71 protein-coding genes and 1 tRNA gene (1 of these 72 cut by a window edge) are annotated in these 55,570 nt (G+C 51.7%); 62 read left to right on the forward strand and 10 right to left on the reverse strand.

Features of this window, described 5'->3' with window-relative positions; all coding sequences use genetic code 11:
- The 4 genes from KXR87_RS09030 to kil all read right to left on the reverse strand — a co-directional run.
- On the reverse strand, nt 1-963 hold a 963-nt coding region (locus KXR87_RS09030; protein WP_437431933.1), incomplete at its 3' end, for a RecE family exodeoxyribonuclease.
- A gap of 136 nt (nt 964-1,099) precedes the next feature.
- Nucleotides 1,100-1,258 (reverse strand): YdaE family protein, encoded by a 159-nt coding sequence (locus KXR87_RS09035; protein WP_437431934.1) that lies wholly within the window; start codon nt 1,256-1,258, stop codon nt 1,100-1,102.
- Nucleotides 1,259-1,270: 12 nt separating this feature from the next.
- Nucleotides 1,271-1,468 carry a DUF1482 family protein gene (locus tag KXR87_RS09040; protein ID WP_437431935.1) on the reverse strand — a complete coding sequence of 66 codons (198 nt, stop codon included), beginning with the start codon at nt 1,466-1,468 and terminating at the stop codon, nt 1,271-1,273.
- Nucleotides 1,465-1,746 carry a host cell division inhibitory peptide Kil gene (gene kil / locus KXR87_RS09045; RefSeq protein WP_437431936.1) on the reverse strand — a complete coding sequence of 94 codons (282 nt, stop codon included), beginning with the start codon at nt 1,744-1,746 and terminating at the stop codon, nt 1,465-1,467. The genes KXR87_RS09040 and kil overlap by 4 nt, the downstream gene beginning before the upstream one ends.
- A 202-nt stretch (nt 1,747-1,948) precedes the next feature.
- Between kil and KXR87_RS09050 the strand changes: the two genes are divergently transcribed.
- The gene (locus KXR87_RS09050; protein WP_437431937.1) at nt 1,949-2,149 is read left to right on the forward strand and encodes a hypothetical protein; all 201 of its coding nucleotides are present in this window, start codon (nt 1,949-1,951) and stop codon (nt 2,147-2,149) included.
- Between the two features lie 5 nt (nt 2,150-2,154).
- Complete coding sequence (locus KXR87_RS09055) at nt 2,155-2,331, forward strand: hypothetical protein (protein WP_437431938.1); 177 nt, start codon at nt 2,155-2,157, stop codon at nt 2,329-2,331.
- Nucleotides 2,332-2,379: 48 nt separating this feature from the next.
- On the opposite strand, the gene KXR87_RS09060 is transcribed toward KXR87_RS09055, so the two are convergent.
- From KXR87_RS09060 to KXR87_RS09070, 3 genes are all read right to left on the reverse strand, one after another.
- Entirely contained in the window at nt 2,380-3,186 is an 807-nt protein-coding gene (locus KXR87_RS09060) for a DUF3037 domain-containing protein (protein ID WP_437431939.1), read from the reverse strand.
- A complete protein-coding gene (locus tag KXR87_RS09065) occupies nt 3,183-4,001 on the reverse strand; it encodes a hypothetical protein (protein ID WP_437431940.1) in 819 nt (272 codons plus the stop codon). The genes KXR87_RS09060 and KXR87_RS09065 overlap by 4 nt, the downstream gene beginning before the upstream one ends.
- A gap of 304 nt (nt 4,002-4,305) precedes the next feature.
- On the reverse strand, nt 4,306-5,061 hold the full coding sequence (locus KXR87_RS09070) for an XRE family transcriptional regulator (RefSeq protein ID WP_437431941.1): 756 nt from the start codon (nt 5,059-5,061) through the stop codon (nt 4,306-4,308).
- Between the two features lie 50 nt (nt 5,062-5,111).
- Between KXR87_RS09070 and KXR87_RS09075 the strand changes: the two genes are divergently transcribed.
- The 49 genes from KXR87_RS09075 to KXR87_RS09315 all read left to right on the forward strand — a co-directional run bounded on the left by KXR87_RS09075 (nt 5,112) and on the right by KXR87_RS09315 (nt 43,397).
- Nucleotides 5,112-5,339 carry a helix-turn-helix domain-containing protein gene (locus KXR87_RS09075; protein ID WP_437431942.1) on the forward strand — a complete coding sequence of 76 codons (228 nt, stop codon included), beginning with the start codon at nt 5,112-5,114 and terminating at the stop codon, nt 5,337-5,339.
- 30 nt (nt 5,340-5,369) lie between these two features.
- Entirely contained in the window at nt 5,370-5,921 is a 552-nt protein-coding gene (locus KXR87_RS09080) for a toxin YdaT domain-containing protein (protein ID WP_437431943.1), read from the forward strand.
- Between the two features lie 84 nt (nt 5,922-6,005).
- Nucleotides 6,006-6,923, forward strand: coding sequence for a replication protein (locus KXR87_RS09085; RefSeq protein WP_437431944.1), 918 nt, complete (start codon nt 6,006-6,008; stop codon nt 6,921-6,923).
- Nucleotides 6,920-7,666, forward strand: coding sequence for a replication protein P (locus KXR87_RS09090; protein ID WP_437431945.1), 747 nt, complete (start codon nt 6,920-6,922; stop codon nt 7,664-7,666). Before KXR87_RS09085 ends, KXR87_RS09090 begins: the two co-directional genes overlap by 4 nt.
- Nucleotides 7,667-7,668: 2 nt before the next feature.
- Nucleotides 7,669-8,040 (forward strand): DUF977 family protein, encoded by a 372-nt coding sequence (locus KXR87_RS09095; RefSeq protein ID WP_437431946.1) that lies wholly within the window; start codon nt 7,669-7,671, stop codon nt 8,038-8,040.
- The gene (locus tag KXR87_RS09100) at nt 8,037-8,633 is read left to right on the forward strand and encodes a hypothetical protein (RefSeq protein WP_437431947.1); all 597 of its coding nucleotides are present in this window, start codon (nt 8,037-8,039) and stop codon (nt 8,631-8,633) included. Before KXR87_RS09095 ends, KXR87_RS09100 begins: the two co-directional genes overlap by 4 nt.
- A 114-nt stretch (nt 8,634-8,747) precedes the next feature.
- A complete protein-coding gene (locus KXR87_RS09105; protein ID WP_437431948.1) occupies nt 8,748-9,401 on the forward strand; it encodes a hypothetical protein in 654 nt (217 codons plus the stop codon).
- A 217-nt stretch (nt 9,402-9,618) separates the two neighbouring features.
- Nucleotides 9,619-10,074 carry a class I SAM-dependent methyltransferase gene (locus KXR87_RS09110; protein ID WP_437432068.1) on the forward strand — a complete coding sequence of 152 codons (456 nt, stop codon included), beginning with the start codon at nt 9,619-9,621 and terminating at the stop codon, nt 10,072-10,074.
- A complete protein-coding gene (locus KXR87_RS09115) occupies nt 10,071-10,727 on the forward strand; it encodes a hypothetical protein (RefSeq protein WP_437431949.1) in 657 nt (218 codons plus the stop codon). Before KXR87_RS09110 ends, KXR87_RS09115 begins: the two co-directional genes overlap by 4 nt.
- Before the next feature lie 43 nt (nt 10,728-10,770).
- Nucleotides 10,771-10,992: an HTH-like domain-containing protein gene (locus tag KXR87_RS09120; RefSeq protein ID WP_437431950.1), complete on the forward strand. Its 222-nt coding sequence runs from the start codon at nt 10,771-10,773 to the stop codon at nt 10,990-10,992.
- Nucleotides 10,989-11,243: a DNA polymerase III subunit theta gene (locus KXR87_RS09125; RefSeq protein WP_437431951.1), complete on the forward strand. Its 255-nt coding sequence runs from the start codon at nt 10,989-10,991 to the stop codon at nt 11,241-11,243. Before KXR87_RS09120 ends, KXR87_RS09125 begins: the two co-directional genes overlap by 4 nt.
- Before the next feature lie 10 nt (nt 11,244-11,253).
- Nucleotides 11,254-11,499: a hypothetical protein gene (locus KXR87_RS09130; protein ID WP_437431952.1), complete on the forward strand. Its 246-nt coding sequence runs from the start codon at nt 11,254-11,256 to the stop codon at nt 11,497-11,499.
- Between the two features lie 95 nt (nt 11,500-11,594).
- Nucleotides 11,595-12,191, forward strand: coding sequence for a DUF1367 family protein (locus tag KXR87_RS09135; protein ID WP_437431953.1), 597 nt, complete (start codon nt 11,595-11,597; stop codon nt 12,189-12,191).
- A 2-nt stretch (nt 12,192-12,193) separates the two neighbouring features.
- Nucleotides 12,194-12,613 carry a hypothetical protein gene (locus KXR87_RS09140; protein ID WP_437431954.1) on the forward strand — a complete coding sequence of 140 codons (420 nt, stop codon included), beginning with the start codon at nt 12,194-12,196 and terminating at the stop codon, nt 12,611-12,613.
- The gene (locus tag KXR87_RS09145) at nt 12,610-13,209 is read left to right on the forward strand and encodes a recombination protein NinG (protein WP_437432069.1); all 600 of its coding nucleotides are present in this window, start codon (nt 12,610-12,612) and stop codon (nt 13,207-13,209) included. Before KXR87_RS09140 ends, KXR87_RS09145 begins: the two co-directional genes overlap by 4 nt.
- A gap of 121 nt (nt 13,210-13,330) precedes the next feature.
- Nucleotides 13,331-14,020: a bacteriophage antitermination protein Q gene (locus KXR87_RS09150; protein ID WP_437431955.1), complete on the forward strand. Its 690-nt coding sequence runs from the start codon at nt 13,331-13,333 to the stop codon at nt 14,018-14,020.
- 382 nt (nt 14,021-14,402) lie between these two features.
- Nucleotides 14,403-14,478: transfer RNA gene (locus KXR87_RS09155), tRNA-Arg, on the forward strand.
- A gap of 158 nt (nt 14,479-14,636) precedes the next feature.
- Nucleotides 14,637-15,035 (forward strand): putative holin, encoded by a 399-nt coding sequence (locus KXR87_RS09160; protein ID WP_437431956.1) that lies wholly within the window; start codon nt 14,637-14,639, stop codon nt 15,033-15,035.
- A complete protein-coding gene (locus tag KXR87_RS09165; protein WP_437431957.1) occupies nt 15,032-15,307 on the forward strand; it encodes a phage holin family protein in 276 nt (91 codons plus the stop codon). The genes KXR87_RS09160 and KXR87_RS09165 overlap by 4 nt, the downstream gene beginning before the upstream one ends.
- Nucleotides 15,308-15,310: 3 nt before the next feature.
- Nucleotides 15,311-15,751 carry a lysozyme gene (locus tag KXR87_RS09170; RefSeq protein ID WP_437431958.1) on the forward strand — a complete coding sequence of 147 codons (441 nt, stop codon included), beginning with the start codon at nt 15,311-15,313 and terminating at the stop codon, nt 15,749-15,751.
- Nucleotides 15,748-16,218 carry a lysis protein gene (locus KXR87_RS09175; protein WP_437431959.1) on the forward strand — a complete coding sequence of 157 codons (471 nt, stop codon included), beginning with the start codon at nt 15,748-15,750 and terminating at the stop codon, nt 16,216-16,218. Before KXR87_RS09170 ends, KXR87_RS09175 begins: the two co-directional genes overlap by 4 nt.
- Nucleotides 16,219-16,537: 319 nt before the next feature.
- Nucleotides 16,538-16,711, forward strand: a complete 174-nt coding sequence (locus tag KXR87_RS09180; RefSeq protein WP_437431960.1) for a GnsA/GnsB family addiction module toxin — start codon at nt 16,538-16,540, stop codon at nt 16,709-16,711.
- 147 nt (nt 16,712-16,858) lie between these two features.
- A complete protein-coding gene (locus tag KXR87_RS09185) occupies nt 16,859-17,185 on the forward strand; it encodes a hypothetical protein (protein WP_437431961.1) in 327 nt (108 codons plus the stop codon).
- A 91-nt stretch (nt 17,186-17,276) separates the two neighbouring features.
- Nucleotides 17,277-17,909 (forward strand): putative metallopeptidase, encoded by a 633-nt coding sequence (locus KXR87_RS09190; protein ID WP_437431962.1) that lies wholly within the window; start codon nt 17,277-17,279, stop codon nt 17,907-17,909.
- Between the two features lie 33 nt (nt 17,910-17,942).
- Nucleotides 17,943-18,392, forward strand: a complete 450-nt coding sequence (locus KXR87_RS09195) for a DUF2280 domain-containing protein (protein WP_437431963.1) — start codon at nt 17,943-17,945, stop codon at nt 18,390-18,392.
- A gap of 9 nt (nt 18,393-18,401) precedes the next feature.
- Complete coding sequence (locus tag KXR87_RS09200) at nt 18,402-19,877, forward strand: terminase (RefSeq protein ID WP_437431964.1); 1,476 nt, start codon at nt 18,402-18,404, stop codon at nt 19,875-19,877.
- A gap of 11 nt (nt 19,878-19,888) precedes the next feature.
- Nucleotides 19,889-21,340: a DUF1073 domain-containing protein gene (locus tag KXR87_RS09205; RefSeq protein WP_437431965.1), complete on the forward strand. Its 1,452-nt coding sequence runs from the start codon at nt 19,889-19,891 to the stop codon at nt 21,338-21,340.
- On the forward strand, nt 21,288-22,268 hold the full coding sequence (locus tag KXR87_RS09210) for a phage minor head protein (protein ID WP_437431966.1): 981 nt from the start codon (nt 21,288-21,290) through the stop codon (nt 22,266-22,268). The genes KXR87_RS09205 and KXR87_RS09210 overlap by 53 nt, the downstream gene beginning before the upstream one ends.
- Before the next feature lie 33 nt (nt 22,269-22,301).
- Entirely contained in the window at nt 22,302-22,589 is a 288-nt protein-coding gene (locus KXR87_RS09215) for a hypothetical protein (protein WP_147320649.1), read from the forward strand.
- Nucleotides 22,590-22,647: 58 nt separating this feature from the next.
- Nucleotides 22,648-24,054, forward strand: coding sequence for a DUF2213 domain-containing protein (locus KXR87_RS09220; RefSeq protein ID WP_437431967.1), 1,407 nt, complete (start codon nt 22,648-22,650; stop codon nt 24,052-24,054).
- A gap of 3 nt (nt 24,055-24,057) precedes the next feature.
- Entirely contained in the window at nt 24,058-24,489 is a 432-nt protein-coding gene (locus KXR87_RS09225) for a hypothetical protein (protein WP_117386162.1), read from the forward strand.
- A gap of 11 nt (nt 24,490-24,500) precedes the next feature.
- The gene (locus KXR87_RS09230) at nt 24,501-25,586 is read left to right on the forward strand and encodes a major capsid protein (protein WP_437431968.1); all 1,086 of its coding nucleotides are present in this window, start codon (nt 24,501-24,503) and stop codon (nt 25,584-25,586) included.
- A gap of 10 nt (nt 25,587-25,596) precedes the next feature.
- A complete protein-coding gene (locus tag KXR87_RS09235; protein ID WP_437431969.1) occupies nt 25,597-25,962 on the forward strand; it encodes a hypothetical protein in 366 nt (121 codons plus the stop codon).
- 2 nt (nt 25,963-25,964) lie between these two features.
- Nucleotides 25,965-26,345, forward strand: coding sequence for a DUF7370 family protein (locus tag KXR87_RS09240; protein WP_437431970.1), 381 nt, complete (start codon nt 25,965-25,967; stop codon nt 26,343-26,345).
- 172 nt (nt 26,346-26,517) lie between these two features.
- Complete coding sequence (locus tag KXR87_RS09245) at nt 26,518-26,868, forward strand: hypothetical protein (RefSeq protein ID WP_437431971.1); 351 nt, start codon at nt 26,518-26,520, stop codon at nt 26,866-26,868.
- A 2-nt stretch (nt 26,869-26,870) separates the two neighbouring features.
- Nucleotides 26,871-27,335, forward strand: coding sequence for an HK97 gp10 family phage protein (locus tag KXR87_RS09250; protein WP_437431972.1), 465 nt, complete (start codon nt 26,871-26,873; stop codon nt 27,333-27,335).
- A complete protein-coding gene (locus KXR87_RS09255) occupies nt 27,332-27,715 on the forward strand; it encodes a phage tail termination protein (RefSeq protein ID WP_437431973.1) in 384 nt (127 codons plus the stop codon). The genes KXR87_RS09250 and KXR87_RS09255 overlap by 4 nt, the downstream gene beginning before the upstream one ends.
- Before the next feature lie 64 nt (nt 27,716-27,779).
- Entirely contained in the window at nt 27,780-28,523 is a 744-nt protein-coding gene (locus tag KXR87_RS09260; protein WP_437431974.1) for an Ig-like domain-containing protein, read from the forward strand.
- A gap of 60 nt (nt 28,524-28,583) precedes the next feature.
- Nucleotides 28,584-29,261 (forward strand): DUF6246 family protein, encoded by a 678-nt coding sequence (locus KXR87_RS09265; RefSeq protein WP_437431975.1) that lies wholly within the window; start codon nt 28,584-28,586, stop codon nt 29,259-29,261.
- Between the two features lie 315 nt (nt 29,262-29,576).
- Complete coding sequence (locus KXR87_RS09270) at nt 29,577-30,308, forward strand: hypothetical protein (protein ID WP_437431976.1); 732 nt, start codon at nt 29,577-29,579, stop codon at nt 30,306-30,308.
- A complete protein-coding gene (locus tag KXR87_RS09275) occupies nt 30,308-30,721 on the forward strand; it encodes a hypothetical protein (protein WP_437431977.1) in 414 nt (137 codons plus the stop codon). Before KXR87_RS09270 ends, KXR87_RS09275 begins: the two co-directional genes overlap by 1 nt.
- Before the next feature lie 112 nt (nt 30,722-30,833).
- Complete coding sequence (locus KXR87_RS09280) at nt 30,834-31,532, forward strand: hypothetical protein (protein ID WP_437431978.1); 699 nt, start codon at nt 30,834-30,836, stop codon at nt 31,530-31,532.
- Nucleotides 31,533-31,598: 66 nt separating this feature from the next.
- Nucleotides 31,599-35,006: a tape measure protein gene (locus KXR87_RS09285; protein ID WP_437431979.1), complete on the forward strand. Its 3,408-nt coding sequence runs from the start codon at nt 31,599-31,601 to the stop codon at nt 35,004-35,006.
- Entirely contained in the window at nt 35,006-35,476 is a 471-nt protein-coding gene (locus KXR87_RS09290; RefSeq protein ID WP_437431980.1) for a hypothetical protein, read from the forward strand. The genes KXR87_RS09285 and KXR87_RS09290 overlap by 1 nt, the downstream gene beginning before the upstream one ends.
- The gene (locus KXR87_RS09295) at nt 35,473-35,958 is read left to right on the forward strand and encodes a DUF1833 family protein (RefSeq protein WP_437431981.1); all 486 of its coding nucleotides are present in this window, start codon (nt 35,473-35,475) and stop codon (nt 35,956-35,958) included. Before KXR87_RS09290 ends, KXR87_RS09295 begins: the two co-directional genes overlap by 4 nt.
- An 8-nt stretch (nt 35,959-35,966) precedes the next feature.
- Nucleotides 35,967-36,344 (forward strand): nitrite transporter, encoded by a 378-nt coding sequence (locus tag KXR87_RS09300; protein ID WP_437431982.1) that lies wholly within the window; start codon nt 35,967-35,969, stop codon nt 36,342-36,344.
- Nucleotides 36,341-39,442, forward strand: coding sequence for a host specificity factor TipJ family phage tail protein (locus KXR87_RS09305; RefSeq protein ID WP_437431983.1), 3,102 nt, complete (start codon nt 36,341-36,343; stop codon nt 39,440-39,442). The genes KXR87_RS09300 and KXR87_RS09305 overlap by 4 nt, the downstream gene beginning before the upstream one ends.
- Before the next feature lie 55 nt (nt 39,443-39,497).
- Complete coding sequence (locus KXR87_RS09310; protein WP_437431984.1) at nt 39,498-41,891, forward strand: hypothetical protein; 2,394 nt, start codon at nt 39,498-39,500, stop codon at nt 41,889-41,891.
- 240 nt (nt 41,892-42,131) lie between these two features.
- Nucleotides 42,132-43,397: a Y-family DNA polymerase gene (locus tag KXR87_RS09315; protein WP_437431985.1), complete on the forward strand. Its 1,266-nt coding sequence runs from the start codon at nt 42,132-42,134 to the stop codon at nt 43,395-43,397.
- 196 nt (nt 43,398-43,593) lie between these two features.
- On the opposite strand, the gene sapB is transcribed toward KXR87_RS09315, so the two are convergent.
- The 3 genes from sapB to pspF form a co-directional block, all read right to left on the reverse strand.
- Complete coding sequence (gene sapB, locus KXR87_RS09320) at nt 43,594-44,559, reverse strand: putrescine export ABC transporter permease SapB (protein ID WP_437431986.1); 966 nt, start codon at nt 44,557-44,559, stop codon at nt 43,594-43,596.
- Entirely contained in the window at nt 44,556-46,196 is a 1,641-nt protein-coding gene (gene sapA, locus KXR87_RS09325) for an ABC transporter substrate-binding protein SapA (RefSeq protein WP_437431987.1), read from the reverse strand. Before sapA ends, sapB begins: the two co-directional genes overlap by 4 nt.
- A gap of 98 nt (nt 46,197-46,294) precedes the next feature.
- Nucleotides 46,295-47,278 (reverse strand): phage shock protein operon transcriptional activator, encoded by a 984-nt coding sequence (gene pspF, locus KXR87_RS09330; RefSeq protein WP_437431988.1) that lies wholly within the window; start codon nt 47,276-47,278, stop codon nt 46,295-46,297.
- A 167-nt stretch (nt 47,279-47,445) separates the two neighbouring features.
- Here pspF and pspA point away from each other — a divergent pair, with 167 nt between their 5' ends.
- From pspA to KXR87_RS09385, 11 genes are all read left to right on the forward strand, one after another.
- Entirely contained in the window at nt 47,446-48,114 is a 669-nt protein-coding gene (gene pspA / locus KXR87_RS09335) for a phage shock protein PspA (RefSeq protein WP_437431989.1), read from the forward strand.
- 56 nt (nt 48,115-48,170) lie between these two features.
- Complete coding sequence (gene pspB, locus KXR87_RS09340) at nt 48,171-48,395, forward strand: envelope stress response membrane protein PspB (RefSeq protein WP_437431990.1); 225 nt, start codon at nt 48,171-48,173, stop codon at nt 48,393-48,395.
- Nucleotides 48,395-48,754, forward strand: coding sequence for an envelope stress response membrane protein PspC (gene pspC, locus KXR87_RS09345; RefSeq protein ID WP_437431991.1), 360 nt, complete (start codon nt 48,395-48,397; stop codon nt 48,752-48,754). Before pspB ends, pspC begins: the two co-directional genes overlap by 1 nt.
- Nucleotides 48,755-48,768: 14 nt before the next feature.
- On the forward strand, nt 48,769-48,990 hold the full coding sequence (pspD, locus tag KXR87_RS09350; RefSeq protein WP_437432070.1) for a phage shock protein PspD: 222 nt from the start codon (nt 48,769-48,771) through the stop codon (nt 48,988-48,990).
- A gap of 94 nt (nt 48,991-49,084) precedes the next feature.
- Complete coding sequence (pspE, locus tag KXR87_RS09355; protein ID WP_437431992.1) at nt 49,085-49,399, forward strand: thiosulfate sulfurtransferase PspE; 315 nt, start codon at nt 49,085-49,087, stop codon at nt 49,397-49,399.
- 260 nt (nt 49,400-49,659) lie between these two features.
- Nucleotides 49,660-51,366 carry a sugar phosphorylase gene (locus KXR87_RS09360; RefSeq protein ID WP_437431993.1) on the forward strand — a complete coding sequence of 569 codons (1,707 nt, stop codon included), beginning with the start codon at nt 49,660-49,662 and terminating at the stop codon, nt 51,364-51,366.
- Nucleotides 51,367-51,382: 16 nt separating this feature from the next.
- Nucleotides 51,383-52,675, forward strand: a complete 1,293-nt coding sequence (locus tag KXR87_RS09365) for an ABC transporter substrate-binding protein (protein WP_437431994.1) — start codon at nt 51,383-51,385, stop codon at nt 52,673-52,675.
- Between the two features lie 20 nt (nt 52,676-52,695).
- Nucleotides 52,696-53,577, forward strand: a complete 882-nt coding sequence (locus KXR87_RS09370; RefSeq protein WP_437431995.1) for a carbohydrate ABC transporter permease — start codon at nt 52,696-52,698, stop codon at nt 53,575-53,577.
- Complete coding sequence (locus KXR87_RS09375; protein WP_437431996.1) at nt 53,564-54,406, forward strand: carbohydrate ABC transporter permease; 843 nt, start codon at nt 53,564-53,566, stop codon at nt 54,404-54,406. Before KXR87_RS09370 ends, KXR87_RS09375 begins: the two co-directional genes overlap by 14 nt.
- A gap of 28 nt (nt 54,407-54,434) precedes the next feature.
- Entirely contained in the window at nt 54,435-55,487 is a 1,053-nt protein-coding gene (locus KXR87_RS09380; protein ID WP_437431997.1) for a zinc-dependent alcohol dehydrogenase, read from the forward strand.
- Between the two features lie 17 nt (nt 55,488-55,504).
- On the forward strand, nt 55,505-55,570 hold the 5' portion of the coding sequence (locus tag KXR87_RS09385) for a sugar phosphate isomerase/epimerase family protein (RefSeq protein ID WP_437431998.1). 723 nt of this gene lie beyond the right edge of the window; the window shows 66 of its 789 coding nt (coding positions 1-66); it begins with the start codon at nt 55,505-55,507; its stop codon lies off the right edge, out of view.

Consider the following 55,570-nt stretch of genomic DNA (forward strand, 5'->3'; position numbering starts at 1 on the left):
GTCAGCGTTTTCAGACGCCAGCAGCATGTTCTGGATATAACTGTTGTCCATGTCCAGTTCCAGCGCGGAGATTTCTTTGCGCTGTTCTGCAGTGACGTGGTGAGTAAACTCATCGACGATGAACTGGGACAGAAGTAAATTGCGAAACGACAATTGGGCAACCGGCCACAGCATAGCCTCTTCAACGTCGCTGCTAAAATCTTCCGAAGTACCGTCCTCAGACTTTGCACTTAGCCAGTCTTTAACCATCTGATTACGCGCCTCTGGTTCAGCAGCGATCCAGTCAGTTACAAACTCGACCAGCATCGTCTGGTCATGCTCTTCATCCTGAGGAAATACTGATTTAACTGCCTGAACAAGTTTCCATTCGACGTGCAGAGACAGGTCGGCAAACTCAGCAACATCGCTGATGGCCTGGAATAAGTTCCGCATGTACAAATTGCCTTCATCCATCGACAATTCGCTGGCGGCAATCTGCTGATCTTTTGTTACGTGGGTCAGGTATTTGTCATTCAGCATGTAGATGGCAAGACGAACGGCCAGCCCGCGCTTCTCAACCGGTACAGTTGCGACAGCGTCAGGTGCTGCATTTTCTTCGGCAGTTTCCAGCGCGTCTGGCAGTTCGGCACCAGTATCAACAACTGCTGCGCTCGGTGCGGGGTGGAACTCATCTGCCGGCGCCTTGCCGGCTTTCAGTTGCCATGTACGGCCATCGTCAGCCAGTTCATAGCGTTCGCACCAGGTGTAATCCACTGCGCCTTCTTCAGGCAGGTCGTTAACTACCGGAAAATCGGTGCGGATCGGTTTTGCGTAATCTTTACCACGACCGGTTTCGATTTCGGCGTCTTCCAGCGCAACATCCAGCTGCAGGTTTGCGCGCGCTGCACTTTTCGCAGTGAACCAAATCACCGCATCTTTCTTGCCAGACTTCTGACTGGCTTTAAGCAGATGGAAAGATTCCATGTCAGATCCTCATTTTTGGATGTAAGATCCCCGAGCCATTGATAGCGCCCATTGGGTATTCATTGGTTTTGGTAATTTCCGGTGTACTTTGATCGGTGGCACCGGACGTACAGGCCCGCTTCGGCGGGTTTTTACGTTATGGCTCGTTTGCCATCTGGTGATGCTCTGCGCACTGCTTAGAGCAATAATCGTGTTCTTTGCGCGCCAGCTGTGCGCCCTGGATAAAGAGCAATTCGTTTTTAACTTCTTTCCCTTGCTCAATCGGTTTGCGGCAGTACGCGCATTTGATTTCCACGAATCACTCCTTTCACAAATTCGCGTTGTAACCAGCCGGTTGCTCACCTCCGCGCACAATGCCTTCAATCTCAAAGCATTCGCCCGATACCTGCTGCTCAACGGCAGCTGCTTCACATGCCTGCTGGCTTTCGTACACGCCCAGCACCACATCCTGAAAATCACCGTTGGTCATGCCGACGGTCAGAACTAAAGCGAAAAGGGTGTTCATCGCGTAGCCCCTGCTGCGTAGTGGAATTCCTGCACTGCCTGGTGCCACATGTGGGCATCTTCGAGAAATAGGGCAATGACGATTTTGTTTTGCGCTGCGCGGACCCGGTTCAGGTCAACGGTGCGAACAGTGATTGCTTCAGACAGACCAGCGATAACCATTTGCTCTCGATTCAGAACGACAGAATCGCGGGGGCTATCTACTAAGCTCAGGCGCCAGAGTGAGCCATTAGCTACAGGTTTGACCTTGTACTGCTGATTGTTGTGAGTGACTACCATCTAATCCCCCGGTCTTTCCCGGCGTCAGAACGTTAAAGAAACCTGTGCGCATAGTTGTGTTGCGATGGGATTATGATAGCTATACGTATTATTGATAGCAATACTTATTGATATTAAATAATAGCAATTTGCATTAATACTTTGATAACAAAAGGAATTTAATTTTGTAAAAACTGCGTGCTATGCTCAGAAAAGCGTCGAAATGGAGCTTCGTATGGATATGATTGACGACAAAGCGGGACTAATTCTGAACGCGATCGGCCTGGCGGTGGTTGAGTTGATAGGCGAGCGCGTACCGATCACCAGAGATAACCTGGTAGATAAGCTGGAGCACAACCGGCGTGAGACAGGGAACGTGATAGGGAAGGGCGTGAACAGGGATGCGGCGGAACTTGTGAGGTGAGGAATATGAGACCACCAGTTACAGATGAAGAAATTGAGTTACTCAAAGCGGATTTGGACAGGCTGGAGAAAAGTCAGCTAGTGGGGATTGAGGCTTATGAGGCATTGCAAATCTTGGAGATGCGCAGGCAGACCGCGAAGCTTGAATTCATCAAAAGGTTGCTGGTTAAAGACGGTAAGTAGAGCAATAAAAAACCCGGCGCGGTGGCCGGGTTTTTAAACATATATCAATTAATGAAGCATCGAGGAAGCTTCAAGCATTTTTTCGAAATAATGACTCATATCATCTTTACTAAAAGCATTAATTAAATTATCTGTATGTTTTTCTAATAAGTTGAGTTGCTGTTTCGCGCTTTTTTCCTGAGCGGTTGTTTCAGCGGCATAGATAACAAAAGAGTCAATATTGTGGCTGAAAACTTCACACGCTTTACTTATGGTTAATGCACTTATAGCTGCCTCACCCATTTGTTTTTTAACATTCTCAGAGCGAAAATCTATTGTTTCAGTTAAATGATACTTACCATTTTTAAGTAAAAAATCTGCCATAAGTCCTTCATCCGAGCTGATGGGATAATTGGCAACAACCTTGTGGTTGTAAAGGTCTTCATTATACTTGCTAAAAACCCCGTTCCGAATAAATGTATCTTTTATATCGAAAAATATTTTTCTGCTAACGCGCTTATGAGATGCTCTCTGCGGGTTAACGAGTCTTGCCATCAGCTCGTTAATTTTTGTTTCATAAAGAGCCATATCACCTACAGTGAAGACTCCAAAATCAGAGAGAGAAAGAGAGCCTTTGAATAATCGAGGAAGAAGATAAATATCTTTCATTACCTTTGATACATCAAAAAAAGAAGAGGTTAAATCTTCCAGATATTCAAGGTTTAACCCTTTATCAATAGCGCGAAGTTTTGAAACGGAATTAATCATTCTAACGTCAATTTCATTGTCACGGTAAACAATCATTCCAACGTTAATCGTCTCACCCTTTTCAAGATTAGGTGTTACTCTGATTAAGCTGTATTTGAATGTTGTCATGACATTATCTCCTGTCTTATTGCTTCTAGGCGCATCGCCTTATCTTCACTATCCCACCATCGCAAAATGTATTCTTTGTGCATAGGCGGTAGCCATTCTTCAGGCATAGAAGACAATATATCAGAAATCACTGACACGCCAATTTTATCGATTTTGTCAAGGATATTCAAAGCTACAGCGCGAAGTTCGGGAGTATCCCCAACCATTTGCTTGGCGTGGTTCCAGTTAACAACTGTTGTCGAATCAGTAGGAAGCGTAAGCGCGGTGCTTCTTGGCCAGCCAATAACGAATGAGCTTAAACTAAAATCGAATGTTTTAACGATTACTTGGTCTCTACTATTATGCATATAGAGATAATTATTCAGATGGCGATCAATGTTATGCACAAACTGGTCAAAGGCGTAAATTGCCCATAACTGCCTTTTAAGCGAATCACTAGCATTAGTTAGTATTCCTAGCCATTGCGGAGCGCTTAGGCCTAACTTCCAAGCAGCATGTTCTATTCTTGAACCAAATACATAGTTTCCATCAGCTATACAGCGAAGGACCTTACATACTGGGGTTGCAATGCCACACTTTTCAGCAAGGCATGTACAGAACCATTCTGCTGCAGGTACCTGAGTCGGGTTTTGTACTGGAAAAGGAGTGCTACCATTTGTTCCTTTTACTGCATATTCCATCTCATCGCTTGCGACCGCGAATCCAGAAAGATGAACAGTACCAAGTCCAGATGGAGTGTAATCGTTGAACTCTAACTCAAAAAGATTACCTTGCTCCGGTAATTCGCTGTTTTCTGGTTCATTTTCTTGAGCCACTTTGGTATTCCTCCAGCCTGACATTGGAACCTCTGCTAACGTTAAGTTGATTTATTTCCACGGAATTATCGGTACAGATTAGTTTCAATCAGCCTGGGCTTTGATTGAATAGTGTCCAAAAATCTGATTTTTTATCAAAAAAATCTATGATTAACGAGATGAATTCCCTTAACAATCCGCTCCGTTAAGCACTTCTTGTGAAGCCTTTCCAGCCAAGCGCCAACCAAGTGATCTAATTCCTACATCTCATTGCGTTGAGACCTGCCTAGCCATGCTTCCTGTACGTCTGCGGCATGCCTAACTGTTATCCAAACCGCTTGTAAGCAATTGTCTGCTTGATGAGCACCTTAGCCATGATGTGAAAGCGATCCAGATCTCCATCCTCGATGTACCACTCTTTGTACCGGGCGTTATCAGATATCACCAACAATTTGTCCTTGTGCATCTGCAGCCGCTTAACATGCAGTGTATTGCCAAACACAAAAACGTACACACCATCGCCGTCGAAATGCCGCACACCGATGTTTACGAATATTTCATCGCCTGGGTCAATCGTGCCTTCCATGCTGTCACCGCGAACGGTGATCACTTTAACCTGAGAAGACGGTACCGGGCCAAATAGGGCATGACCTTTTTCCGGTGTGTACTCAATCGCTCTGATGGTTTCGATAAAGTCGGTCGACAGCATAGAACCCGGCCCCGCGCTTGCATGAACATCCAGCACATCGACTCTGTAGATATCAGTGCGAGGCTGAGCGACAACTTCCGCAGGCTTCTGGCCATCAGCCCGCATGCTTCCTTCGCCAGTAGAAAGCCATTCCGTTCTAACGCCAAGTGCATTGGCAATCTCAACGATTTTTGTCGAGCCGCGAGCATTGCCACTGGTGAGGCGCCAAATGGTGGGCTGAGCGACACCTGACGCTTTCGCGAGAGCGCCCTGAGACATGCCGGACAATTCCATTGCCTGGTTAAGGCGGTCTGCAAGAGTTTCTTTTTTCATAGTTTTCAATTTATACGCTTGCGTATTGGTGGTCAAAACACGTTTAGCTATTGCCAACATTAATACGCATTGCTATTATCCATATCGACCAATACTTAAAGGAATTGGATATGACCAACAAAGTTATCCAGCGAGCAATTGACATCGCTGGCAGCCAAAAAAAACTAGCCGATCGCTGTGGTGTTGCTCAACCAACCGTGTGGCGCTGGCTTCATGGCGGCGGGATTGATGCACGTTACGTGATGAAAATCGTGTTTGCCACTGAAGGGAAAATCAAAGCGGCAGATATCAGGCCCGATCTCGCGCAACTTCTCAGCGCAAATAATACTGCCGCCTAACCGGCGGTACTAACCACGAAAGGGAAAGCAATGCACACGCAATCACTTACGTATCAACAGAGTACAGGATTAGGCCATCCCGTTCTGATTTATGAAAATCATCGAAAGCCCGCTGCGGCCGGTATAAACCACGACGACATTCGGTCTGCCGTTCGTGCCTGGGCAGCTGATTGCCGTAGCCGTGAATTTGTTGCCGCGCTGATCGCAGAAGAGTGGCGCCGCGCTGGTGGTGAAGGGCTGGATATACCGACTGACTCGCATCGCCAGATGCAGAAGATTTTCCGCTGGCTGGACGGTGAGACAGAGTACGCAGCTGAAAACGTTCGCCTACTGACGCCGGCGATCCTAGCTGTTCTGCCACTGGAATTTCGTTCCCGCCTGGCGCCGCAGGAAGACACAATGGCGCGCATTGCGGCAGCGATGAAGGAGTGTGCTGAAGCCAAGCAGGCCGTGCTGCTGGGTGCCCCAGAACATCAAAAGCTGAAGGAGGTAAGCGAGGGGATAGCAAGCCTGTTTCGGCTGATGCCGGATCAGGTTGGCCCACTGATGACAATCGTAACGTCGATGCTGGGGGCAGTATGACAGGTTCAAAAATGGCGAAAGCCGCGGTGCTCGAACACCAACGGCTTTCAGGCGCAATAACTTTGGGCAATTGCGGAGAGCAGTATGTCAAACACCGCTGAAATATACAAATTCCCTATTCAAACCGAGCAAACAGGAGGTCTTATGGCCGACCTGTCCAACGGGTACACCAGGATCGCAAACGAGATTCAGAAGCTGAAGCCGCGCCTGCGCATGTCGGGACGTGAATGGCAATGCCTGGAAGCGGTTATCTGGCTGACCTACGGATGGAACAAAAAACAGGACCGGGTTACGAATACTGTCATTTCCGGGCTTACCGGGCTTGCCGATTCGCATGTTTCTGATGCGATAAGCGCCCTGGCTGAGCGTGGAATTATTTTCAGTCACAAGCAGGGCGTGATGAAAATAGTCGGTATAAATACTGACCTATCTGCCTGGATTTTGGACAAACCGAAAACGGGAAAAGTCTTCCCGAAAACGGGAAAATCTTTCCCGAAATCGGGAAAAACCTTCCCGGAAACGGTAGACACCCAAGACTATAACAAGAACAGTATTAAAAGATCTTCGTCTGAGAATTCTGACGAATCCTCCGACGACCCTACCGAGAAGTTTCTTTCTCGTCACCCTCAAGCAGTCGGCGGTATTTACACACCGTCCGGTAAATCATGGGGAACCGCCGAAGACCTTCGTGCCGCAGAGTGGATTTACGCTCAGTTGCTGGTGGTTAACGCGAGTCTGTCCGAGCCGCGCTGGGTCGAATGGGCAAACACCATCCGACTGATGCGCGTGCAAGACTTCCGTTCTCATCATGAGATTTGTTCATTGCTCAAATGGGCCAGCCAGAACGATTTCTGGAAAGACAATATCCTCAGCCCTTCAAGCCTTCGCAAACAGTGGGACAAGCTCACCACGAAGCGCCAGAGCCTGAGTAGCGGTGTTACTCGTGGCGGTACCGCTATCGACTTCAACAACACCGACTGGATCAACGAGGTGCTGAAATGAAAAATCTCTCTGAGCAACTTCACAACTTCGACCGTGAAAACTTTCGACGTGCCGCCAACGGAATGCCAGAGGTGCAGGATGCAAGCGGCCCGGTGCGTCAGGCAGAGCAGGTAGCGGAGATTTTTAACTCGCTGTTCGCACGTTTGCGTGCTGCATTCCCGGCTGCCGTATCTGCCATTCGCACCCAGGGCGAGTACGACGAGATTCGCCGTCAGTGGCTTCTGGCTCTTGGGGAAGCTGGGATCACCAGCATGGAACAGGTCGATGCTGGTATGCGCGTTGCACGTCGTCAGGAGAAACCATTCCTGCCGTCGCCCGGCCAGTTCGTCGCCTGGTGCCGTGCTGAGGAAAGCGCCGCTGTAGGTCTGCCTGACCAGAACGAACTGGTTGCCCTGGTGTACCAGTACTGCCGCATTCGCGGTAGCTACCCTGACGCCGAGTCTTATCCGTGGCCCGGTAAAACCGCAGACAAACAGCACACCACCAAATCCAAAGCCTGTTACTGGATGGTCACCACCCTGAGCCAGCAGATGCGTCTGCAGGGGTTCACCGACGGTGAGCTGAACCGCAAGGCCGGAGATGAGCTGGCGAAGATGGTGAAACGCGTCCGTAGCGGCGAGGTGTTACCTGAGCCTGTAGTGCGACTGCCGGTGATGGGGAAAAAACCATTAAGCCGTGAAGAGAGCCTGTCCAAGGTTCAGGAAATCCGGGCGAAGTTTGGATTCAAGGGCGGGAGGGCATGAGCATGGCACATAAATACGCAACCAAAGAACTCCGCGAGCAGCTGATTCGCGACATCATCGCCCTGGTCAAATCACGAGGGCGCCTGACAACCTCTGAGGCCGCTGCGCATTTTGGCGTTGAGCAGGAAACTATGCGCCGCCGATTCCTTGACGCCGGGGCCACTGGCGAAGTAATCCGCTTTGAAAAATTCGGCCTTTTCCGCAACGAAAAAGCGATAGCGGAATACAACATCGCTCGCGCACGCCGCCCGTATGGCCAGCGACGTTTGAAGATTGAAGCGATGCAGCGAAACGGTAATGGCATTTTCGATGAGTGCCGCCAGAACTGGCAGGGCTACCGCATCCACAAAATTTTCGGGAGTGCACAGGCATGAAACCATACGCATATGACCGCCGTGACGAACATGGCTCAATCCAACTACACAAAGGTGTCTCAACACCTCGTGTTCGTGCTGATGAAAAACTGATCCCGCTGTATTCGGCTGAACAGCTTGCAGAACTACTCGATCAGGTCCGCCTGCTGACTGAGCAGCGCGACGCGTTGGTGGCGGAAAGTGTGGCGCTGAAATCAAATTTGATGTTCTGGGATGCAGAAGACCCTGAAGCGCCGTATGAACACCCAGATGAAATCGCGAGTGAATGTGAGATGGACGTTGATGACATCTTTGATGTTCAGGTTGCCGCCCGCATGCCGAACCGAAAATATCGCGTCGTAACTATGACTGATGACGAATGCCGGACCGAGCAGGTTGGTAGTAATGAAATCCAAACCCCCGCCACCGACGCCGCAATCGCAGCCCTGCGAGCAGAAGGGGTGGAGATGTTTGCAGCCGAAATGTCTGCCCAGCATCAAAAATTACAGTCTGGAGGGTATTTCGACAGGCAGGTTGTTATCTACGCCAAGTTTTATGAACTTGCGTCTTCATTCGCCCGCCAGCTTCGCGAGAGCAAAGGAGCGCAGGGATGATTACCGGCACCAGTAATTTCGACGAAGTACCAGAGGTTCAATGCAACATATGCGGTGGTTATTACAAGGCTGACGAACCCGAGCAGCATGAGTGCGAATTACCAGAAATCGAGTGTGACATTTGCGGGTTTAAAAGTACGTCGCCTGACGGCGCGCACTATTGCTGCGAGGACAATAGCAATGATTAGCAACGAACAGATTCAGGCACTCCAGGCGCAGATGAAGCGCAAACACCGTAACTGGACTGCGAGCGTAATGCGCACCTGCGATTATTGCGGGCATCATAAAGATACCGTAACGGAAGACGATGGCAGCGCCATCTGCGCATCCTGCTGCGACGCTGAGTATGCAACCATTCTGGCAAATGTTGCTGAAACCCTGCTGGCAGAGCGTGACGCTGATAAGGCGCTGATTGCTGATCAGGCGAAGCGCATCGACCAATTACAAGGCGAGAATGAATACATCCGCAAGCGCTTCAAAGAAACCGACCTGATGTTTGGCAAAAACCTCCTGGTCATGCAGGCGGCAATTATCGAATGGCAAGGAACTGGCGACGCTAAAAATGGTTTAGCCTGGATTTATAACACACTGTTTGGACCTGGCGAGCTACCTGACGAAGCGGAGAAAGATGCTCAGGCCTACTTTGACCGTAAATATGCGCCGCTTGACGAAGAGCTTATGGCGCTTCACCAGTGGTTTTGGGAGCAAAGCGAAGCAGAACGCGCAGCCGCTGGCATCACCCTGACCGTGGGAGGGGAAGAAAAGTGAAGCGCGAAATTTGTGATGTTTTAGCTCCGGGCCACTGTTGCCCGGGTCACGATAAATACCCTGCGGATAAGTACAACAATCGCCGTTCAGTTCATGCCAGAGCGGAAGGAATCAAACGAGAGCATCGCCATGCCCGCCGCGTAAAAAGGCAGGAACTTGATGCCGAAGTTAAATTGGTCGTGGGAGGGGAGTGAAGTTGGAGCAGAGAATTTTAGACATGTGCTGCGGCTCCCGCATGTTCTGGTTCGACAAACAGGACTCACGCGCCGTGTTCTCCGATATCCGAACCGAAGAGCACAAGCTTTGTGACGGGCGCAGCCTGGTCATCAATCCTGATGTTGTCGCCGACTTTCGCGATTTGCCGTTTGCCGATGCCTCTTTCCCGGTTGTGGTATTCGATCCGCCACATCTTGAGCGTGTTGGTGAAAACGCCTGGATGGGCAAGAAATATGGTCGACTGAACAAAGACACCTGGCGTGATGACCTTCGCGCTGGGTTCGCAGAAGCATTCAGGGTGTTGCGGCCACACGGCGTTCTCATCTTCAAATGGAACGAAACCCAAATACCAGTGAGCCAGATTCTGGCATTGACAGATGCAAAACCAGTGATTGGCCAGCGCACCGGAAAAGGCGACAAAACCCACTGGATTATCTTCGTGAAGGAGTCCGTATGACACACGAACTGAGCAAAGAGCTTCTGCAAAAAATTATCGAAGCGGCTGATGAAATCATAACGGTGCGTGATGGTACGAATGAAGATATCAGCCAGAACGATACTGAAACGATTATCGGCCTTTACGACCATTTCAATGACAATCTGGCACCGCCTGCCGTGGTCAAGGAGCTGGCCCGCTTCGCACTGGTGGCATACGAGCAAGAGCCGGTGGCTGATGTTGTTGCATGGTCTCATCCTAACGAGGAGAGAAAATGCGATGTACAGTTGCGTAGTTTTGATATCCCACCTGGTCCGCTCTACACCCACCCCGCGCCATCAATCCCGGCAGCGGTGGCTGATGAGGTGATTAGCATCATAGAGAGTCATGCCGAAAGGATGGATGCAGCCGCAATATCAGCGGAATGCTTCGAAGAAGACCGGCGCAAGCGTTACGCAGCCATGATATTACGTGGTGTTGCGAAAGAATGCCGCGCCGCCATGCTCCAGACTGAAACACAAAACACACCTCAAAATATTCCGGCAGGTTTAGTCGAGGCTGTTCATCGGCTGTTTGATAGCGATGGGAGCCGTGGGTGCTTTAGCGCGATACAGTGCTATGACGCCCACGAAGAAATCGAACGCTTACTAGCCTCAGCGCCGAAAGGGGTGTGATAAATCAAGAGCGGGGATATACTCCAGTCTGGAGGTACCCCCAATGAAAAAATCAGAAATGTTTGCAGCAATAAAACACGCGGTCGATACAGCAGCGAAAGGCGACCGCACTGTTACTATTCAGATGCAGATTATTAAATTTCATAGCGAGTTAATTACCGTTTCTGCAAAGGAATTTGTCGAAGAAATTGGGCTTAAGCCGTCGCTTGTGACGTTGTTTACCGATTCTATGAAGTTGGCGGCAAGACTAAGGGCATCTTCATGAGCGACTGGAATTTAGCAGCAAAACCGCAGGAAGAAATGGACAAGGTAAACGTCGATTTGGCAGTTGCTGGGGTAGCGTACAAAGAGCGCATGAACATGCCGGTTATCGCCGAACAGGTGGCACGTGAACAGCCTGAACACCTTCGCGAATACTTCATGGAGCGCGTGCGCTTCTATCGTGAGAAGAGCCTACAACTTCCGCGCGCAAGCGACCCGCGCTATATTGATATGGCCGGGGCCATTAAAAAATAAGGAGATAAAAATGGAAGATAAGGATTTTGAAAGCTTGTTGCGTGCGATGTATCCGCACCCTGATGACAATGATAATCAGTCGGATATTGATGAGTTGTGCCGGTTGCGCTTGGGAGTAGGGTTCGAGGATTTCGTCAGAGTAGCGAATGCGTTACTTCCGCTGACCGTGCCTACCCAATCGCCTAAAACCCAGTCGTATTTCCATTCGTTCTGGGTGGATGGGACTTGTTATGTTTACCGGGAATCAGATATCTAAAATATTGGTTTGTTGGTTTGATTTTCAGAAATCACCTGTTCATAATACCAGTATCAGCCTGAACAACTGACAACCTGTGCGCCACGGAGAAAACCATGGCGCAATTACAACTTCTCAAGCACTCCTCAGGAATCCTGATCCCCGCTACACCGGAGAGCAGCGATTTTCTGCATTCTAAATGTAAGCTCGGCGCGGTACTGGAAGGCGAATTCCGCCAGGTACGCAATGCCGCTTTACACCGCAAATATTTCTCTCTCCTGAATCTGGGCTTCGAATACTGGGAGCCGAACGGCGGTGCGATAACGCCTGCTGAAAAATCCATAGTAAATCGCTATGTGGGTTATCTGTCCCTCCGGGTGGGTAGCGGTGACGTCCTTACGTCTTATGCAGAAGAGTTCTTTGCTGACGTAGCAGAGCGCCGTTCATCAAATATCACTGCCAGTAAATCGTTCGACGCTTATCGGGAATGGGTCATAGTAAGCGCCGGGTATTATGACATCGTTAACCTGCCGGATGGCACCCAGCGCAAGCGAGCAAAAAGCATTTCATTTGCAAACATGGACGACACCACGTTTGCCCCTCTCTACAACGAATCTCTCAACGTGTTATGGCGTTTCATCCTCTCCCGCGCATTTACCAGCAAAGCGGAAGCAGAGAACGCTGCGGCGCAGTTGATGAGTTATGCGGGGTGATCATGGCTAAAAAGGAGAAATGCCTTTTCTGCGGTGAGCCCGCAACGCTCTATTGCGATGGGATCATCGGCTGGGATGCAGACGAGGATGAAAATCCTCACCTATGTAACGCTCGGGGAATGTTCACATGTGATGCGCCCATGTGCTCGACGTGTGGGACCTGGCACGGAAACATCTTCTTTTCAGGTAAAGCCGGCAGCATGGAAACAAGGGATTATTGCCCCCTTTGTCAGGCCCTTTATCAGAAAGGTGAGGTGATTCGGGAAGACCATCACCGAAAAGGGAAGACAATTCGTGAGCCGGTCCTGGCTGAAGAACAGGCATCAATAATTCGGCAGGCACACTGGAACAGCTATCTGAATGAGCACCGGCGGGAACTGAACAGCATTCAGGGAGGTGGACAACAATGCCTGCCATTCTGAAAAAGAAACCACGCCGTAAATGCACCGTGTGCCGTGAGTGGTTTCATCCGACCCGTGACGGCCAGTTTGTATGCTCGTTTGAATGCGCTAACGCCCATGGCAAAGTTGCGAACGACGCCGCAAAAGCAGAAAAGCAGAGGAAAGATAAAGCCAGGCTGGTGGCGGAAAAAAAAGCTGATCGCCAGCGCCAGGCCGAACGTCGAATGGCGGTGAAGCCGCTCAGCTACTTCATCAAGCAGGCGCAGAAGGCCTTCAACGATTTCATCCGGTACCGGGACCGGAATCTACCGTGCATAAGCTGCGACCGTCATCATGATGGCCAGTACCACGCAGGGCACTACCGCACGACTGGAGCCAACCCGGAGCTGCGATTTGATGAGGATAACTGCCACAAGCAGTGCTCGGTTTGCAATAACCACCTCTCCGGAAACCTCACCGCATACCGACCAGCGCTGATGGCCAAGATCGGCCAGGAGCGCTTTGACACGTTGATGGGGCCACACGCGCTGACGAAATTGACTCGCGATGACTATATCCGGATCCGGGACGAATACCGCTCGAAACTGAAAGCGCTCAAACAGCAGGAGGCCGCATGACCGTCTTCTACTTCAACCGGTACCAGGCCGAAAGCGTTGCGCGTGCATGTCTCAAGGCGATTGCGCGCCACACCAAAGAACCAGTTAAACAACCATCGCAGCAAACTACAGGGGCCGCCGCATGAACGAACAATATCTGCAATATGTCCGCGAAGAAATCGCGCTGGCCACTGCCGACTTTAGCGGCCGCACAAAGGGACAGCTTATTGCACTGGTGGAACAGCTCCAGTTCACGCACGAACGGTACCCGCGAAAGCGCCAGTATGTTTTAGATGAGGTATCTGGCAAGAAAATCATGCTTAGAAACCCACCAGTGCCCGGTAAGCAGTCACATGCCAAAGGAACTTCTATCCCTCAGGTCATCCCGGTAGAGTTTTCAACGGCAAGCTGGCGCCGCGCCATCGCGAAACTGGAAGATACCGAAAGCGCCTGGGTGAAGTGGAATTACCTTCATGATATTGATTTTCGCCTTCAGGCTGCGATTGTGCAATATGGCTGGCAGTTGTTCAGCGAAACGATAAAAGAGCGACGCATAGCGGGGAAGACCAAAGAAAAGCTGAAGGCCCTCATCTGGCTGGCTGCCCAGGACGTTAAAGAGCAACTGGCCCGGCGTGAGAGTTATCAGTTTGCTGAACTTGCATCTTTGATGGGGGTGGCTGATTCAACATGGACGGAGACGTATAAACCTCATTGGCTGGCTATGGCTAGAATATTCTTCGCGTTGGATAAGCAATCGCTAATTTCAGTTTGCCGATCACGTTCACATCAAAAGGCATCAAATTTACATGTAAGTATTGCAAAACCGAACTAAACAAGCCATATTTGAGTCTACTTTGATATGCTGCCTGAATTGTAATCGGCGGCAGGAAGATAAGATTCACGATTAAAAGGCCTCGCATATTGCGGGGCTTTGTCGTTTCTGGAGGGTGTGATTATGTGCAAATAATACGGATTGACCGCAGCCGAAAGGCAATGCAGTAGTCATGATGCTGCCCTGAGTAGCCACTGGGCGAGCCTGTGTAGTGACGGGTTAAGGTTCTGATATCAAAACAAGCTCCGGTAAAGCAGCGCGACGGCCAGCCGCGCACCGGTTATCAGCGGCGATGATGCGACAGCACCTCAAGGGCATGAGCGTGGCCACTACGGTTAGTGGCGAAGAATTCAGATCCCTGGCTATATGCCGGGGTTTTTATTTGCCTGTAGCTCAGCGGACAGAGCAGCCGCCTTCTAAGTGGTTGGTCGCTGGTTCAAATCCAGCCAGGCAGACCATACCCAGCCAGGGTATTTTCGGCAACCCCATGGCCGACATTGCAGTGCTCACATCTTCCCGCCATGAGCGGGTTTTTATTTCAGGCCTCGGGAAACTTCAATCAGAGTTTTGTCGTTAATGCAGCTCGAGGCCTTTTTCTTCTACACACGGAATGCTTATGTCTGAGCCACTCACTGTTGTCAGCGGCATTACATCGGCTGCGGTCGGTGTAACGTTCGCCACGCTATTCCCGGAAGCCACGCCTGCGGTGATGCTCGGGTCGCTTGCCGGTACAGCATTATACGTGCTGACCTCAGACCCTCATCAACTCTGGAAGCAGGCGATATTTGCGCTGATTTCATTTATCAGCGGCGTGTTCTTCTCGGTGCCGATGGCAAAAATCATGGCAGGGATTATCAACACCCCTCTCAGCCTGATGACGCCCCCGGCATCTATCGAAGTCTCTCCTGCCGTAGGGGCAATCGTTACTGCTTCCATATCCGTGGCAGTCCTGCTGCGCATTCTCCGCAAATCAAAAACGGGGAACATGCCAGGGCTGGGGGAGGAAGACAAATGACATGGCAACTGTTCCTGATGGACGCAAACGCCATCGTGTGCCTGCTCATCATGTTCAGGCTGATGTTTTTTCGCAAAGAAGGTAAACGCCACCGCCTGCTGGTGGCCGTTCTGGCATATCTGGTCATCCTGGCCGCCGGCTTTAATGCCTTCAGTATTCTTCTCGGCCACTACGTACAGGTTAATCTCGGTGATCTGCTACTTAACTCCGTCATCTGCATGGCGGTGTGGCTGGCGCGCGGGAACCTGGCAAAGGTCGTTATAACGGAGTAGTCCATGCAAACCAGCGAGAAAGGTATTGCCCTGATCAAGCAATTCGAAGGCTGCAAGCTTACTGCTTACCAGGATAGCGTCGGAGTGTGGACGATCGGCTATGGCTGGACTCAGCCTGTCGACGGAAACCCGATTCGTGCCGGGATGAGGATTAATCAGGAAGCGGCGGAGCGCCTATTGAAGGCTGGGCTGATCAGTTACGAAAACGACGTGTCACGCCTGGTTAAAGTCAGTGTGACTCAGGGGCAGTTCGATGCTTTGGTGTCGTTCACGTATAACCTCGGCACCCGGTCGCTGTCTACATCAACCCTGCTGCGTAAACTCAACGCCCGTGATTATGCTGGTACCGCTGATGAGTTCCTGCGCTGGAATAAAGCTGGCGGAAAAGTCCTGAATGGGCTTACACGTCGGCGCGAGGCAGAGCGTGCTCTGTTCCTGTCGTGATTGCCGCGCTTGTTAAGCGTTACTGGTTGCAACTGGCGGTATTGGCGCTAATCGGCTTGCTGGTGTTCTTTGTGAATCACTACCGTGATAACGCCATTGCCTATAAAGAGCAGCGCGATAAAGCGAAGGGCGACCTGCTGCTGGCGTACGACACCATTAACGATATGAAGGTGCGCCAGCGTGACGTTGCCGCACTGGATGAGAAATACACGAAGGATTTAGGAGATGCCAAAAAGCAGCTTGATGATCTGCAGCGTTGCGTTAGCTCTGGCAAGTGTGGGCTGCGAGTCAACGCAAAATGTCCCACGAACGGAACGGCCAGCACCACCAGCGTGGATGATGGCAACACCGCCCGACTTACTGACGCCGCTGAACGGGATTATTTCACCCTCAGAGAGCGAATCGAAACGGTCACCAAACAACTGACAGGTCTGCAAGCGTATGTGCGTGAGCAGTGTCTGAAATAAAAAAAAGCCCTCTCGTGGGAGGGCAATATTGCAGACAACTTCTAATGGGATACAAGCGTTCCGCCAGAGCAGAGTTGAGGAGTGAATTCTCATCCCTGAGATCAGCCCTGGTGAGGCGCTCTTTCCTTATGACTCGCACTGAGTCTGGCTGAAAAAGAGTATTTAACAAGCGTAAGCGTGGAAGAAAGCCATATGCAAGAGCGGGATTTAGTATGCAGTTAAAAGGCTTCTTTAAGAAATATCCGGGATGGTGATTCCTGCGCCTTATGAAAAAATAACCTATGATTTTTATAAGCTTGGGTATGAACAAGGAGTATGTATGAAACAAGAAGAGCTGGAGCGTAAAGTTGAGGAAGAAATTTCTGCTTTTATTAGTAAAAAAATTGCAGAGATCCGCAAAAAAACTGGCAAAGAGGTTTCTGAGATTGAGTTTATACCGAATGAAACCATGTCTGGTCTTGAAGGATATGCAGTAAAAATAAAGCTTATATAAAGTGAAAAGAGCTGCTTAGGCACATTTTTTCTTGGCATTACAGCAGGCATTCACTGAGTGCCTGCGATAATGAGTAATGTTTTGCTGCTCTCATTTAAGAATCGTATAATTTTTCCCCCGTACGGAAAAATTACTAAGGATGCAAAAATGAAAGATGGCATTTACAAGGTGGTTTTTGACAGCAATGTTAATCCCAACGGACAATGTGACGGGATAGTTTCAATTCGTGATAATCATATAAATGGTGGTGATTACGTATGCTTTTACCGCGGATTAATCAAGTCTAGTGGCGTAACTCTTCAAGTGGTGCGCCACAATCCTAACGACACCACTGTTTTTAATGGTGTCGACAGTGTAGATCTTGCGCTTCAGTTTGAGGAAGTAGGTGAAGGCGCTGTTTTCAACGGTAGTGTCTTGAGCAGACCCGATTTAACTATCAGTGGCAGCTTAAAATTTCTTAGTGATCTTATTTAATTGTTGAATTACCTCCCTGTAGTTCTTCATTGTCATCACAAAGGCCACTTTCAAGTGGCCTTTTTAATGGCTTAACCATAGGAAGATAACCATGGGGAATGAAGCCGAACGCCGACCACTGCCAACAACTACATTCGTTGAAGAGTTCGCCCCCCACACCCGCCTGATACCCGCTGAAGGTGTTTACGAATGGGTGCAGGAGCAAATCATTGCCGATGCTGGGCATCTGCATAATCCTGACCACTTCCACCTCGCAGACGCTGATATAGCGTTTATGTGGGCATCAGGCTCATTCGCGAAGAAAGGGCGCTACGTTCTCGGTCAGGCCGAACAGGTAATGCTGCGCGCTGGTGGATGGCAAAAGGCCCGAATGGAACAGCAGATGTATGAATGGTTCGGGCGCATCCCGAAGTTCATCATCACGCTTGCTGCCGATTACTGCTCCCAATGTAGCGACCTCGAATTTTGCGCGCTGGTGGAGCACGAGCTTTACCACGTTGCCCAGGCCACCGATGATTTTGGCGCACCTAAGTTCAACAAAGAGACCGGGCATCCAGTGCTTACTTTGCGAGGTCACGATGTCGAAGAGTTCGTAGGTGTCGTAAGGCGTTACGGTGCCAGTGTGGAAGTGCAGGAGTTGGTTGATGCGGCAAATGCTCCAGCGGAAGTCTCTCACCTCAATATCGCCAGGGCATGCGGAACGTGCATGCTGAAACTGGCGTGAATTTTATGACTGATTATGACAGGCAGGTGATTTATGGCGGCACTGAAAGGTGAGGTCAAAGCCTTCATCGTTCAGTCTCTTGCCTGCTTCGATACCCCCTCTCAGGTGGTTGAGTCGGTCAAAAAAGAATTTGGCCTGAGCATCACACGCCAGCAGGTCGAATCTCATGACCCGACGAAAGCAAACGGCAAGGGGCTTGCGCAGAAATGGGTTGCGCTATTCAACGGAACCCGTAAGCGATTCCAGACCGAATTAAGCGACATTCCGATCGCCAACAAGGCTTATCGTCTCCGTGCGCTTGACCGGATGATGACCAGAGCTGAGGGAATGAAAAACATGGCGCTGGCCGCTTCTCTGATGGAGCAGGCCGCAAAAGAGGTCGGGGACGCATACACGAACAAACAAAAGGTTGAGCACTCTGGTGGGGTAGCAGTTAGCTCAGTGGCTTCGGTCATGGATGAGATAGGAGATGAAGACCTGTAAGGAGTCACTGTGTTAACAGAAAAGCAGAGAACGCTCCTGAAAAACAGGTTCTGGCGCCTCAACAACCTCTACAAAATTAAAGACAAGAACGGCAAATGCGTAACATTCAAAATGACTCCCGAACAACTGGAGTATTTCGATGGGATGCATGACCGCAACGTCATTTTGAAGGCTCGCCAGCTTGGCTTCACAACTGAGGTCTGCATCATTCAGCTGGATCTGGCTATCTTCCACAAAAAAGAATGCGCACTGATCGCCCACTCGCTTCCTGACGCTGAAAGGTTGTTCCGCAACAAGACTCAATTCGCCTATCAGCGAATGACCGATGACATAAAACTGGCAAACCCCCTGGTCAAAGAGACCACGAGTGAATACGTGTTCTCAAAAGGGGGGAGCGTAACGGTTTCAACGTCATTTCGTGGCGGGACGCTATACAGCCTTCATGTGTCAGAGTTCGGGAAGATATGCGCAAAGTACCCGGAGAAGGCGAAGGAGATTGTTACCGGCGCTTTTGAAGCCGTTCCACTCGGCGGCGTTATTACTCTGGAAAGTACGGCTGAAGGCCGCGCGGGATATTTCTACGACTACTGCCAGGACGCTGAGAAAGCGCTGTTGCAGGGGAAAGAATTATCCAATCTGGACTGGAAGTTTTTCTTCTTCTCCTGGTGGAAGAATCCGCAGTACGCCATCGACCCGGTAGAGCCTCTGCCGCAGCGCCTGGTTGATTACTTCGCCGAAATGGAGGCTAAGCACGGCGTTGTCGTCAACGAGCGCCAGCGCGCCTGGTATTACGCCAAAGAGAAAACGCTCGGCGACGATATGAAGCGGGAATACCCGACCATACCAGCTGAGGCATTCCAGCAGTCGGTTGAGGGCGCGTATTACGCCAAACAATTCCGCTGGCTCTACACCAACAAGCGCATCGGCACTCTGCCTGATAACTCCCACCTCCCGGTTCATACCTTCTGGGATATCGGCGTGGGCGACTCCACGGCGATCTGGTTTGTTCGTGAGGTTGGTACCGAATTCCACGTTATCGACTACTACGAAAATTCAGGAGAGGGCCTGCGGCACTACATGAAGGTGCTGAAAGACCGCGGCTATGAGTACGGCGAGCACTGGGGCCCACACGATATAGAAAACCGCGAATTCGGCGCAGACGCGAAGTCACGCAAAGAGCTGGCGCAAGAAGGCTATGAGATTGACGGCCAGATGTACTCAATGACGTTTAATGTCGTGCCAAAAACAGGCGTTGATACTGGCATTGAATCGGTACGTGAAATCCTCCCGGCCTGCGTATTCGATGAAGAGAAGTGTGCTGAGGGCATTTCCCACCTTGAGGGGTATCGCAAAGAATGGGATGACAAGCGAGGCTGCTGGAAAGATAAACCTCTCCACGATTTTACCTCTCACGGTGCAGACGGCTTCCGCTACTTCGCTGTTGCGAAGAACAACCGCAAGCAGGTCGGCGCAGTATTCTTCTAAGGAGCTCATCAGTGAGTGAATTAAGCACCGGGGAAAAATTCCTCGTTAATGCCCTTGCTGATGCTATAGGGCGCCAGCGCATGCTTTATGCAGGGCGTAATGGCAATGTGAAGCGCACTAAGCTTTGGGACGAGTTTGGTTACCCCGATAAGCTTACTTTCGATAATTTCTATCGCCAGTATCGTCGCGGCTCTACGGGGTTTTCGGCGGTACACAAGCTGCTCGACGCTTGTTGGGTTGATCTGCCCACCATCATTGATGGCGACGAGGACAGGGAGTCAACAGCCACGACGGCGTGGGAAAAAGCCGTTACTAAGCTGATGAAAAAGCATTGGGCGAAAATCAAGGATGCCGATCGCCGCAATATGGTGGGCCGTTATTCTGCGTTATTGATTCAGGTGCGTGACAGCCGGGACTGGAGCGAGCCAATTGATGTCGATGTAGTGAAAAAACTCGGCAGCAAAGCACTGGTGAAACTCATACCAGCGTGGGAGCCTCAGATCCTGCCAGGCAACCTGGATATCGATACCTGGTCTGAAACTTACGGGCAGCCTGTAAGCTATCAGTTTAATGAGCAACCTGTCGGTGATGAGGGAACCTACAAGAGCCCGCGCTCGGTGCAGGTACACCCTGATCGCATCATTCTGCTTTGTGAAGGTTCTGAGGATGACAACATCCTCTCCGGAATTCCGCTACTGGAGGCTGGCTATAACGACCTCCTGGACATCGAGAAAACGAAGGGCGGCAGCGCCGAGGGCTTCCTGAAAAACGCGAGCCGTACGGTTGTGACTGAGTTTGATGAAAAGGTAAGTATTGATTCACTGATCAAGCAGGCGAAAGAAGCCGGTTATGACAAACTCAGTGACGCAATGAATGACAAGGTGTCGAAACTCAATAGCGGTACCGATGCAGCACTGGTTACCCAAGGAGGAAAAACCTCGGTACTCTCTGTCGCCGCCGCCGACCCAACGCCGAGCTGGACAGTTTCGGCAAACTCGTTCTCCTCAACAATTCAATGTCCGTTCAACATTATGTTTGGCAAACAGACAGGCAATCTCGCCTCTGAAGAGGATAAAACGGCCTGGGCGAATCGTTGTAACGGTCGCCGCTGGGGCTTCCAGTCAGACGTTATTACCCGCGTAATTGAGCGATTCTGGATGGTCGGCATTATTGAACCTCCCGCGTCCGGTGAGGTGTCATTGGTCTGGTCAGATTTACTGGCCCCGAGCGAGAAAGAAAAGCTGGCCAACATGGCGGTGATGGCTGACGTGGCGACGAAGACCCAGCAAGCCTTTGGCACTCCGGCTGTCGATGAGAACGAGGTGCGCGCCGTCGGAGAACTGGAGCCACGGAAGGAGCCAGAAACGCCAGACCCTAACGCAAAACCACCCGGTAAGGATCCGCTGACAGATGATGATGACAGTGCAGACCCGAATCGGGACGCCAATCGTACCGCGCAATAAAGCGGACCCCACGCAGTCAGCGCGGCAGGTAGGGCGAATGTTTCGTGACATCGATGAGCGCTATCTGACGATAAAGCGTCGTCTGAAAGCGCTGTTTGACCAGCGCCTGTCCGGGCAGTTTCGCGAAACTAACGGCGAGCAGTCCTGGCTGATGTGCAACAACGAGGGTGCAGAGCCTTCGCTGTATCAGATTAACGCTGGCCGCTATATCTACGACATGTCGGCTGCGCAACTTGCTGACCTGCTCCAGATTGTCCAGACCATCCTGGATGACGCTTTACTCGACGGTGGCAGTCAGAACCTCTGGGCGCTGGATTATGTTTCAGCAGAATATGAGCGAGGTACGCGCAACGCTTTCACCAACCTGTCAGTGCAGTCTCAGGCCTACGCCAGCCAGACCACATTGCAGCAACTGCTATCCAGCCCGGCCTACCAGAACCAGATAGCCAGCGCCTACATCAGTACATACAGCGACTGGAAGGGTGTCAGCGATGCAGCGCGTGTGGATCTGGCGAACGTCATCGCAGACTCAATAGGTCGTGGCGTTAACCCTCGTGAGACGGCCAGCGTCATCAGCAAGCGTCTCGATGTGTCGATGTCGAAAGCAAAGAACATCGCTCAGACTGAGCAGGTCGGCGCGCTGCGCCAGGCGCAGTGGAATGAAACAGACTGGGCCGCTGACCGTCTCGGGCTGAATACCGGGCTGATGTGGCTGTCTGCACTTAAGCCTACGACGCGGAGCTGGCACGCCAGTCGGCACGGCAGGGTCTACATCACGGAAGAGGTGCGTGATTTCTACGCCGAAAACGGCAACCGGTATAACTGCTACTGCAGCCAGATTCCGGTACTGCTCAATGACGACGGCAGCATATTCAACGAAGGGTTGGCGGATAAGCTTGCAAAAGAAAGAAAAAAGTGGCTCGCTTAATTAACTACGCACATCAATAGTTAAGGCGAGAAAATGGAAATTAAAAGTATTAAGTTTGAATGGAATAAAGAGCTTGAAAATCCGCTGTATAAAACCTATCGGGTTGTTTGCACTATCGTAACAAAAGCAGATGTTACGGTATCAGGTTCTACGGACGGTAGAATAGAGAGTACAGATTTATCATCTGATATTTTTCGAGCCTTAAGGCTGGATCGTCATGAAGAAGCTGAACATAGAGCTTTCCTGCAAGCAAATGAAATGCTCTTCTATGCAACGGGAGAGCGCTGCTATGAAAGACCGAGACGTCACAGAGAAGATTGAACCATAAACCCGCTTCTGCGGGTTTTTTATTGCCTGAAATTCACCATGAGGACCCAGCATGAAACGCAACCGCGTTAACGTGCTGACCGTCGTCAACTCCGCTTCAAACATCACCACTGAAACCGTCAACGGCAAGCCACATATCGTGGTTCGCGGCATCACGCCTGTCGTGGACGATATCGTGATGAATCGGAAGTTGTACCCGGCAGCAGAAATCGAAAAGGCCTACAACACGCTCGAACGTAACCCGATGCCTCTGGGGCACCCGAAGGTGGATGGCAAGCATGTTTCAGCGCGCGATGTTCAGGCGGTGAACGAGTACCACGTCGGGGCCTGGCTGCAGAACGTCAGCCACAAAGACGGGAAGGTGACGGGCGACATGTACGTTAATCGCCAGTACGCCGAATCCAGCGATAAGGGCCAGCGCCTCATCAACCGCCTGGATGAGATGGCAGTCGGTACCAACTCCGACCCGATACACATCTCAACCGGTCTGCTGTATTCCCGCATAGCCGCCAATGGCGAATCGAAGGGAAAGAAATACAACGAAATCGCCACCAACATGATGTTTGACCATGTCGCGGTGCTGCTTGATGAGCCCGGCGCCGGTACGCCGGAGGAGGGCGTGGGCATCTTCGTTAATGCCGAAGGTGATGAGACTGAAATTGAGGTCTGCAACCTTCAGGACGCGATTGTTAGCGACAACCGTAAAGACGGATGGCTGAACAAAATAAAGTTCTTTGTCGCTAATGACGGCGGGATGTCCTTCGACGAGATCGCCGCATCGCTGCGTGAAGCAATTCGCGCAAACACTCCTGATTCTTGGCGCTGTGTCGTCAGCATTTACCCGGACTATCTGATTTTCGAAGAAGAGAAGAAGACCACATCTGGCCGGAATCTATTCAAACAGAAGTACCTCATCTCTGACGGGGCAGTATCGCTCGTCGGCGAACCTGTAGAAGTCGTGCGCAAACCAACTGAGTACGAGATTAAAACCAACGGAGAGAACGATCCGATGAAACAACTGATTATCAATGCGCTGCAAGCCGCTGGTAAGCCGACCGAAGGCAAGTCCGACGCCGAGCTGATGGACGCTTACAACCAGATGAAGGCCGACGAAGCCGCCGCCAAGAAAAACGGCGACGAAGAAATCGACCCGGCAACCGGCAAGCCGAAGAAAAAAGAGCAAACCACCAACAGCGAAGAGATGCCAGTCTGGGCGAAAACTCTCTCCGATCAGGTGGCAGCGCTCAACAGCCAGTTCAGCGCAGGCGCAGAGACTGAGAAGGCAAGCATGCGCACCGCGGTGAAAGCCAAGTTCGGCATGACCGATTTGGCAGTCAATGCCCTCGACGGCGAACCGCTGAAAGAGTTGTTCGCGCAATGCCAGACCTCAACCGGCCTGAATGGTGCATTCCGCCACCAGGCAACTAACACCCAATCAGTCAGCGAAATGCCGGAGTAAAAAATGGCTAAAGACGGAAAACACGTAATCCACGCCGGTGGCGTATTCCCTAACCCGCTGCTTAACCGTGAAGGTGCGGCGGCAGCGGCCACCAAGCCGGGCACCGTTGGCTTCTTCTCAGCAGGAAAATTCACTGCCTCCGTGGATGGTAACGAAGAAGCGATCCTGTATGTCGCTGATTTCGATTATCTGCGCTGCCAGACGGTTGATGATTCAATCCCCATCAACGAGCTGGTAGTCGCCATCCACCCGATGCAGGGCATGTTTCTGAACGTGCGAGCCGCTGCCGGCACGTACAAAAAAGGCCAGCCGTTATCCATCGCAAACGGCCAGGTGAAAGCCCACGCTTCTGGCGAGTCCATCCGCGCATATGTCGAAGAAGACACGGCGTACACCGTTGCTGCAGGCGATCTGCTGCGCGTCGTTATCAAGTAAGGAGCATCTGAATGCTTGTATTTTCTCGCTCTATCGGTGAACGCACCGGTAACCTCGAAGTCAACCAGGCGCAGTTCCGCGAGCTGGAGATGGCGCGCAACATGAGCTCGCAGTCTGTCGCTGACTTCATTGCCCGTGCTCGCTTCGGTGAAAACGGACATCTGGACGCGGTGAACGCTGTCGACGATATCCGCCGCATGTACCGCGCGTACGACCAGACAGTTCTGGCACAGTTCGAACCGAACACCGAGTTCACCCTCTTCAACGACCTGATGCCACTGTCACGCTCTGTCCGCCTGGAAGAGTCCGTGTATGAATATGCGCGTACCGGCGGTCGTGGCTGGGCGCACACTTCCATGTCCGGCCAGATTGGCGCGGCGCTGGATGCCCGCGCTTACAGCTTTGACGGCACCATGGTTCCGGTGCACGACAGCGGATTTAAGTTCCACTGGCGTGATCCGATCTTCAACAAAGGCTCTGCTCTGGCATCCCTGGCTGATGCGCAGCGCGGTTCTGTTGATGATGTGCGCCGTAAAATCGTGGAATACATGTTCAACGGTTTCCGCGACTCAGAAGGAAACTTTGTTACTTTCGACGGCAAAACATGGAAAGGCCTGAAGAACGATGAGCGCGTCGGTCAGGTTGATTTGGGCGCAGCTGGCCTGAACATCGACTTCTCCAGCCGCACTACAACCGCAGAACAGAACCGAAACGGTGCGATCGCCCTGCGTGACACCATGAAGATCACCAATAATCAGTACGCTCCGCAGACCTGGTACGTATCCAGCGAGATCATGTCCAACTGGGAGCGCTATTTCAGCGACAATTACCAGTCCGGCACCATCCTGCAGGAAATCCTGAAGCTGTCCGGCATTGCCGCAGTGAAAGAAGACGCCGAACTCACCGGCAACCAGATTTTGGTGGTTCCGCTGACTGCCGGTGTTATCGCTCCGATAACTGGTCAGGCCGTGGGAACTGTTGCTGACCCACGTCAGTTCTACAACAGCGACTACATCTGGCGCACCTGGGGCGCTATGGGCCTGATGGTCAAGCAGGATATCAACCTCAAACATGGCGTGCTCTTCGCGAACAGCTAAGGAGAAAAGAATGGCACTGGTAGAAATCACAGCAGGTAACGTCTTCGCCGGTGCCAACCTCCGCAAACTGGAGGTTGGTGCGGTCGTGGAAGTGGACGATGCAACAGCAGCGCGCTGGAAAGCGTCTGGCAAAGCAAAGGACACTGACAAGAAGAAGGGCGAAAAGTTGGTGTTTGAGATGGCAACGCCGTCAGCACCGTCAGGTGATTTGTCTGGCCTGCAAAAGCAACTCGCCGACGCGCTGGAGCAGAACCAAAAGCTAATCGCCGACGGTGAAGCAAAAGACAAGGCACACGCCGACGCGCTGGCAGCAGAAAAGAAACGCGCGGATGATGCCGAAGCCGCGCTGGAAGAACTGAAGAAGAAGGTGAAATAACAATGGCGACCCCAGTTACGGCTGACGACGTGAAAGGCTTCCTCTCCGAATTGGGGTATGCCATCCCTGACGCTTTGCTTACTCCGATCCTCTGCGTGGTGAACAAGATTATCCCTTGCCTTGAAGGTGCAGGATATGACGACTGCACCGCGCAGCTCATTCTGATTTACGCAGCGGCTCTGATGGCAACATCATCCGGTGCGCGCCGTATAAAATCGCAAAGTTCGCCATCTGGTGCTTCGCGGTCGTTTGAATACGGAGATGATGGCGTAACGTGGCTTCGAAATACGTTGTCCAGACTCGATATCAGCGGATGCACTGGTGAGTTGCCAATCAGTGCCGGAAACAGCGTGGGCTTCTTTGATGTGGTTGGTGGCTGCTGATGGAATGGAAATCCGTTAAACAGGCAATGCCGCGCTCATTCGCTAGGGTATGGGTGATGACCGACACCGGGCGGCAAACTACCGGCTATGTCAAATCGGACGGCGAGTGGTTCATCAACTGCCCGCGCATCCGGGCGACTGGCGCGAAGTTACTGCGCTGGAGGGAGGGCTGATGTCATCGGCAGCGAACTGGAGTTACACGGCGAAGGCCACTATCTGGCGCAAGCTGGCAGGTAAAGATGAATACGGCGATCCAATGGGCTACGCAGCGCCGCAAGTCATCATGTGCGATTACCACGGGGGGTTGTCGAAACGCCTTGCCAGCCTGGGCGCTGAAATCGTCGTGAAGAATACCGTCTGGACTGAGTACGCACTGGCCGACGCCGGTGACTACCTCCTGATTGGTGAATCTACCGACGCCGATCCGGTTGCTGCTGGCGCTGATGAGGTGCGGCAGGTTATCCGCTACGCCGACACATTTGAGCGAGTGGCGGACGATTTCGCGATACTGACGGGGGTTTAACCATGGGCATCAAAGTGAAGGGCATTGCCCAGGCGAAAAAACACCTGAACGACATCATCAACGACGTTCAGGGCCGGAAGGCTGTCCGCGCCATCCAGTCGGCGATGATGCTTATCGGCACCCGGGCGGCCTATTACACCCCGATCGATACCTCTACGCTGGTTAACAGCCAGTTCAGGGAAATCGATGCAGGAGGCGTGGTTATTACCGGGCGCGTCGGCTATTCGGCAAACTACGCGGCGTATGTCCATGAGGCATCCGGCAAGCTGAAAGGCCAGCCACGTGCGCACTTCGGCGTGACCAGTAACCGGTCTGAATTCGGCCCGCAGAAACCGAAAGAGTTCGGCGGTGGGACCGGAACGGGCAACTACTGGGATCCTCATGGAGAGCCGCAATTCCTGACCAAAGGCGCTAATGAAGAGCGCGATGCCATAGATGCAGTGATGCGCAAGGAGCTTTCGCTATGACACCCCTGATGCACGAACGGGTGCGTAACATGTTCGGCGAAGCCGGGCTAACCACCGGTTTCACGGTGCAGCAGCTGATGTACGACGACCCGGGCGACCTGTCGAAGGCGATCATGGTATTCAGGCCAAACGGCGGGTCAAACATCCGTACCGATCTCGGGTCGGAATACCACGTCTTGGTTGACGTCGTCGGCGCGAAGGACAAGCGCAAAGACGCGCTGAATGCCGTGCAGCGTATCGTCGATTACGTCCAGATTAACCCAATGGCTGACGAGTGTGTCGGTTACATTCAGAACATGGGCGCCATTCCCGCGCCGGTGCTTACTGAAGAAGGGCGAATAGTCTTTCGACTCCAGTTCGCCTGCACTTACGGCGAATAGCCATACCAACCAAATAACCCGCTCCGGCGGGTTTTCTTTTTTATACGTCAAAGAGGAGTTTCAAATGGCTAACTGCCCTAACTCGAACGAGCGCCTTTTCGGCGGTGCGGTCGTGCTGGAAGTCGCTGATGGCTGCCCGGATGTCAAACCGCTTGAATCTGAGTGGAAGGCGCTGGCGGCTGGTACGTCGAAGGGCTTCGACTTCAATCCGAACTCGGTCACTTCTGATGCGGATGACGGCGGCGGCTATGTCGAAACCATCATCACCAATAGTGACTTCACCCTTAGCTTTGAAGGCGAAGTGCGCAAGAAAGATAAGCTCGATCAGTACGGTGTTGGCAAGTTCATCAAGTATTTCGCTGACGAACTGAAAGCTAAGCGCCAGCCTGGCATCTGGGTGCGCATGGACTACGGCCCGGTTGAATTCATCGGCTACATGAACATCAACGCGCTGAGTTCTGACGGCGGCACCAACGACATCGTCACGTTCTCCACCGAGTTCAAAGTCGGCGATGCCAGTACCATCGAAGTTAACGAAGTGACGGCAGTGGCTGTGACTGGAGTAACGGTGACCCCAGCTACCAGCACAGGCGCGGCAGGCGGCACCAGCACCTTCACGGTGAATATCGCTCCAACCGGCGCGACGAACAAAGATTTCACCGTCGCATCAACCGATCCAACTAAAGCCACTGCCAGCGCCTCCGGTACCACCGTCACGGTGAACCGCGTCGCCACCGGCAGCGCGCAGATCATCATCAACACCGAAGACGGCAACTTTGTGGCCGTGCATACGGTTACCGTTACCTAATGGACATTCCAAAGGGTGGCTTCGGCTGCCCTTGATAATGCTCGTTACCCGGGAAAGAAAATGAATGCACTAATAGATATCGGTGAGTTCTCTGTGAGTGATGGCCGTGACGGAGGAAAAGACTACCTGCTGCGGCCTTCCTTGATGGCTATGACGCGGATCGGCAATCCTGCGGAGATTGTTCAGGCTTATGCCACCGTGCACGGTAGCGATGTCGCCGCCGGCATCAAGCTCTGTACTGACACTCTTGGCCGTTTCCCAGATTGGCTATCGCCTTCGATGAATCGCATCGCCGAACGGCTGCTGTCGCTGAGTATGCATATCATGCAGGCCTGCTGTGATGATGATCTCACCCCGATGATAGGTGAGTGGAAGGGTTGGAGACGGTACGTTGTTTACCGGCCCGGGCAGATGCCGAGAAACGACATTATAGTACTGGCACAGCACCTGATGCAGCATGGCATCGTAGGTAAGGCCAGTGTTCGCCGCCTGCAGCGCCATGAGTCAGGCGAAACGACGAACGAGTTTAAGGCCTTCGACTACATCAGCGCGGCGCGGAGCCACTTCGGCATGAATCGGGATGAGGCGGCGGCGCTGACAATGACAGAGTTTCAGATGATGCTGGCTGCCAAATACCCTGACCAAAAAGGCTTCACTCGGGAAGAGTACGACGCGGTGGCCGATGACTATTTGGCGCGGAAAGCTAGGCGAATGTCAAAAGAGCAAAAAGCCCACTGAGGTGGGCTTTTTGGTGTCGAAAAAGTCTATATGCGATCCCAATCTCAAAGAGCACAAAATGAAGATAGATTTAATACCGCCTAAAACGAACTCAGAAGCTCTACAAAAGGCGTTCATTTAAGGTGCATCCTGGTACACGCCTGTTTTAGGTGTTTTAGGGCGCTTTTTAGTGACTTTATGGTGGCTCTGAATTCAACCAAGAGTTGAAGGATTACCCTTAAGGTAATACACTTTTGAACATAAAAACTAGAACGAATCACTTGCAAAGCCAATGGCTTTGCTTTTTTGTCACCAAAAACAGTTAGTAAGGGAATAATGAAGGTTCTGCAACCAAAATCCGGTGAGCTCATTGACTTGCTTAGTGAGTCTTTAATCCAAGGTAAGAACTTGCTCAGCGAATTTGAAGTCCATCGAATCATCAAAGAGGCCCGTAAGTTGCCTGAGCGTTATCAGGGGCTTTCGATCGAGGGGCTTGCAATGATTGTGTGCGATGAACTTGAGCAAGGTTACGAACTTCTGGACAGAGCTTTGGCACTAGCCCCTTTGGATGTTGTTTCGTGGGGGAATTTTTCTCGCGCCTTAGGCAACAAAGCAATTTATAGCAAGCAAATCGAGGTGCTAAAGCGAGCTATAGATGTATGTGAACCTGATATAACTAAAGAGGCTTTGGTTGTTGGTGCTTTTTGGGCGGACCTTGACTTACTTAGCAAGGCGGTTCATATGGCTAAATCTATGAATTTGAAACTAACTGATTCTGCTGCAAATGCGATCTCAGTTTATGAAAACCTCCTTGGCTATGGTGATGAGGCGAGGGACGTTATCAATGTTGCACGTGCAGCAATGTATGTTGCTGAAAAGCACAAGATCCCTTCTGATGTGAGCCGTATAGATTCCACTGATGATGGAATTATCTCATTTAGTATTACTCTGCAAACCAGTGATCCCGCTTATCTTATAACACTCAATAATGAGTTGATCGATAAGATGGTCGAAGAAGGGTTAGAAATCAGTAATTGCGTTGGTTTTTTCGAACCGGGCGGTGAGTAATGGCAGTTGATTTCTCCTGTTTTATAGAAATCGCAAAATCCTCTACTGACAAAGATGGTGAGCTGTGGACAAGGAATGCTGTCAGCAGGGCTTATTATTCCATGTATCATTCGGCCCTTCGTGTTGTTCATGGCGATGTCCCAAGCCATAACAAGGATGGTGAAAAAATCTCTGGTGGCGTTCATGCAAGGCTTTTTTCCTATTTGTGTGATGGAGAGGCTGCGGAAAAATATCAACTGGATCCGATAACCCTTAAAAAATTGGGTCTAAAATTAAAAACATATCATTTCCATAGAGTTGCTGCAGATTACAAACTAGATCAAAAAATGCAAAGGATCACTGCTATTATGAGTATATCGGAAGCAGAGGAAGTAAACCGCTTGGTTTCCGAGTTAATGGAACAGAATAAATAGGCCCGCCATTTGGCGGGTTTTCTGCTTATTGAGTCCAACAAATCATCGCCGCCGTTGCGCTTGTGCTATTCCTTAATAGGATGTGATCACTTTTACCGATGGGGATAGGGATATGAAGAGCGTTTTTGCATTCGGGCTTTTAATGGTCTCTGGGTTGGCCGTGGCTAGTGAAAAGTTATCATGCGAGTATTCGGTTGGTGATTTGTCTGCATCTCCAAAACTTTTCATTAAAGGCAATGCAAATGTGTTATTTGACGGAAAGATCTTTACCGCATACAGACCAGATGGTTCTTATGTCATATCACCTCCATTAAACGAAAAGAAAAATGGAATGATTTTACTTGATGATAAGACAAAGGTTTTTGCTGCCAGTATAGATAGGTCTAACTTTGCCATATCTGACAGAATAAAAAAAACTACAGAGCAATGGGCAAGATGCTTATTAGATAACGATAAAATAGAAAACGATATAACGAAATCAGACGTCAAAAAACAGATGAATAGAATTGCATCCATCCCATGGGGAGGAAAAGAGGCAAATAAATTTTTCCTCAAAGAGACTCACCTTTTCATGCTGCTTGAATGCGGATGGGCTGGTAGCGTAGGGTTTTCAACAGGCTCTAAGCCGCTTGTTATGCTTGGGGATTCATACTATCAAGGTGATAAATCATCATTTAAAAACGGTGAATATTTTATTACTTTCAATGGTGGATCAATGCGAGTTGCATATAACCCACAGAAGGTTAGCGGGTATATATCAGATGCACATAGTTTTACTCCGTGTGCGGCAGTGCGCTTAGGAGAAGACTAATTAAACTGTGAATTGAATCAACTAGCCCCGCTCCGGCGGGGTTTTTTATTGCCTGGAGAAAAGTAAATGGCCGCAGAACAGGATGCAGGAAGTATCGTTTACACCGTGAGTGCTGATGTCGAGCCGCTGCTTATTGGACAGAAGCAGGTCAATGAACGCCTGGATCAGATGGAAAAAAAGTTTGATGCATCCACGAGCGCAATTGGCAGGACAGAGAAGTCTATGTCTGGTTTGTCGCGCGTCGCAGTTTCTCTTACCGCGGCATTGTCCGTACAGCAGGTGGCTGCATATGCTGACGCATGGGCTACTGTAAGCAACAAACTCTCCAACTCCCTTCGCCCTAGCGAGCAATTGGTTGATGTAACCGAACGCGTTTTTAATATTACTCAGCAAACCAGAAGCAGCCTTGATGCGACGGCATCACTTTATGCAAGACTCGAAAGAGCAACGCGCCAATATGGGACCAGCGCGGATGACTTATCCAAACTCACAACAATAATTAACCAGGGGTTTGTTGTCTCAGGAGCCACTGCGCAAGAAGCTGAGAATGCCATCATTCAGTTGTCTCAAGGGTTGGCATCTGGTGCTCTACGTGGTGAAGAATTCAACTCTGTAAACGAACAGGGTAACCGCCTTATCGTTGCTCTGGCTGATTCGATGGGCGTCAGCATCGGGCAAATGCGTAATATGGCTGCGCAGGGTAAGTTGACAACCGATGTTGTTGTGAAAGGACTACTTTCGCAAGGTGCCACCATTGGTAATGAATTTGCCAATACCACGACGACTATCAGCCATGCTTTACAGGTTGCAGGAAATAACATCACCAAATTCTTTGGTGAAAACTCTACCGTTAAAGCCGGTGTGGCGGTATTTAACGACTCCGTTATTAGCGTGAGTGAAAATATTTCCTCATTAAGTTTGGTTTTGACTGCCGCCGCTGCTGTTATGGGGAGTCGCTACGTTGGTGCATTGACGATCGCCACTGCGGAGAAGGTTAAAGCAGCCGCAGCAGCAAGAAACCAGGCTGCGGCCGAAATGGCGGCCGCACAGGCTACAGCGAATAAAGCGGCCGCTGATCTTCGGGCCGCTGCGGTCACTAAAGAGCGTGCGCTGGATGAGATTCGCCTTGCTGAAATGATGAAGTTAACGGCCATTAGTGCGACAAATTCTGCCGCTTCCGAACAACGCCTGTCAGCCGCTAGAATTGCAGCTACTGCTGCCGTAGCCAATTACAACAGGGCGCTAGTGGCAAGCAATGCCGCCCAGATTGCAGCATCTGCTGGTTCCAGTCTTGCAAGCAGAGCGTTGCGGTTAGTTGGTGGTGCTGGTGGCGCAGCTATGCTTGCGGCTACCGCTATCTTCTACTTTTCCCAGCGCGCAAAAGAAGCAAGAGATGATGCTAATAATCTCGCTGACGGCGTGAACGAGTTGAGCACTAAATTCCAGACGATGTCTCACATAGAGTTGTCAGCATCAATCGCTAAAATGAGCCAAAGTCTCCCTGAATTAAGTGACGCCGTTGCGGACGCGAAAAAAGAATTTAATGACGCAACTTATGCCGTCCAGTTTCAGCAAAAAGAAATTAATAATTGGGGTACAAATACTACGCGCGGAAAGCAAGCTGCCGAGGCCTTGGGTGGAGTGCAAGATAAACTTGCTATTGCAACATTGAATCTGGAAAGAGCGCAGAACCGGCTTAGCCAGACCCAAAACGCTATTAACATTGGACGCGCTACGCTAAACGGAACTATGAAGCAAGGCATTGATTTGCTTCGTCGCGATGGTGAACAGGCTGGCGTCGCTGCTGGGATGATGAGCAAGTTGGGGGATATGATTAATTTTGCTACCAAAGCAAAAGACAAATTTAACTCCAGCAGCCTCATGGTCGACCGCCCGAAAGATATTCAGGATTATTTAGACAAGCAGCAAGATCAAATAACCCTTCAAGGTGAATTCAACGAGAGAAAACGAGCTCAGTTAAAAGCTGAGCAAGACATCAGGAAACTTGCAGCAAAAGACAACGCATCGCCAGAGGATACCGAAAATTATGTCAGGTTAGCACGTGAGCGTGCTGGTGCTGATTTTGATCAGATAAAGGCTGAGGAGGCGCGGAGAAAGGCGGCAGCAGAGGCAGAATCGCAGGGTAAAAAGTCAGCAAATCAGGCCGAGTCTATCGCGCAGAAACTGGCGAACCTCAAACAGCAGTCAGAATTGGCGGCTGATTCTACACAAGAGCTAAGTCGTGAGCAGGCCATTCTGACCGCCCAGCAATCTTTAGGGAAAGGTGCCACGCAGGAGCAGATTTCTCTTGCCGGGAAATATGCCGCTGAGAAATGGGACACTGCTAATGCCATTAAGGCACAGGCAGCCGCAGAGAAGCTTCTGCCGGAAGCGCGGGAAAACGCCACCTATAAGCAGGATGTGCAGGATCTGAATACAGCCCTGACTGCGAAGAAAATCAGTCAGGAACAGTACAATGAGACCGCAGAACGCCTGGAGGCTACGCACCAGGATAATCTTGCCAAAATACGCGCTCAGATAGCGGTAACGTCGCAGCAGGAAGCGGCTGGCACCGTTGACCCGGTGCAGCAACTGGCAAACGAGAACGCTCGCAAACTGGCTCTGATTCAGCAGTATGAGCAGCAGGGCGTATTAACCCATCAGAACGCGCTGGCGCTAAGAGCGGCCGCTGATACTGAATACGAACAGGCTCGCATCGCCGCGCAGTGGGAGATTTACCGCAATCAGAGCGCGGGCAATGAATTGCTGGCGTCTTCACTTGAGGGGCTTCAGGGGGGAGCAACCAATGCACTAACTGGTCTGATTAATGGAACCCAGAGCCTGCAGGAGGCAATGGCTAACGTCGGCTCAACCATTATCAATAGCGTTATTGGCAGCCTCGTAGAGATGGGGATGCAGTGGGTTAAGAATCAGGTAATGGGCCAGGCAACAGCAGCTGCATCTCTGGCGGCTACTATGGCACAGGCAACTGCCGCTGCGTCTGCGTGGGCCCCTGCAGCTATCAGCGCATCTATTGCAACATATGGCAGTGCAGCAGCAGTAGGTCAGTCGGCCTACACATCCTCACTTCTTGCCGCTAAGGGTTTGGCTATTGCTGGCGCTCGCGAGCACGGCGGCCCGGTATCCGCTAACGCAATGTACCGCGTGGGTGAAGGCGGTAAGCCTGAAATCTTCAAAGCATCGAATGGCAGCCAGTACATGATCCCAGGCGATAACGGCAAGGTCATCAGCAACCGGGATATGCAGGGCGGCGGAGGGACCGCTTATCACTACAGCCCGACAATCCAGATCAACGGTAATCCTGATGACAAAACCATTGCGCTGGTGGAGGCAGCTGTTGCCCGTGGTGGCAAGCAGGTCTACCAGCAAATCAGCGGCGACCTGGCTGCAGGCAAAGGCAATGTGTCTAAAGGTCTGCAAAGTGGCTGGACTACCAAACGGAGAACCGGTTAATGGGTAAGCAAACCGACATCAACTACCCGCACGAATACCTCCCTTTAGCCCAGCGAACCGGCCTCGGTTACCAGCCTGTCAGTCCATTATTGAGAGCTGAGTTAACCTCGGGCCGCGCCAGGCAGCGACGAAAGTACACGTCGACGCCGACGCAGGCCGGAGTGACCTGGATTTTTAATGAGGTGCAGTCGCAGCTGTTTGAGGCGTGGTTCAGGGATACCCTGACCGACGGCGTAGCCTGGTTCAACATGCGCATTCGTGCGCCGATTGGGCTTGATGATTACGCGTGCCGGTTCGTTGATATCTACCAGGGGCCGACGCTGATCGGTTTAGGGTACTGGCAATACAGCGCCACGCTTGAATTATGGGAGCGTCCGATCCTGCCGCCAGGCTGGGGTGACTTCCCGGACTTCATCATCAACCAGAGCATCATTGATTTGGCGCTGAACCGGGAGTGGCCTGAAGCATGACTGCAATTAACAGGCTCTACGCGTCCTCGGGCAAAGAGGTGATCATCCCTACGCTTGAGATAGTGGTTGGTGACGATACGTTCTGGCTAACGCATGGGTATGAGGACATTACCGGGACGCTGGAGGATGGGCGCACGGCAACCTTCATTGCCTGCGGCATCGACCTTGCATTGCCTGCAAGGAATGCCGACGGCACGCAGGACTTACAGTTTGCCATCAGCAATATCGAGGGCCTTGTGTCGACGACCATCAGGAAAGCCCTGCCCGTCATTAAAGGGTCTGTCCTGACATATCGCTGCTACACGTCTGATGACCTTACTGCGCCAGCAGAGGTGCCTTTTTCGCTCAACATCAAATCGGGATACTGGACCGCTTCCGAGGTGCAGATTACCGCCGGCTACATGAACGTGCTGGACACGGCCTGGCCTCGTTACCGGTACCTGCTCAACACCTTCCCGGGCCTTCGCCACATCGCTGCTTAAGGAACACCATGTTCAACATCGATAAATACCTGACCGTCAAATGGCGGATGGGGGGCCGAACTTATCCGGTTCTCGACTGCTACGGCATCGTTCATGAGGTGCGTAAAGACCTTGGGCTTCCCGCCTGGCCGGTGCTCGAGGGCGTGATTAAGGACGATTCGATGGATGCGACGGCGCGCGGAGTGCTCAGGGAGGCAACCCGGTGCGGGCCTGAGCATGGCGCGGTGGCGGCCTGTTACAAAGGCGGGCTGATATCTCATGTCGGCATCGTGGTGTTGCTCGACGGGCAGTTGCAGGTTATCGAGAGCAACCCACGCAATAACGTGACCATCCTGCCGCTGGCGCGCTTTGAGCGCCGCTATGTGAAAGTGGAGTATTACCAGTGACCATCAGATTCTATCCTTCACGACTCCCGGGCGAGCCGCTGGAAACTCACGCACACAAGAGCATGACGATTGACCGCTGGCTGGCGGAAAACGTCACTGACTACAAACTGGATATGCAGCACCCCATCACGGTGGATGTCGACGGGCGGGCGGTGCCGGCAGAGCAATGGGCCGATGTCGTTATCGAACCAGACAGCGACGTGCGCATTTATCCGGTACCGGGAGAAGCAGTCTCCGCGTTTATGGCGGCATACGGCGCTTATGTTGCCCTGGCCGTTGCCGTAGCCAGCGTCGCTTTCTCTCTGTACATGATGAGCCAGCTGGACAGCGCAAACCAGAATGCGCAGAACGGCGACCAGCTCGACCTGAATCCAGCCAAAGCGAACTCCGTGAAGCTGGGCGACCCCATCCGGGAGGTGTTCGGCAAATACCGGGTTTACCCGGACTACATCCTGCAGCCCATCAGTCGGTTTGATTCTGCTGATCCTGAGGTATTCCGAACCAGCATGATGCTCTGCATCGGCGTGGGAAATTTCAGCATCCCCCAGTCAGGTATTCGTATCGGCAGCACGCCGGTGGCGAGTTTCGGTACTGACGTCGCTTACACCATCTACCCGCCCGGCGCGAACGTGGGCGCTGACACCCGGTCAGAAAACTGGTGGTCATCCACGGAGGTAGGGGGAACGTCGAGCGGGTCGGGGCTGGATACTAACTCCACGGCGCCGGACTCAATCTACGTCAGTTCGGACGCGGTGCTTTTCGACGGCAACACCATCACGCTGATTGGCGTCAGCAATGAAAACGGCGATGACGACGACAGTTCAGACGACATTAGCGTGCCGAGTTCTTGGGTGGTGGGCACTGTCATTACTGTTGTTGCGCCGGACAGCTATGTCATCAGCGCTGATGGTGGCTACAGCGTTATTTACGGTGACTTCACCGAACTGGTGCCGGTTGTGGGCATGCCGATCACGCTGACCTTCAACGATAACAGTTATGACCTGTTTGTAGCGTCCTACACTGCCGAGGTACCGCCGGTGCCGGGTGTCGGTGGCACTGCGGCGAGTATTACGGCCAGCGCCGCGCCGTCCACCTACGACTTTACCGCCACGCCATACACGTTCACCATTACCTGGCAGGGATTCACCTATACAGTCAGCCTGGTAACCAATTACGTGAACATGAGCGGCCTGGTAAACGTAATTACAGATGCCCTGACCGGTTCGGGGCTGGTGGCTATCGACAGCTCGGGCAAGGTGGTTATTCACGAACTGTCGAGCCCTTTCACTGGCGGTACGATTGTCAACTCAACGCTGCCTGCCGCCGTATTCGGTACCAGCCCGGTGAATGTGCATGGCGTGGCATCGAGTGGTGGCGCTGCGGGCGTACCAGCGCATATTACGCTGGCGTACACGTCAGCGACGGGCAAAGCGTTCACCGGCATTCCTGCGGGCACCCAGCGACTTTCGGTAATGTATGGCACCGGGGCGTTCATCATTACGACGGTCGATGATGCGACCATTACCGTGGCGCGCCTGCTGGTGACTTCTGATGGCTCAACTGTGGTGGATGCTTCATGGCCCGGATTCACCAGTCGCACCGTGCTAGATTCGATTGTGTCTGGTGATAACGATGCGGAAAACTGGCTGGGGCCGTTCCTTGCCTGCCCGGACGGCGAGACGACGACAGTTATCGAAAGCAACTTCATCTTCCCGAACGGTCATATTCAGTACAAAAACGACGGGTCCTCAAAATCACATAGTGTCCGCGTGCTGGTTCAGTATCGTAATGCTGCGCTGGGCGGCAGTTGGTCGCAGGCTGCCTATGACTTTAAGAACAAAACAGCGAACGGACATGGATACACACGGCGTATCAGCGGGCTGGCTGCCGCGCAGTACGAAGTCAGGGTGCGGCGTACTACCAAAATAGGGGGCGCGAAGACGGTCAATGCAGTCTACTGGCAGGCGTTGCGCTCCCGGCTATCGAAGCGGCCATCCTCCTACGCTGGCGTAACCACCATGGCCCTGACCATCCGCACTGGTAATCGCCTGGCCAGTCAGTCGGATCGGCGAGTGAACGTTGAGGCTACCAGGCTGTATGACGGCTACACTTCGCGCTCTATCAGTGGCGCGCTGATGCATGTTCTGACCTGCCTGGGCATGAGCAATATCGACACGGCCACCATCAACTCACTGGAAAACATCTACTGGACGCCTCGTGGTGAGACCTTCGACTTTGAGGCCGCTGACAGCAGTGCGTCAGCGCTGGATGTTCTGAAAATGATTGCGAATGCCGGAATGGGGTACTTCCTTCTTTCGGACGGGCTGGCGTCCGTAGGACGTGAGGGGGTTAAAAACTGGGTGGGCGCCATCACCCCGCAGGAGACAACAGAGGCGCTACAGACGGCGTTTTCTGTCCCGTCGCAGGACGATTACGACGGCGTGGATGTCACGTATATCAACGGTACCACCTGGACTGAGGAAACGGTGCAGTGCCGTACCTCAGACAATCCGACCCCGGTGAAAATCGAGAGTTACAAACTGGACGGTGTCGTCAGTCAGGACAGGGCTTACCGCATAGGCATGCGACGCCTGATGAAGTATCTGAACCAGCGAATGACATTCACCACCACTACGGAGATGGATGCGCTTTGCTACAACTACGGCGACCGCCTGGTGCTGACCGACGATATACCGGGCAGTAACACGCTCAGTTGTCTGGTGGTTAACGCTTCACTGTCTGGTTCGCTGCTGACGCTGGAAGTCAGTGAGCCGCTCGACTGGTCATTCACCAGTCCGCGCGTGATGTTGCGCCTGCAGGATGGTTCAGCTACGCCCTTATTGACGCCTGCACGGGTCGACGATTACACCCTCACACTGGCATTAACCAGCTCGCTCAACTTTAATGAGTGGATCCTGGATGACCCGGCAGTAGAAATGCCGCGTCTTATTTTTTATTCATCTTCCGAGACAGGCTACGACGCAATCGTCACTGAGATAGCTCCGCAATCAGACGGAACCTGCCAGGTGACGGCGTCTGAATATCAGGATTCTTTTTACGCTTTTGACGACGCCACATACCCCGGCGATGTCATTTAATCACAACACAATAAAATAACCCGCTTCGGCGGGTTTTTTTATGCCCGGAGCGAGCATGACCAAATACGCCACCCTGAATCCGCTGGGGTCTACCAGCCCGTATGATTTATTCGACAACGCGCAGAATTTTGACTTTGCAATTAACGATATTACCAATGCTTTCTGGCAGGATCGCTTCGGGCGTAGTCGCCAGACCTGGTACGGGCTTGAGCAACTGGCTAAGGCGGCTATTGCTGCTTTCGGCTATATCACTTTGGATTCGTTCCAGGCTGGCGCCACGCTAACCCTGCCTAACCAGGTTCTCCGCGATACCAGCACTGGAGAGTATTACCGCTGGGATGGCGCATTCCCGAAAACTGTTCCGACAGGTTCAACGCCTGCCAGTTCAGGCGGAGTGAGCCTGGGGGCCTGGTTAGGAGTAGGCGACGCCGTTCTGCGCAGCCAGATTACAAATCCGGCAGGTGCGACGCTGTATCCCGAATTACAACTGGCGCGCTGGCGCGATACTGGAGATGTGCGCGGATGGGGCGCGGTCTCGGGTGGGGTGACACTTTGTGACTCATTCTTTCAGGCAGCAGAAGCGGCTAACAAACCTATCTACGTACCTGTCGGGATGTGGCGTATTTCAACGCCGATGGCACTCGGGCAAAAGGCACAATATTACGGCCCAGGTGTGCTCGTCTTTGATAACGCTGAATGGTGGCGACGCGGTGGGTCTTCAGGTTCTGTGAGCGTAAATGAGCGCTATACGCTGCTCTATGACTACCCGGATAAATCGGCTGTTTCACTCACCTTCGATGGTGTTAGCGTGGCGTTCACCTGGGTTGACGACCGCACCATTGAGGCTGCTGGAACAGCAACAACAGTCAATGTAAAAATCAACATTGCCAAAGGTTATCTGCGATTAGGTTCATCTGCAGAAATGACCCGCTCCTATAATCTTTTTGGTAACAGTGGTGGTGGCTCAAAAGTAGACCCACAACTTACCGATCCGATTACTCAGCCTACCGGGTATAACAACACGGCGTATGGTGCAAGGTCGATGTTAGATGTTGAATCCGGCGTCAATAATTCCGCCTTCGGTTCACGCGCTCTGATGACTAATAAGGTAGGAAACAATAACACCGTATCGGGTTTTCAGGCTGGTTACCGACTGAATGCCGATGGCAATACTATTATGGGTTCAATCGCCGGTGAATGGTTGATGAACGGGCGATACAACTCCCTTTTCGGTGCCGTGGCTGGTGGCAAACTGACTGACGGTAGCTTCAACTGCTTTTACGGTGCATCCGCAGGCGGGGAAGGGGGTTCTGACCAATACGTTGTCGCGATGGGGTATCGTGCTCACGGAAATGCGGGTGACTATTCGCAGTCAAACAGCATTTACATCGGTTCTTTTTGCGGTGATTTCAACATTGGCTCGAATAACACTTTTGTTGGTTATCGCGCAGGTCAGTGCACAGGCGCTGCAACGTCCCCAGGGGCTGGAACGGGGCATGACAATACGGGCATTGGCATGTACGCGATGGCCGCAAACCTGGCCGGTAAGCAAAGTGTAGTCGTGGGTGCCGGGGCGGCGACCGCTGCCAGTCTGGTGGAGCGCTCTGTCGTTATTGGGTTTGAGGCCTGTACTGCCTCGGTATCACTGGGGCTTTTCACTGTCGCTATAGGGCATTCTGCACTCAAGTCAGTAACGGGAGATAACAACCTTGCTGTAGGCACAAACTCTCAGCTGGCAACGAAAACGGGTACGGGAAATGTCAGTGTAGGGAACGGATCACTTATCACGAATGAGACCGGAAGTAACAACACCGCGCTGGGTTTCAATGCGGGACGCCTGACTTTATCTGGTGGTAGCACCATTAACTTCAATAACACGATGGCTCTTGGAGCAGATGCAAGAGTATCAGGGGACAATCAAAACCAGGTGGGTAATTCAGCAAGTACCACCTACGTGTACGGCACTGTACAGAATCGTTCAGACCTGCGTGATAAATCCGATATAAGAAACACCGAACTGGGGATCGAGTTTATCCTTGGTTTACGCGCAGTTGATGGTCGCTGGGACCTGCGTGATGACTATGTTGAAGTGATTGAAAAGACTCGCACGGTACAGGTTCCGGTTGAAAAGGAAGTGGATGGCGGGTTGATCATGGTAATGGAAGACCGTGAAGAAACGTACATCGAGCAGACGATTCAGCATACACCCGATGGAACGCATAAGCGGCAGCGTTTCCACCACTGGTTCATTGCACAGGAAGTGCAGTCACTTTGCGAATCATTGGGAGTGGAGTTCGGCGGCCTGCAACATCACTCAGTTAATGGTGGCGAGGATGTGTATTCGCTTGGTTATGACGAATTTATTCCACCTGTGGTTAACGCTGTTCAGGCGTGCTGGAAGCGTATGGATGAGCTTGAAGCTCGTCTGGCGAAGCTTGAGTCTCAGTAATTATCATCAATGTCCTGCAGATGTGACCTGACGATCAGCGCGACCAGAAGGACGAACACGGCAAGGATGCCTATAAGCCACATACATTCACCCTGCAAATAAAATGGACATTTACCATCCGCTGATTGTCTAAAAAATGCTCATTGTTACCATCGAACAAATTCATGACATCGCTCGGTTGCTGCGATCAATCACCAGTGCGTATACTGTATAAAAATACAGTGAAAATGGATGTGCATTATGTTTGCATTATGCGATGTGAACTCATTTTACGCGTCGTGTGAGACGGTGTTCAGGCCAGACCTGCGCGGGCGGCCAGTAGTCGTTTTGTCGAATAACGACGGCTGCGTCATCGCCAGGAGCGCTGAGGCTAAGCCACTAGTGACTATGGGCGAGCCGTATTTCAAACAAAAAGAGATCTTCAGGCGACATGGCATAATCCCGTTTTCCAGCAACTACGAGTTGTACGCCGATATGAGCCATCGGGTGATGACAACCCTGGAGGAAATGTCCCCTCGTGTCGAAATATATTCAATTGATGAGGCATTTTGTGACCTGACTGGCGTAAGAAATTGCCGGGTGCTGGAGGATTTCGGAAGGGAGCTACGCGCAACAGTTTTGCAAAACACACATTTGACGATTGGCGTCGGGATAGCGCCGACCAAGACGCTGGCTAAGCTGGCGAATCATGCCGCAAAAAAATGGCAACGGCAAACTGGTGGCGTGGTTGATCTGTCGAACGTTGACCGCCAGCGCAGGTTAATGGCTCTAGTCCGGGTGGAGGACGTCTGGGGAGTAGGGCGGCGCATCAGCAAAAAACTGAATGCGATGGGGGTAAACACCGCGCTGGATTTATCCGAGCAGAGCACCTGGGTGATCCGCAAGCATTTCAACGTTGTGCTTGAAAGAACCATCCGGGAATTGCGCGGCGAACCATGTCTTGAGCTGGAAGAATTTGCGCCAGCCAAGCAGGAAATAGTCTGTAGTCGGAGCTTTGGAGGGTGTATCACCGATTATGAAGAAATGCGTCAGGCCATCTGTAGCTACGCTGCGCGCGCCGCTGAAAAACTCCGCAGGGAACATCAGTATTGCCGTTTTATCTCAGCGTTTGTCAAGACAAGCCCTTTTGCACTGAACGAGCCGTACTACGGCAACAGCGTTTCGATAAAACTTCTCACACCTACGCAAGACAGTAGAGATATCATCTGCGCAGCGATCCGCTGTCTGGAGGCGATCTGGCGTGACGGACATCGCTATCAGAAAGCCGGGGTCATGTTGGGCGATTTTTTCAGCCAGGGTGTCGCGCAGTTGAATCTGTTTGACGACAACGCACCGCGTTCTAATAGCGATGCTCTAATGACGATGATTGACCAACTAAACGCCAAAGGTGGCAAAGGTACGCTATATTTCGCCGGACAGGGTATCCAGCAGCAATGGCAGATGAAGCGGGAGATGCTGAGTCCCCGTTATACAACCAGATTTTCCGATTTGTTGGTTGTTCGTTAAACAGCCATGTTTCATTGCCTCGGAAGAGCCAAAGCGTAAGGGTAAGGTTGTTAACTCTGGCAGCCACAAAAGCGTGGCGCCAGAGTTAACGAAAAAAACAATGTGTACATTATTGCGTATAAAAAAATATTTTATTTAGTTTTTAATAGATGTAAGAAACTGAATAATATAAGTAAAATCCTTATAGATGTAACCGCTATCGTAGGGCATACCATTCCTTATGCTTCAAAGGATTCGCCAGTGCGCCCAGAATATCGGAAAGCACGTTTACGATAATGACCAGGGAGCCGATCACCATTACGCCTGCGGAAATAGCGGCATAGTCTTGTTGACGAATAGCATTAATCATCCAGCGTCCCAGTCCCGGCCAGCTAAAGACCATTTCGGTTATCATCGCCAGCGTCAGCATTGTGGAAAATTGCAAGCCCAGACGGGGAATCACGGGCGGCAGAGCATTATGCAGAACATGCCTGCGTAATATCGTCAGCCGTGACATGCCCCGCGTAGCTGCGGCTTTAATGTAATTATGGTCAAACACGTCAATAGTGCTGATACGCATCAGACGAATCACTTCCGTCGTCGGGGCGACGGCAAGGGTCAGCACCGGCAGGACCATGTGGCGCACCGCGCTCACAATCATCTCTTCCCGCCAGGGAGAGTCGGACAGCCAGGCATCGATAATGGCAAAACCCGTCACACTTTTTACTTCGTATAAAAGATCAAAACGCCCGGAAACCGGCAGCCAGCCTAATGTTAAAGAGAACAGAAGCGTCAGGAGCAGAGCCAGCCAAAAGACAGGAATTGAGAAGCCCAAAAGCGCAAGGGCGCTGATGAATTTATCCTGCCATTTATTGCGCATAATTCCGGCCAGCATCCCAACCGGGATGCCGATAAGTAAGGCGAAGCCAAACGCCAGAATGCACAGCTCCATTGTCGCCGGAAAAACTTCTTTAAGCTGTTCAGAAATGAGCTGTCCATTAATGCTCGACACGCCAAAATCCCAGTGCAGTAGGCCGGTAAACCAAAAGACCCAGGCATTCCACAACGATGCGCCCTGAAGCGGCGCGTGCGGGGTGAAATAGCTTAAGCTAAAACCGACAAAAGTAAGCAGGAACAGCGTCATGATAAGCAAAAGAAGACGGCGCAACGTAAAGATAATCATGGCTTTTTCACCTCTTCATTTTCACGCGTGACACCGGCAAAGGAGGCGCTGCCGAAGGGACTGAGCACCAGCCCTTTTATATCATAACGGTAGGCCTGCAGGCGCAAAGAGGAGGCCAGAGGTAAGACCGGTAACTGTTCGGCCAGAATGTTTTGTGCTTCGTCGTAAGCGTCAATGCGCGCGGCTAGCTGCTGTGAAGTCAGGGCCTTCCTCAGCACACTGTCGAACTCGCGGTTGCACCAGTGTGCGAAGTTGGTCTGAGAATCAATGGCCGCACAGCTTAACAGGGGGCGGAAGAAACTATCAGGATCGTTGCTGTCGGTTGCCCAACCGGATAGCGTCAGGTCATGGTTCATATCCATTAAGCGGGCTTCCTGAAAACGTCCTTCAACCGGAACAATAATCACATTCACGCCAACCTGGGCCATATCCGCCTGAATCAGCTCCGCGGTTTTTAACGGGCTCGGGTTCCAGGCCTGAGAGGTGGTGGGCACCCAAAGCTGAAGGGTGAGATTTTCCACCCCCAGCGCTTTGAGGCGCGCGCGCGCCTCAGCAGGATCATAGGCCGTTACTTTGGCATCACCGTCGTAGGCCCAGGAGGCGCGCGGTAAAATAGAAGCGGCCGTTTCCGCAGTGCCGTAGTAGATTGACTGCATCAGTCGCTGGTTATTAATGGCAAGCGCCAGCGCATGCCGGACTTCGGGCTTATTGAGCGGCGGCTTGTCGGTATTAAAGGCCAGGTAGGCGATATTCATCCCCGGACGAAGCGTGAGGCGTAAACGCGGATCGTCGCGCAAAATAGTCAGCTGACTGGCCGCAGGCCAGGCCAGCACGTCACACTCGCCGGTCAACAGTTTAGACAGACGTCCGGTTCCTCCGGAACCCAAATCCACGACCACCTGAGGCATTAAGGGTGTGCCGCGCCAGAACTGAGCGTGACGTTGTAACCTTACGTACTGTCCGGCACGGTATTCTGCCAGCTGAAAAGGCCCCGTACCGACCGGCTGACGGTCAAGCAGTTCCTGGCGATCGTTCTTAGCAAGTGCGGCGGCATACTCTGCAGACATCACCGACGCATAATGGGTCGCTAAGTGCCATAAGAAGGAGGCATCTGGCTGGCGCAGGCGAAATTCCACGGTTCGGCTGTCGAGTTTACGCACGCTCTGAACGGAGTCGGCAAACTGGAGACTGTCGAAATAGGGGAAGGCGCTGCCATTAATGTTATGCCAGGGGTTTGCTCTGTCGAAAATGCGCTGGAAGGTAAATACCACATCGTCCGCGTTGAGCGTGCGATGAGGCGTAAACCAGGGGGTATGCTGGAAATTCACCCCTTCGCGCAGGCGAAACCGATAGGTCGCACCGTTATCCAGCACTTCCCAGCTTTCTGCTAACTCCGGGACCAGCCGATAGGTATAAGGATCGACATCCAGCAAGCGGTTATAGAGTTGCGCTGCGAGCGTATCCACAATCAGTCCGCTGCCCGCTTTTTGTGGGTTAAAGGTGCTGACCTGCCCGTTTACGCAGTAAACGAAACCGCTGTCGCGGATATCGGCGCTGGCGGAAAGCGGCGACGCCGCCCAGGCCATGCCGGAAAGCAGCGTCGTTGTTAGTAGCAGGAATGGAAAAACCAGACGCATGATTTATTCAACGATTTTAGATTCATGTGCAAAGTGTATCGCACTTGCCAGGGCTACGTACAAAAGTCTGAAAACGACTGCTGCTATTGTCGACGATTTCAGCTGATCTGGTGTTTTTTCAGCAGGGCACGAAACTGATGATAGGTAAGTCCTAACAGTTCAGCGGCCCGCTTCTGGTTAAATTTTGCCTGTTGCAGACTCTCAGTAAGCAGCGACTTTTCCTGATGAAGCTGAAAGGACCGCAAATCAAGCGGAAACGCCGGGAGGGATGAACGCTGTTTTTCTGATTCCTGTCGCTCGCGGGCAGGCTGGCGGTTAAATGGGTCAATGATGATGTCGTCCAGCGGGTGCTCGCTGGTGCCATGACGATAAACAGAACGTTCAACCACGTTTTTTAGCTCCCGGATATTGCCCGGCCAGCGGTGCTGCAGGAGGGTCTGTTGAGCGCGGTCAGTGAAGCCCGGAAAGAGCGGCAATTTCAACTCACGGCACATCTGAATGGCGAAATGATCCGCCAACAGCATGATGTCGCTTTGCCGCTGACGCAACGGGGGAAGCTGAACCACATCGAACGCCAGTCTGTCGAGAAGGTCGGCGCGAAACGTGCCTTTATAGACCATTTCAGGCAAATCGGCATTGGTGGCGCACACCAGCCGCACGTTAACCTGCAACGGCTGGCTTCCGCCCACACGTTCAAGTTCGCCGTATTCAATGACACGCAGAAGTTTTTCCTGTACCAGCATGGGTGCGGTCGCCAGCTCATCGAGAAACAGCGTGCCGCCATCGGCACGTTCGAAGCGACCCGGATGGCGTTTCTGCGCGCCAGTGAAGGCACCTGCTTCATGACCGAAAAGCTCGGTATCAAGCAGATTCTCATTGAGTGCAGCACAATTGAGCGAAATAAACGGCCCTTGCCAGCGGGAAGAGAGGTAGTGCAGGCGATTCGCTATCAACTCTTTTCCGGTGCCCCGCTCGCCGATGACCAGCACGGGTTTGTCGAGAGGTGCCAGACGGGAGACCTGTTCAAGGACTTCAAGAAAACTGTTGGCTTCGCCGAGGAGATTATCTTTCTGTTCAGGCATGATGAATTTCACCACTAGTTAGCGTTATTCACCACTGTAGCTTATAAAGCCGCAACGGTAAAATATTGCTTATCTAATAAAATCAAACAATTAAAAAGTTGGCACGAAGGTTGTATTAACCAGATAGCAGGGCATCGCCCAATGACAGAAATCAAGAGGAATCAATTATGGGTATTTTTTCTCGTTTTGCCGACATCGTGAACGCCAACATCAACTCACTGCTGGAGAAAGCGGAAGATCCGCAGAAGCTGGTGCGTTTAATGATCCAGGAAATGGAAGACACGCTGGTGGAAGTACGTTCTACCTCAGCCCGCGCGCTGGCGGAGAAAAAGCAGCTTACCCGCCGCATTGAGCAGGCGAATGCGCAACAGGCCGAGTGGCAGGAGAAAGCCGAACTGGCGCTGCGTAAAGATAAAGACGATCTGGCCCGCGCCGCGCTTATCGAGAAACAAAAAGTGGTCGCTATCATCGACACGCTCGAACAGGAAGTGACGCTGGTAGATGAAACCCTGACGCGCATGAAAAAAGAGATTGGTGAGCTGGAAAATAAACTCAGCGAAACCCGTGCACGCCAGCAGGCACTGACGCTCCGTCATCAGGCGGCAAACTCTTCTCGCGACGTTCGCCGTCAGCTTGACAGCGGCAAAATTGATGAAGCGATGGCACGCTTTGAATCTTTCGAACGCCGTATCGATCAGATGGAAGCTGAAGCGGAAAGTCACGGTTTTGGTAAACAAAAATCGCTGGATCAACAGTTTTCTGAACTGAAGGCTGACGATGAAATCAGTGAACAACTGGCACAGCTCAAAGCAAGAATGAAACAGGATAACCAGTAATATTTTTTGTGCGGCATCGGGAGATGCCGCCCCATCATTCCCTGTAAGGAGTACACATGAGCGCGCTTTTTCTGGCCATTCCCCTGACGCTTTTCGTCCTGTTTGTTCTACCGGTCTGGCTATGGCTGCATTACAACAATCGCTCAGCTCAGGGCCAGCTGTCTCAAGGTGAGCAGCAGCGCCTGGTTCAACTGACCGATGACGCAAGGCGCATGCGCGAACGCATTCAGGCGCTGGAAGACATTCTCGATGCGGAGCACCCCAACTGGAGAGATCGCTGATGGCAGGATTACCATTAAATAAAAAACTTTGGCGCATTCCACAGCAGGGCATGGTCAAAGGCGTTTGTGCTGGTGTCGCCCATTACCTGGACGTGCCGGTTAAACTGATTCGCCTGATAACCGTGCTGGCGATGCTGTTTGGGCTCTTTTTCCCGGTGCTGGTGGTTTATATCATCATGACCTTTGTACTCGATCCTATGCCGGCGCATTTTACCGAAGAAGAAAATGCTCCCACCAGCGGCGAGCTATTAGAAAGGGTCGATAATGAATTAAAGAGCGGTGAGCAGCGGCTTCGGGAGATGGAACGTTATGTCACTTCCGATACGTTTTCACTGAGAAGTCGCTTTCGACAGCTTTAACCAAGAGGTATCGCATCATGGCGAAATGGCAACAGACAGCGCAAAAGATGAAACCGGGCGTGAAACTCGTCGGCAAAATGGCCCTCCTGGCGGCGCTGCGTTTCGGCCCGGCAGGGGTGGCGGGTTGGGCGGTGAAATCCGTTGCCCGCCGCCCGGTTAAGTTACTGCTGGCGTTCGCTCTGGAACCGTTACTGAACCGGGCTGCGGGCAAAATTTCCCGACGTTTTAACAAATAAAGACGCGCCAGCAGATTTGCGCCAGCCGAGACAAAAATGGCGGCGTGAAAGGCGTATAGTTCTCCAGGGAGTTAATCAAACTAAGGAAAGAAAAATGTTAAAACAGATGCTAATTGCCATTACCTTTGCCAGCAGCACGCAGGCCTTTGCCGCTGAACAGTGGGTCGATGTTCGGGTGCCGGAACAGTTTCAACAGGAGCACATTCAGGGCGCGGTTAATATCCCCTTAAAGGATATTCAGGCCGGACAGGTTCACTCCCTGTCCCGCGATGACACCCTTTATCTTTACTGCAATTCTGGTCGTCAGGCGACGCTGGCGCAGGAAAAATTGCAGCAGTTAGGTTATCAGCATGTCATTAACAAAGGCGGCATGAACCAGCTAAATATGCCCACCATTAAATCTCAATAATACTTTACGGCGTGGTACCTGGCCCCCGGGCACCACGCTGAATAACCGCACAACACGCCCTGCCTGAATGATTTAGCCTGAAATAATCGGTGGTAAAAGGTATCCCTCATCGCCGGGAAGATAACAATTTCATCACATTTCTATTTATTTTGCAGCAGCTCACAAATACGCATTTTTCCAGCTAGAAACCTTATTTTCTCAGCGGGTAACCCCTGTTGGCTGATTGACAGTGTATTTTACGAAGAGTAATCTCGCTGCGCATGGGACCGCTACCACGGAAAGGCGAAATGAATCCAAAAATAAAAGGATGTTTAAATCAGGTCTATGGCGAAGCATTTACTTCCGCGCATTTCGATGCGCTTAACAGCCGATTAAATGCATCACGTAAAAATATTTCTAAAAGACGAAAAGGGCATTGGGATGAGAGTGATGTCGTTCTTATCACCTATGCCGATCAATTCCATGAACAGGATCAGAAACCGCTTGCGACATTCAACCAGTTTTATCGTCAGTGGCTGCAGGCTATTTTTTCGCATGTGCATCTGCTGCCTTTTTATCCGTGGTCGTCAGACGACGGTTTCTCAGTTATAGATTATCATCAGGTCGCTTTGGAAACCGGCGGGTGGGATGATATTGAGGAACTGAATAAATCCAGTAAGCTGATGTTTGATTTCGTCTGTAATCATATGTCGGCTAAAAGTGAATGGTTCAAAAAATACTTAAACCAGGAGACTGAATTTGAAAATTTTTTTATCACTCACGACCCAACAATTGATCTCAGCGGCGTAACGCGCCCCCGCACTTTACCTCTTCTGACGCCTTTTACTTTTAAAGACAAATCCACGCGCTACGTGTGGACAACCTTCAGCGATGATCAGATAGACCTGAATTACGCAAACCCCAATGTCCTGCTGGCAATGGTGGATGTGCTGTTAAGCTACCTTGAAAAAGGGGCTGATTATGTGCGTCTCGATGCCGTAGGGTTCATGTGGAAAGCGCCGGGAACATCCTGTATCCACCTTGAACAGACCCATCAACTGATAAAGTTATTCCGCGCCATTGCTGACGATGTCGCACCGGGTACGGTTATCATTACGGAAACGAACGTCCCGCATAAAGATAATATTTCGTACTTTGGTAATGGCCGGGATGAAGCACAGATGGTTTACCAGTTTTCCCTTCCACCTTTAGTGCTTCATGCGGTACAGCGGCAGAATGTCTCCTCATTATGCCAGTGGGCGCAGACGCTCAAACTGCCTTCAACCGACACCACCTGGTTTAACTTTCTGGCATCACACGATGGAATTGGACTTAATCCACTGCGTGGCCTCTTACCGGAAGAGGAAATAGTCAAACTGGTTGCCGAGTTACAACAGCAGGGGGCATTGGTTAACTGGAAAAACAATCCGGACGGTAGCCGAAGCCCCTATGAAATTAATGTGACCTATATGGACGCGTTAAGCCCGCGGGATGCCAGTGATGACGAACGATTCGCGCGATTTTATCTTGCTCATGCACTGTTACTCAGCTTTCCTGGCGTACCAGCAGTTTATATTCAAAGTATGTTGGGTTCACGCAACGATTATAATGGTGTGGAGCAACTGGGTTATAACCGGGCAATTAACCGCAAAAAATATCAAAGCGATGCGATTGAAGCAGAATTAATGGATTTGGATACGCTGCGCTCTCGGGTTTATAATGCGCTGGCACGCCTGATTGTTATCCGGCGTGATAATAAAGCCTTTCACCCTGACAGCCATTTTGAAATTAATGATATCGCGCCTGCCGTCTTGCAAATTATACGCACTGCGGAAACAGGCGAGAAGCTTATCGCCTTATTTAATGTGAGCAGTCAACGTCAGATATGTCGTGTTGATATTGGTGCCGGGTTTGATTTGTTGAGCGAAACGACGCTTTCTGATGAAGAATTAACGCTGCACCCCTGGCAGGTTATGTGGATTAAATAATAAAAAGGAAATTCTCATGCTTAAAACTCACGTTGTGCTGATCTCAGCACTGGTTTCCTGCGCTCTGTTATCTGGATGCAAGGAAGATAAAAAATCTCATGTCTCAATTGAATTTATGCACTCTTCTGTAGAACAGGAGCGCCAGGCCGTCATTTCTCAATTAATTGCCCGCTTCGAAAAAGAGAATCCTGAAATTAGCGTCAAACAGGTGCCGGTTGAAGAGGATGCCTATAACACTAAAGTCATCACGCTTGCGCGCAGTGGATCCTTACCCGAAGTCATTGAAACCAGCCATGACTACGCAAAGGTGATGGATAAAGAGGCACTTATCGACAGAGAGGCGGTGGGAAGAGTGATTGGTACGGTAGGGGAGAATGCCTTCTATGACGGCGTGCTGCGTATTGTCCGAACTGAAGATGGTACTGCCTGGACCGGCGTCCCGGTCAGCGCCTGGATTGGGGGCATCTGGTATCGCAAAGATGTTCTGGAAAAAGCCGGTCTGGAGAAGCCGAATAACTGGCAGCAGTTACTGGAGGCCGCGCAGAAGCTTAACGACCCGGCCCATAAAAAATACGGCATTGCCCTGCCGACGGCAGAGAGCGTACTGACCGAACAGTCCTTCTCGCAGTTTGCGTTATCGAACCATGCCAACGTCTTTGATGCGCAGGGTAAAATCACCCTAAATACCCAGGAGATGACCGAGGCGCTGGATTATTACCGATCACTGGCGGCCTATACGATGCCGGGGTCTAACGACATCATGGAAGTGAAAGACGCTTTCATGAACGGCACCGCACCCATGGCCATCTATTCCACCTACATCCTGCCTGCCGTGATTAAAGAAGGCGATCCGCAAAACGTCGGATTTATGGTTCCCACCGAAAAGAGCTCCGCCGTTTACGGCATGCTGACCTCACTCACCATCACCGCGGGCCAGAAACAGGATGAGACGGATGCCGCAGAGAAATTTGTCGCCTTTATGGAGCAGGCAGACAACATCGCCGACTGGGTGATGATGTCGCCGGGCGCAGCGCTGCCGGTCAATAAAGCGGTGGTCGATACCGTGACCTGGAAAGATAACGACGTCATCAAAGCCCTGGGTGATCTGCCAAACCAGTTGATTGCTGAGCTGCCTAACATCCAGGTGTTTGGCGCCGTCGGCGATAAAAACTTTACCCGCATGGGCGATGTGACCGGATCGGGTGTCGTGAGCACCCTGGTGCATAACGTCACGGTAGGCAAAGCCGATCTTTCAACGACTCTCAAGGCAAGCCAGAAAAAACTGGATGACCTCGTTGAACAGCGCTAATGGGAAAGTGGGAAACCGTGATGAACAGGTTCTTTTCTGGTCGATCTGATATGCCATTCGCCATGCTGCTGCTGGCGCCCAGCTTGCTGTTGCTTGGCGGGCTGGTGGTCTGGCCAATGATATCCAATATCGAAATCAGTTTTTTACGTCTGCCGCTGAATCCGCGCATCGAATCGACGTTTGTGGGATTGAGCAACTATATCCGCATCCTCTCCGACCCGGGATTCTGGCACTCGTTGTGGATGACGCTCTGGTATACCGCGCTTGTCGTGGCAGGGAGTACCGTACTGGGATTAGGCGTGGCGATGTTTTTTAACCGCGAGTTCCGTATGCGAAAAACGGCGCGCTCGCTGGTAATCCTCTCGTACGTAACGCCTTCTATTTCACTGGTGTTTGCCTGGAAGTACATGTTTAACAACGGCTACGGTATTGTGAACTATCTCGGCGTCGACCTGCTTCATCTCTACGATCAGGCGCCGCTATGGTTTGATAATCCCGGCAGCAGTTTTGTGCTGGTAGTGCTGTTTGCCATCTGGCGCTATTTCCCGTACGCCTTTATCTCCTTTCTGGCTATTTTGCAGACGATTGATAAATCCCTGTATGAAGCCGCTGAGATGGATGGTGCCAACGCATGGCAGCGTTTTCGTATCGTGACTTTGCCCGCCATTATGCCGGTGCTGGCTACGGTGGTAACGCTTCGTACCATCTGGATGTTCTATATGTTCGCCGATGTTTATCTGCTTACCACCAAAGTCGATATTCTCGGGGTCTATCTCTATAAAACGGCGTTTGCATTTAATGACTTAGGTAAGGCCGCGGCGATTTCAGTTGTGCTCTTCGTCATTATTTTCGCTGTTATCCTGCTGACCAGAAAACGGGTGAACCTCTATGGCAACAAATAAACGCGCGCTCAGACGCACTGGCTTCTATTGCGGTCTCTTCGTCTTTCTGTTCATCACGCTGTTTCCCTTCTTTGTGATGCTGATGACGTCGTTTAAGAGCGCGAAAGAGGCGATTTCACTGCATCCCACGCTGCTGCCACAGCAGTGGACGCTGGAGCACTATATCGACATTTTCAATCCGTTGATTTTTCCGTTTGTCGATTATTTCCGTAACAGCATGGTCGTCTCCGTGGTGTCGTCATTTGTCGCGGTATTTCTCGGCGTGCTGGGGGCATATGCCTTATCCCGCCTGCGTTTTAAAGGGCGGATGACTATTAATGCCAGCTTTTACACGGTGTATATGTTCTCCGGCATCCTGTTGGTAGTGCCGTTGTTCAAAATCATCACCGCGCTGGGAATTTATGATACCGAAATGGCGCTGATCGTCACCATGATCACCCAAACGCTACCCACTGCCGTTTTTATGCTGAAAAGCTACTTCGACACCATTCCGGAAGAGATAGAGGAGGCGGCAATGATGGATGGATTAAGCCGCTTGCAGATCATCTTTCGCATCACCGTTCCACTGGCAATGTCCGGTCTGGTTTCGGTTTTTGTTTACTGCTTTATGGTGGCCTGGAATGACTATCTGTTTGCGTCGATTTTCCTTTCCAGCGCCAGCAATTTCACCCTGCCGGTCGGCCTGAACGCGCTGTTCAGCACGCCGGACTATATCTGGGGACGCATGATGGCGGCGTCGCTGGTGACGGCCCTGCCGGTCGTCATTATGTATGCGCTTTCCGAACGTTTTATTAAGAGTGGCTTGACCGCAGGCGGCGTGAAGGGCTGAAGCGGCCAGTTTAATCAAGGAGTGATAAATGAAAAAGTTAGTTGCCGTAGAACCGCGTGTTGCTGCGCTGGTGGAGTATGAAGATCGCGCGCTTTCAGCCAACGAAGTGAGGATCCGTGTGCGCTTCGGTGCGCCGAAGCACGGCACCGAGGTGGTCGATTTTCGCGCTGCCAGCCCATTTATTAATGAGGATTTCAACGCCGAGTGGCAGATGTTTATGCCTCGTCCTGAAGGCGCGCCGCGCGGGATTGAGTTTGGTCAATTCCAGCTTGGCAACATGGTGGTGGGAGACATTATCGAATGCGGCAGTGACGTCACGGATTATGTCGTGGGCGATTCTGTTTGCGGTTACGGCCCGCTCTCTGAAACCGTCATTATTAATGCCGTCAACAACTACAAGCTGCGCAAGATGCCAGCGGGCAGCAGCTGGAAAAATGCTGTTTGCTACGATCCGGCGCAGTTTGCCATGAGCGGCGTGCGTGATGCCAACGTCCGCGTTGGCGATTTCGTGGTTATTGTGGGGCTGGGGGCCATCGGCCAGATTGCGGTACAGCTGGCGAAAAAAGCTGGCGCCTCTGTTGTGATTGGCGTCGATCCGATTAGCCATCGTTGTGATATTGCCTGCCGTCATGGCGCCGACGTCTGTCTCAATCCGATCGGCACCGACGTGGGTATGGAAATCAAGAAGCTGACCCAGCGGCAGGGTGCCGATGTAATCATCGAAACCAGTGGTCACACGGATGCGCTGCAGTCGGCGCTGCGCGGCCTGGCCTACGGCGGCACCATCTCCTACGTTGCCTTTGCCAAACCCTTCACGGAAGGCTTCAACCTGGGTCGTGAAGCGCACTTCAATAACGCCAGAATCGTCTTCTCGCGTGCGTGCAGCGAACCTAACCCGGACTATCCACGCTGGAGCCGCAAGCGCATTGAAGAGGCCTGTTGGGAGCTATTGATGAACGGCTACCTCGATTGCGACGAGATAATCGATCCCGTCGTTCCTTTCGCCAATAGCCCGGAAAGCTACATGCAGTATGTCGACCAGCACCCGGAGCTGAGCATCAAAATGGGCGTCACGTTTTAACCAAAGGAATGCAGAAGATGAAAATTGGAACACAGAACCAGGCCTTTTTTCCGGAAAATATTCTGGAGAAGTTTCGTTATATC

Origin of the sequence: Yokenella regensburgei (genome assembly GCF_051486985.1) — a bacterium.
Classification (GTDB): Bacteria; Pseudomonadota; Gammaproteobacteria; order Enterobacterales; family Enterobacteriaceae; genus CBFFRJ01.

Coding starts and splice junctions, on each gene's coding strand:
- KXR87_RS09225 (WP_117386162.1), top strand. CDS start 24,058: ATGGCTAAAGACGGAAAACACGTAATCCACGCCGGTGGCGTATTCCCT.
- KXR87_RS09210 (WP_437431966.1), top strand. CDS start 21,288: ATGATGATGACAGTGCAGACCCGAATCGGGACGCCAATCGTACCGCGC.
- pspC (WP_437431991.1), top strand. CDS start 48,395: ATGGCAGGATTACCATTAAATAAAAAACTTTGGCGCATTCCACAGCAG.
- KXR87_RS09365 (WP_437431994.1), top strand. CDS start 51,383: ATGCTTAAAACTCACGTTGTGCTGATCTCAGCACTGGTTTCCTGCGCT.
- KXR87_RS09070 (WP_437431941.1), bottom strand. CDS start 5,061: ATGTTGGCAATAGCTAAACGTGTTTTGACCACCAATACGCAAGCGTAT.
- KXR87_RS09095 (WP_437431946.1), top strand. CDS start 7,669: ATGGCACATAAATACGCAACCAAAGAACTCCGCGAGCAGCTGATTCGC.
- KXR87_RS09195 (WP_437431963.1), top strand. CDS start 17,943: ATGGCGGCACTGAAAGGTGAGGTCAAAGCCTTCATCGTTCAGTCTCTT.
- KXR87_RS09090 (WP_437431945.1), top strand. CDS start 6,920: ATGAAAAATCTCTCTGAGCAACTTCACAACTTCGACCGTGAAAACTTT.
- pspF (WP_437431988.1), bottom strand. CDS start 47,278: ATGCCTGAACAGAAAGATAATCTCCTCGGCGAAGCCAACAGTTTTCTT.
- KXR87_RS09275 (WP_437431977.1), top strand. CDS start 30,308: ATGGCAGTTGATTTCTCCTGTTTTATAGAAATCGCAAAATCCTCTACT.
- KXR87_RS09040 (WP_437431935.1), bottom strand. CDS start 1,468: ATGAACACCCTTTTCGCTTTAGTTCTGACCGTCGGCATGACCAACGGT.
- KXR87_RS09080 (WP_437431943.1), top strand. CDS start 5,370: ATGCACACGCAATCACTTACGTATCAACAGAGTACAGGATTAGGCCAT.
- KXR87_RS09375 (WP_437431996.1), top strand. CDS start 53,564: ATGGCAACAAATAAACGCGCGCTCAGACGCACTGGCTTCTATTGCGGT.
- KXR87_RS09255 (WP_437431973.1), top strand. CDS start 27,332: ATGACACCCCTGATGCACGAACGGGTGCGTAACATGTTCGGCGAAGCC.
- KXR87_RS09310 (WP_437431984.1), top strand. CDS start 39,498: ATGACCAAATACGCCACCCTGAATCCGCTGGGGTCTACCAGCCCGTAT.
- KXR87_RS09220 (WP_437431967.1), top strand. CDS start 22,648: ATGAAACGCAACCGCGTTAACGTGCTGACCGTCGTCAACTCCGCTTCA.
- KXR87_RS09370 (WP_437431995.1), top strand. CDS start 52,696: ATGAACAGGTTCTTTTCTGGTCGATCTGATATGCCATTCGCCATGCTG.
- KXR87_RS09235 (WP_437431969.1), top strand. CDS start 25,597: ATGGCACTGGTAGAAATCACAGCAGGTAACGTCTTCGCCGGTGCCAAC.
- KXR87_RS09245 (WP_437431971.1), top strand. CDS start 26,518: ATGTCATCGGCAGCGAACTGGAGTTACACGGCGAAGGCCACTATCTGG.
- KXR87_RS09160 (WP_437431956.1), top strand. CDS start 14,637: ATGTCTGAGCCACTCACTGTTGTCAGCGGCATTACATCGGCTGCGGTC.
- KXR87_RS09290 (WP_437431980.1), top strand. CDS start 35,006: ATGGGTAAGCAAACCGACATCAACTACCCGCACGAATACCTCCCTTTA.
- sapB (WP_437431986.1), bottom strand. CDS start 44,559: ATGATTATCTTTACGTTGCGCCGTCTTCTTTTGCTTATCATGACGCTG.
- pspB (WP_437431990.1), top strand. CDS start 48,171: ATGAGCGCGCTTTTTCTGGCCATTCCCCTGACGCTTTTCGTCCTGTTT.
- KXR87_RS09135 (WP_437431953.1), top strand. CDS start 11,595: ATGGCGCAATTACAACTTCTCAAGCACTCCTCAGGAATCCTGATCCCC.
- KXR87_RS09125 (WP_437431951.1), top strand. CDS start 10,989: ATGAGCGACTGGAATTTAGCAGCAAAACCGCAGGAAGAAATGGACAAG.
- KXR87_RS09085 (WP_437431944.1), top strand. CDS start 6,006: ATGTCAAACACCGCTGAAATATACAAATTCCCTATTCAAACCGAGCAA.
- KXR87_RS09120 (WP_437431950.1), top strand. CDS start 10,771: ATGAAAAAATCAGAAATGTTTGCAGCAATAAAACACGCGGTCGATACA.
- KXR87_RS09140 (WP_437431954.1), top strand. CDS start 12,194: ATGGCTAAAAAGGAGAAATGCCTTTTCTGCGGTGAGCCCGCAACGCTC.
- KXR87_RS09260 (WP_437431974.1), top strand. CDS start 27,780: ATGGCTAACTGCCCTAACTCGAACGAGCGCCTTTTCGGCGGTGCGGTC.
- KXR87_RS09185 (WP_437431961.1), top strand. CDS start 16,859: ATGAAAGATGGCATTTACAAGGTGGTTTTTGACAGCAATGTTAATCCC.
- KXR87_RS09380 (WP_437431997.1), top strand. CDS start 54,435: ATGAAAAAGTTAGTTGCCGTAGAACCGCGTGTTGCTGCGCTGGTGGAG.
- KXR87_RS09280 (WP_437431978.1), top strand. CDS start 30,834: ATGAAGAGCGTTTTTGCATTCGGGCTTTTAATGGTCTCTGGGTTGGCC.
- KXR87_RS09115 (WP_437431949.1), top strand. CDS start 10,071: ATGACACACGAACTGAGCAAAGAGCTTCTGCAAAAAATTATCGAAGCG.
- KXR87_RS09230 (WP_437431968.1), top strand. CDS start 24,501: ATGCTTGTATTTTCTCGCTCTATCGGTGAACGCACCGGTAACCTCGAA.
- KXR87_RS09295 (WP_437431981.1), top strand. CDS start 35,473: ATGACTGCAATTAACAGGCTCTACGCGTCCTCGGGCAAAGAGGTGATC.
- sapA (WP_437431987.1), bottom strand. CDS start 46,196: ATGCGTCTGGTTTTTCCATTCCTGCTACTAACAACGACGCTGCTTTCC.
- KXR87_RS09265 (WP_437431975.1), top strand. CDS start 28,584: ATGAATGCACTAATAGATATCGGTGAGTTCTCTGTGAGTGATGGCCGT.
- pspA (WP_437431989.1), top strand. CDS start 47,446: ATGGGTATTTTTTCTCGTTTTGCCGACATCGTGAACGCCAACATCAAC.
- KXR87_RS09165 (WP_437431957.1), top strand. CDS start 15,032: ATGACATGGCAACTGTTCCTGATGGACGCAAACGCCATCGTGTGCCTG.
- kil (WP_437431936.1), bottom strand. CDS start 1,746: ATGGTAGTCACTCACAACAATCAGCAGTACAAGGTCAAACCTGTAGCT.
- KXR87_RS09215 (WP_147320649.1), top strand. CDS start 22,302: ATGGAAATTAAAAGTATTAAGTTTGAATGGAATAAAGAGCTTGAAAAT.
- KXR87_RS09050 (WP_437431937.1), top strand. CDS start 1,949: ATGGAGCTTCGTATGGATATGATTGACGACAAAGCGGGACTAATTCTG.
- KXR87_RS09250 (WP_437431972.1), top strand. CDS start 26,871: ATGGGCATCAAAGTGAAGGGCATTGCCCAGGCGAAAAAACACCTGAAC.
- KXR87_RS09300 (WP_437431982.1), top strand. CDS start 35,967: ATGTTCAACATCGATAAATACCTGACCGTCAAATGGCGGATGGGGGGC.
- KXR87_RS09360 (WP_437431993.1), top strand. CDS start 49,660: ATGGGACCGCTACCACGGAAAGGCGAAATGAATCCAAAAATAAAAGGA.
- KXR87_RS09180 (WP_437431960.1), top strand. CDS start 16,538: ATGAAACAAGAAGAGCTGGAGCGTAAAGTTGAGGAAGAAATTTCTGCT.
- KXR87_RS09240 (WP_437431970.1), top strand. CDS start 25,965: ATGGCGACCCCAGTTACGGCTGACGACGTGAAAGGCTTCCTCTCCGAA.
- KXR87_RS09150 (WP_437431955.1), top strand. CDS start 13,331: ATGAACGAACAATATCTGCAATATGTCCGCGAAGAAATCGCGCTGGCC.
- KXR87_RS09315 (WP_437431985.1), top strand. CDS start 42,132: ATGTTTGCATTATGCGATGTGAACTCATTTTACGCGTCGTGTGAGACG.
- KXR87_RS09170 (WP_437431958.1), top strand. CDS start 15,311: ATGCAAACCAGCGAGAAAGGTATTGCCCTGATCAAGCAATTCGAAGGC.
- KXR87_RS09285 (WP_437431979.1), top strand. CDS start 31,599: ATGGCCGCAGAACAGGATGCAGGAAGTATCGTTTACACCGTGAGTGCT.
- KXR87_RS09055 (WP_437431938.1), top strand. CDS start 2,155: ATGAGACCACCAGTTACAGATGAAGAAATTGAGTTACTCAAAGCGGAT.
- pspE (WP_437431992.1), top strand. CDS start 49,085: ATGTTAAAACAGATGCTAATTGCCATTACCTTTGCCAGCAGCACGCAG.
- KXR87_RS09075 (WP_437431942.1), top strand. CDS start 5,112: ATGACCAACAAAGTTATCCAGCGAGCAATTGACATCGCTGGCAGCCAA.
- KXR87_RS09130 (WP_437431952.1), top strand. CDS start 11,254: ATGGAAGATAAGGATTTTGAAAGCTTGTTGCGTGCGATGTATCCGCAC.
- KXR87_RS09110 (WP_437432068.1), top strand. CDS start 9,619: ATGTGCTGCGGCTCCCGCATGTTCTGGTTCGACAAACAGGACTCACGC.
- KXR87_RS09100 (WP_437431947.1), top strand. CDS start 8,037: ATGAAACCATACGCATATGACCGCCGTGACGAACATGGCTCAATCCAA.
- KXR87_RS09270 (WP_437431976.1), top strand. CDS start 29,577: ATGAAGGTTCTGCAACCAAAATCCGGTGAGCTCATTGACTTGCTTAGT.
- KXR87_RS09060 (WP_437431939.1), bottom strand. CDS start 3,186: ATGACAACATTCAAATACAGCTTAATCAGAGTAACACCTAATCTTGAA.
- KXR87_RS09190 (WP_437431962.1), top strand. CDS start 17,277: ATGGGGAATGAAGCCGAACGCCGACCACTGCCAACAACTACATTCGTT.